This is a genomic window from Cyanobium sp. NIVA-CYA 375, from assembly GCF_056108345.1.
On the sequence record NZ_JBSYHW010000018.1, the window covers coordinates 1 to 42640 of the forward strand.

Annotated in this window: 61 protein-coding genes and 1 tRNA gene; 31 read left to right on the forward strand and 31 right to left on the reverse strand. The window is 65.0% G+C overall.

Annotated elements, in window-relative coordinates:
• Both AC01FP_RS06620 and AC01FP_RS06625 read left to right on the forward strand, forming a co-directional pair.
• A partial coding sequence (locus tag AC01FP_RS06620) for a hypothetical protein (RefSeq protein WP_474479042.1) occupies positions 1 to 259 on the forward strand: 259 nt, incomplete at its 5' end.
• 326 nt (positions 260 to 585) lie between these two features.
• Complete coding sequence (locus tag AC01FP_RS06625; protein ID WP_474479043.1) at positions 586 to 1287, forward strand: hypothetical protein; 702 nt, start codon at positions 586 to 588, stop codon at positions 1285 to 1287.
• Between the two features lie 95 nt (positions 1288 to 1382).
• Here the strand turns inward: AC01FP_RS06625 and AC01FP_RS06630 are convergent, their stop codons facing one another.
• The 8 genes from AC01FP_RS06630 to AC01FP_RS06665 all read right to left on the reverse strand — a co-directional run bounded on the left by AC01FP_RS06630 (position 1383) and on the right by AC01FP_RS06665 (position 8872).
• Positions 1383 to 2072 (reverse strand): sigma-70 family RNA polymerase sigma factor, encoded by a 690-nt coding sequence (locus tag AC01FP_RS06630; protein ID WP_474479044.1) that lies wholly within the window; start codon positions 2070 to 2072, stop codon positions 1383 to 1385.
• A gap of 8 nt (positions 2073 to 2080) precedes the next feature.
• Complete coding sequence (locus AC01FP_RS06635; protein WP_474479045.1) at positions 2081 to 3724, reverse strand: phage terminase large subunit family protein; 1644 nt, start codon at positions 3722 to 3724, stop codon at positions 2081 to 2083.
• Positions 3721 to 4269 (reverse strand): hypothetical protein, encoded by a 549-nt coding sequence (locus AC01FP_RS06640; RefSeq protein ID WP_474479047.1) that lies wholly within the window; start codon positions 4267 to 4269, stop codon positions 3721 to 3723. The genes AC01FP_RS06635 and AC01FP_RS06640 overlap by 4 nt, the downstream gene beginning before the upstream one ends.
• Positions 4266 to 4625, reverse strand: coding sequence for a hypothetical protein (locus tag AC01FP_RS06645; protein WP_474479048.1), 360 nt, complete (start codon positions 4623 to 4625; stop codon positions 4266 to 4268). Before AC01FP_RS06645 ends, AC01FP_RS06640 begins: the two co-directional genes overlap by 4 nt.
• Positions 4626 to 4628: 3 nt before the next feature.
• A complete protein-coding gene (locus AC01FP_RS06650; protein ID WP_474479049.1) occupies positions 4629 to 4976 on the reverse strand; it encodes a hypothetical protein in 348 nt (115 codons plus the stop codon).
• 96 nt (positions 4977 to 5072) lie between these two features.
• Positions 5073 to 5765, reverse strand: coding sequence for a hypothetical protein (locus AC01FP_RS06655; protein WP_474479050.1), 693 nt, complete (start codon positions 5763 to 5765; stop codon positions 5073 to 5075).
• Positions 5766 to 6144: 379 nt separating this feature from the next.
• On the reverse strand, positions 6145 to 8664 hold the full coding sequence (locus tag AC01FP_RS06660) for an AAA family ATPase (protein ID WP_474479051.1): 2520 nt from the start codon (positions 8662 to 8664) through the stop codon (positions 6145 to 6147).
• Positions 8651 to 8872 carry a hypothetical protein gene (locus tag AC01FP_RS06665; RefSeq protein ID WP_094591477.1) on the reverse strand — a complete coding sequence of 74 codons (222 nt, stop codon included), beginning with the start codon at positions 8870 to 8872 and terminating at the stop codon, positions 8651 to 8653. The genes AC01FP_RS06660 and AC01FP_RS06665 overlap by 14 nt, the downstream gene beginning before the upstream one ends.
• Positions 8873 to 8915: 43 nt before the next feature.
• Between AC01FP_RS06665 and AC01FP_RS06670 the strand changes: the two genes are divergently transcribed.
• From AC01FP_RS06670 to AC01FP_RS06710, 9 genes are all read left to right on the forward strand, one after another.
• Complete coding sequence (locus AC01FP_RS06670; protein WP_474479052.1) at positions 8916 to 9266, forward strand: DUF2786 domain-containing protein; 351 nt, start codon at positions 8916 to 8918, stop codon at positions 9264 to 9266.
• Entirely contained in the window at positions 9224 to 9766 is a 543-nt protein-coding gene (locus AC01FP_RS06675; RefSeq protein WP_474479053.1) for a DUF7693 family protein, read from the forward strand. The genes AC01FP_RS06670 and AC01FP_RS06675 overlap by 43 nt, the downstream gene beginning before the upstream one ends.
• Before the next feature lie 74 nt (positions 9767 to 9840).
• Positions 9841 to 10524: a helix-turn-helix domain-containing protein gene (locus tag AC01FP_RS06680; RefSeq protein WP_474479054.1), complete on the forward strand. Its 684-nt coding sequence runs from the start codon at positions 9841 to 9843 to the stop codon at positions 10522 to 10524.
• 126 nt (positions 10525 to 10650) lie between these two features.
• Positions 10651 to 11445 carry a hypothetical protein gene (locus tag AC01FP_RS06685; RefSeq protein WP_474479055.1) on the forward strand — a complete coding sequence of 265 codons (795 nt, stop codon included), beginning with the start codon at positions 10651 to 10653 and terminating at the stop codon, positions 11443 to 11445.
• Positions 11442 to 11702, forward strand: coding sequence for a hypothetical protein (locus AC01FP_RS06690; RefSeq protein WP_474479056.1), 261 nt, complete (start codon positions 11442 to 11444; stop codon positions 11700 to 11702). The genes AC01FP_RS06685 and AC01FP_RS06690 overlap by 4 nt, the downstream gene beginning before the upstream one ends.
• Entirely contained in the window at positions 11692 to 12345 is a 654-nt protein-coding gene (locus AC01FP_RS06695; protein ID WP_255019182.1) for a hypothetical protein, read from the forward strand. The genes AC01FP_RS06690 and AC01FP_RS06695 overlap by 11 nt, the downstream gene beginning before the upstream one ends.
• Positions 12345 to 12629, forward strand: coding sequence for a hypothetical protein (locus AC01FP_RS06700; RefSeq protein ID WP_474479057.1), 285 nt, complete (start codon positions 12345 to 12347; stop codon positions 12627 to 12629). Before AC01FP_RS06695 ends, AC01FP_RS06700 begins: the two co-directional genes overlap by 1 nt.
• A complete protein-coding gene (locus tag AC01FP_RS06705; RefSeq protein ID WP_474479059.1) occupies positions 12626 to 13390 on the forward strand; it encodes a BRO-N domain-containing protein in 765 nt (254 codons plus the stop codon). Before AC01FP_RS06700 ends, AC01FP_RS06705 begins: the two co-directional genes overlap by 4 nt.
• A gap of 50 nt (positions 13391 to 13440) precedes the next feature.
• The gene (locus AC01FP_RS06710; RefSeq protein ID WP_094591469.1) at positions 13441 to 13647 is read left to right on the forward strand and encodes a helix-turn-helix transcriptional regulator; all 207 of its coding nucleotides are present in this window, start codon (positions 13441 to 13443) and stop codon (positions 13645 to 13647) included.
• Here AC01FP_RS06710 and AC01FP_RS06715 read toward each other — a convergent pair.
• From AC01FP_RS06715 to hisF, 8 genes are all read right to left on the reverse strand, one after another.
• The gene (locus AC01FP_RS06715) at positions 13620 to 14900 is read right to left on the reverse strand and encodes a tyrosine-type recombinase/integrase (RefSeq protein ID WP_094591468.1); all 1281 of its coding nucleotides are present in this window, start codon (positions 14898 to 14900) and stop codon (positions 13620 to 13622) included. The genes AC01FP_RS06710 and AC01FP_RS06715 overlap by 28 nt on opposite strands.
• 223 nt (positions 14901 to 15123) lie before the next feature.
• A tRNA-Ser gene (locus tag AC01FP_RS06720) sits at positions 15124 to 15208 on the reverse strand.
• A gap of 35 nt (positions 15209 to 15243) precedes the next feature.
• Positions 15244 to 17256 (reverse strand): ComEC/Rec2 family competence protein, encoded by a 2013-nt coding sequence (locus AC01FP_RS06725; protein ID WP_474479061.1) that lies wholly within the window; start codon positions 17254 to 17256, stop codon positions 15244 to 15246.
• Positions 17257 to 17268: 12 nt separating this feature from the next.
• Positions 17269 to 17463 carry a hypothetical protein gene (locus tag AC01FP_RS06730; protein WP_474479062.1) on the reverse strand — a complete coding sequence of 65 codons (195 nt, stop codon included), beginning with the start codon at positions 17461 to 17463 and terminating at the stop codon, positions 17269 to 17271.
• The gene (glyQ, locus tag AC01FP_RS06735; protein ID WP_474479065.1) at positions 17460 to 18350 is read right to left on the reverse strand and encodes a glycine--tRNA ligase subunit alpha; all 891 of its coding nucleotides are present in this window, start codon (positions 18348 to 18350) and stop codon (positions 17460 to 17462) included. Before glyQ ends, AC01FP_RS06730 begins: the two co-directional genes overlap by 4 nt.
• Positions 18351 to 18413: 63 nt before the next feature.
• Complete coding sequence (gene ubiE, locus AC01FP_RS06740) at positions 18414 to 19118, reverse strand: bifunctional demethylmenaquinone methyltransferase/2-methoxy-6-polyprenyl-1,4-benzoquinol methylase UbiE (protein ID WP_474479067.1); 705 nt, start codon at positions 19116 to 19118, stop codon at positions 18414 to 18416.
• Positions 19105 to 19371 (reverse strand): hypothetical protein, encoded by a 267-nt coding sequence (locus AC01FP_RS06745; protein WP_474479068.1) that lies wholly within the window; start codon positions 19369 to 19371, stop codon positions 19105 to 19107. Before AC01FP_RS06745 ends, ubiE begins: the two co-directional genes overlap by 14 nt.
• 62 nt (positions 19372 to 19433) lie before the next feature.
• The gene (hisF, locus tag AC01FP_RS06750) at positions 19434 to 20219 is read right to left on the reverse strand and encodes an imidazole glycerol phosphate synthase subunit HisF (protein ID WP_474479069.1); all 786 of its coding nucleotides are present in this window, start codon (positions 20217 to 20219) and stop codon (positions 19434 to 19436) included.
• Between the two features lie 57 nt (positions 20220 to 20276).
• Between hisF and petP the strand changes: the two genes are divergently transcribed.
• Genes petP through AC01FP_RS06765 form a run of 3 tightly spaced genes read left to right on the forward strand, consistent with a single transcriptional unit; the run spans position 20277 to position 23636 of the window.
• Entirely contained in the window at positions 20277 to 20492 is a 216-nt protein-coding gene (petP, locus tag AC01FP_RS06755; protein WP_474479071.1) for a cytochrome b6f subunit PetP, read from the forward strand.
• Positions 20493 to 20503: 11 nt separating this feature from the next.
• Entirely contained in the window at positions 20504 to 21484 is a 981-nt protein-coding gene (gene chlG, locus AC01FP_RS06760; RefSeq protein WP_474479072.1) for a chlorophyll synthase ChlG, read from the forward strand.
• Between the two features lies 1 nt (position 21485).
• Positions 21486 to 23636 (forward strand): transglycosylase domain-containing protein, encoded by a 2151-nt coding sequence (locus tag AC01FP_RS06765; RefSeq protein WP_474479073.1) that lies wholly within the window; start codon positions 21486 to 21488, stop codon positions 23634 to 23636.
• Here AC01FP_RS06765 and AC01FP_RS06770 read toward each other — a convergent pair.
• Together AC01FP_RS06770 and AC01FP_RS06775 are read right to left on the reverse strand one after the other, a co-directional pair.
• A complete protein-coding gene (locus AC01FP_RS06770) occupies positions 23633 to 25018 on the reverse strand; it encodes a 16S rRNA (cytosine(967)-C(5))-methyltransferase (RefSeq protein ID WP_474479075.1) in 1386 nt (461 codons plus the stop codon). The two genes, AC01FP_RS06765 and AC01FP_RS06770, sit on opposite strands and share 4 nt — an antisense overlap.
• 56 nt (positions 25019 to 25074) lie before the next feature.
• Positions 25075 to 25419: an MGMT family protein gene (locus tag AC01FP_RS06775; RefSeq protein ID WP_474479076.1), complete on the reverse strand. Its 345-nt coding sequence runs from the start codon at positions 25417 to 25419 to the stop codon at positions 25075 to 25077.
• A gap of 106 nt (positions 25420 to 25525) precedes the next feature.
• On the opposite strand from AC01FP_RS06775, the gene AC01FP_RS06780 reads away from it, so the two are divergent.
• From AC01FP_RS06780 to AC01FP_RS06800, 5 genes are all read left to right on the forward strand, one after another.
• Positions 25526 to 25798, forward strand: coding sequence for a hypothetical protein (locus AC01FP_RS06780; RefSeq protein ID WP_474479077.1), 273 nt, complete (start codon positions 25526 to 25528; stop codon positions 25796 to 25798).
• The gene (locus AC01FP_RS06785; protein WP_474479078.1) at positions 25795 to 26019 is read left to right on the forward strand and encodes a nucleotidyl transferase AbiEii/AbiGii toxin family protein; all 225 of its coding nucleotides are present in this window, start codon (positions 25795 to 25797) and stop codon (positions 26017 to 26019) included. The genes AC01FP_RS06780 and AC01FP_RS06785 overlap by 4 nt, the downstream gene beginning before the upstream one ends.
• 207 nt (positions 26020 to 26226) lie before the next feature.
• Positions 26227 to 26922 (forward strand): tRNA (guanosine(18)-2'-O)-methyltransferase TrmH, encoded by a 696-nt coding sequence (trmH, locus tag AC01FP_RS06790; RefSeq protein ID WP_474479079.1) that lies wholly within the window; start codon positions 26227 to 26229, stop codon positions 26920 to 26922.
• Positions 26923 to 27065: 143 nt separating this feature from the next.
• Positions 27066 to 27404, forward strand: coding sequence for an AAA family ATPase (locus AC01FP_RS06795; protein WP_474479080.1), 339 nt, complete (start codon positions 27066 to 27068; stop codon positions 27402 to 27404).
• Positions 27371 to 28126, forward strand: coding sequence for an ATP-binding protein (locus AC01FP_RS06800; protein ID WP_474479082.1), 756 nt, complete (start codon positions 27371 to 27373; stop codon positions 28124 to 28126). Before AC01FP_RS06795 ends, AC01FP_RS06800 begins: the two co-directional genes overlap by 34 nt.
• Here the strand turns inward: AC01FP_RS06800 and AC01FP_RS06805 are convergent.
• The 3 genes from AC01FP_RS06805 to AC01FP_RS06815 are packed head-to-tail and all read right to left on the reverse strand — an operon-like array spanning position 28123 to position 29730.
• Complete coding sequence (locus AC01FP_RS06805) at positions 28123 to 28977, reverse strand: ABC transporter permease (protein WP_474479083.1); 855 nt, start codon at positions 28975 to 28977, stop codon at positions 28123 to 28125. The genes AC01FP_RS06800 and AC01FP_RS06805 overlap by 4 nt on opposite strands.
• A gap of 17 nt (positions 28978 to 28994) precedes the next feature.
• On the reverse strand, positions 28995 to 29450 hold the full coding sequence (locus tag AC01FP_RS06810) for a TA system VapC family ribonuclease toxin (RefSeq protein ID WP_474479084.1): 456 nt from the start codon (positions 29448 to 29450) through the stop codon (positions 28995 to 28997).
• A complete protein-coding gene (locus AC01FP_RS06815; RefSeq protein WP_474479085.1) occupies positions 29431 to 29730 on the reverse strand; it encodes a hypothetical protein in 300 nt (99 codons plus the stop codon). The genes AC01FP_RS06810 and AC01FP_RS06815 overlap by 20 nt, the downstream gene beginning before the upstream one ends.
• Before the next feature lie 144 nt (positions 29731 to 29874).
• On the opposite strand from AC01FP_RS06815, the gene AC01FP_RS06820 reads away from it, so the two are divergent.
• The 7 genes from AC01FP_RS06820 (at position 29875) to AC01FP_RS06850 (ending at position 32437) form a co-directional block, all read left to right on the forward strand.
• Positions 29875 to 30129, forward strand: a complete 255-nt coding sequence (locus AC01FP_RS06820) for an AbrB/MazE/SpoVT family DNA-binding domain-containing protein (protein ID WP_474479086.1) — start codon at positions 29875 to 29877, stop codon at positions 30127 to 30129.
• A gap of 128 nt (positions 30130 to 30257) precedes the next feature.
• A complete protein-coding gene (locus AC01FP_RS06825) occupies positions 30258 to 30506 on the forward strand; it encodes a ribbon-helix-helix domain-containing protein (RefSeq protein ID WP_474479087.1) in 249 nt (82 codons plus the stop codon).
• On the forward strand, positions 30506 to 30958 hold the full coding sequence (locus AC01FP_RS06830) for a TA system VapC family ribonuclease toxin (RefSeq protein ID WP_474479088.1): 453 nt from the start codon (positions 30506 to 30508) through the stop codon (positions 30956 to 30958). Before AC01FP_RS06825 ends, AC01FP_RS06830 begins: the two co-directional genes overlap by 1 nt.
• 92 nt (positions 30959 to 31050) lie before the next feature.
• Positions 31051 to 31230 (forward strand): hypothetical protein, encoded by a 180-nt coding sequence (locus tag AC01FP_RS06835; protein WP_474479089.1) that lies wholly within the window; start codon positions 31051 to 31053, stop codon positions 31228 to 31230.
• Positions 31231 to 31238: 8 nt separating this feature from the next.
• Entirely contained in the window at positions 31239 to 31496 is a 258-nt protein-coding gene (locus AC01FP_RS06840) for an AAA family ATPase (RefSeq protein ID WP_474479092.1), read from the forward strand.
• A complete protein-coding gene (locus AC01FP_RS06845) occupies positions 31445 to 31729 on the forward strand; it encodes a hypothetical protein (RefSeq protein WP_474479093.1) in 285 nt (94 codons plus the stop codon). Before AC01FP_RS06840 ends, AC01FP_RS06845 begins: the two co-directional genes overlap by 52 nt.
• Before the next feature lie 9 nt (positions 31730 to 31738).
• Positions 31739 to 32437: a response regulator transcription factor gene (locus AC01FP_RS06850; RefSeq protein ID WP_474479094.1), complete on the forward strand. Its 699-nt coding sequence runs from the start codon at positions 31739 to 31741 to the stop codon at positions 32435 to 32437.
• Here AC01FP_RS06850 and AC01FP_RS06855 read toward each other — a convergent pair.
• From AC01FP_RS06855 to AC01FP_RS06865, 3 genes are read right to left on the reverse strand one after another with little or no spacing between them, the layout of a single operon-like run.
• Positions 32406 to 33017 (reverse strand): ATPase, encoded by a 612-nt coding sequence (locus AC01FP_RS06855; protein ID WP_474479096.1) that lies wholly within the window; start codon positions 33015 to 33017, stop codon positions 32406 to 32408. The two genes, AC01FP_RS06850 and AC01FP_RS06855, sit on opposite strands and share 32 nt — an antisense overlap.
• On the reverse strand, positions 33014 to 33430 hold the full coding sequence (locus AC01FP_RS06860; protein WP_474479098.1) for a TA system antitoxin ParD family protein: 417 nt from the start codon (positions 33428 to 33430) through the stop codon (positions 33014 to 33016). The genes AC01FP_RS06855 and AC01FP_RS06860 overlap by 4 nt, the downstream gene beginning before the upstream one ends.
• A gap of 43 nt (positions 33431 to 33473) precedes the next feature.
• Positions 33474 to 34793, reverse strand: a complete 1320-nt coding sequence (locus AC01FP_RS06865; RefSeq protein ID WP_474479099.1) for a sensor histidine kinase — start codon at positions 34791 to 34793, stop codon at positions 33474 to 33476.
• 106 nt (positions 34794 to 34899) lie between these two features.
• Here AC01FP_RS06865 and AC01FP_RS06870 point away from each other — a divergent pair, with 106 nt between their 5' ends.
• A complete protein-coding gene (locus tag AC01FP_RS06870; protein ID WP_474479100.1) occupies positions 34900 to 35337 on the forward strand; it encodes a type IV pilin protein in 438 nt (145 codons plus the stop codon).
• Between the two features lie 513 nt (positions 35338 to 35850).
• Here the strand turns inward: AC01FP_RS06870 and AC01FP_RS06875 are convergent.
• Positions 35851 to 36003: a hypothetical protein gene (locus AC01FP_RS06875; protein WP_474479101.1), complete on the reverse strand. Its 153-nt coding sequence runs from the start codon at positions 36001 to 36003 to the stop codon at positions 35851 to 35853.
• On the reverse strand, positions 36000 to 36884 hold the full coding sequence (locus AC01FP_RS06880) for an N-acetylmuramoyl-L-alanine amidase (RefSeq protein ID WP_474479103.1): 885 nt from the start codon (positions 36882 to 36884) through the stop codon (positions 36000 to 36002). Before AC01FP_RS06880 ends, AC01FP_RS06875 begins: the two co-directional genes overlap by 4 nt.
• A gap of 141 nt (positions 36885 to 37025) precedes the next feature.
• On the opposite strand from AC01FP_RS06880, the gene AC01FP_RS06885 reads away from it, so the two are divergent.
• Both AC01FP_RS06885 and AC01FP_RS06890 read left to right on the forward strand, forming a co-directional pair.
• Positions 37026 to 37283, forward strand: a complete 258-nt coding sequence (locus AC01FP_RS06885) for a type II toxin-antitoxin system Phd/YefM family antitoxin (RefSeq protein ID WP_474479104.1) — start codon at positions 37026 to 37028, stop codon at positions 37281 to 37283.
• Positions 37274 to 37528, forward strand: a complete 255-nt coding sequence (locus AC01FP_RS06890; RefSeq protein ID WP_474479105.1) for a Txe/YoeB family addiction module toxin — start codon at positions 37274 to 37276, stop codon at positions 37526 to 37528. The genes AC01FP_RS06885 and AC01FP_RS06890 overlap by 10 nt, the downstream gene beginning before the upstream one ends.
• A gap of 209 nt (positions 37529 to 37737) precedes the next feature.
• Here AC01FP_RS06890 and AC01FP_RS06895 read toward each other — a convergent pair whose 3' ends face one another.
• The 5 genes from AC01FP_RS06895 to lepA all read right to left on the reverse strand — a co-directional run bounded on the left by AC01FP_RS06895 (position 37738) and on the right by lepA (position 41619).
• Positions 37738 to 38280, reverse strand: coding sequence for a PulJ/GspJ family protein (locus AC01FP_RS06895; protein ID WP_474479106.1), 543 nt, complete (start codon positions 38278 to 38280; stop codon positions 37738 to 37740).
• The gene (locus tag AC01FP_RS06900; protein WP_474479108.1) at positions 38277 to 38831 is read right to left on the reverse strand and encodes a GspH/FimT family pseudopilin; all 555 of its coding nucleotides are present in this window, start codon (positions 38829 to 38831) and stop codon (positions 38277 to 38279) included. The genes AC01FP_RS06895 and AC01FP_RS06900 overlap by 4 nt, the downstream gene beginning before the upstream one ends.
• Positions 38818 to 39234, reverse strand: a complete 417-nt coding sequence (locus tag AC01FP_RS06905) for a hypothetical protein (protein WP_474479109.1) — start codon at positions 39232 to 39234, stop codon at positions 38818 to 38820. Before AC01FP_RS06905 ends, AC01FP_RS06900 begins: the two co-directional genes overlap by 14 nt.
• Positions 39231 to 39734 carry a hypothetical protein gene (locus AC01FP_RS06910; RefSeq protein WP_474479110.1) on the reverse strand — a complete coding sequence of 168 codons (504 nt, stop codon included), beginning with the start codon at positions 39732 to 39734 and terminating at the stop codon, positions 39231 to 39233. Before AC01FP_RS06910 ends, AC01FP_RS06905 begins: the two co-directional genes overlap by 4 nt.
• Positions 39735 to 39810: 76 nt before the next feature.
• Positions 39811 to 41619 (reverse strand): translation elongation factor 4, encoded by a 1809-nt coding sequence (gene lepA, locus AC01FP_RS06915; RefSeq protein WP_474479111.1) that lies wholly within the window; start codon positions 41617 to 41619, stop codon positions 39811 to 39813.
• Positions 41620 to 41812: 193 nt separating this feature from the next.
• On the opposite strand from lepA, the gene AC01FP_RS06920 reads away from it, so the two are divergent.
• Positions 41813 to 42073 carry a NifU family protein gene (locus tag AC01FP_RS06920; RefSeq protein ID WP_474479113.1) on the forward strand — a complete coding sequence of 87 codons (261 nt, stop codon included), beginning with the start codon at positions 41813 to 41815 and terminating at the stop codon, positions 42071 to 42073.
• A gap of 85 nt (positions 42074 to 42158) precedes the next feature.
• Entirely contained in the window at positions 42159 to 42623 is a 465-nt protein-coding gene (locus tag AC01FP_RS06925) for a hypothetical protein (RefSeq protein ID WP_474479114.1), read from the forward strand.
• Positions 42624 to 42640 lie beyond the last annotated feature (17 nt).

Sequence of the window (42640 nt, forward strand, 5' to 3'; positions counted from 1 at the left end):
CGCGGAGATGGGCAAGCTGGCGAATCTGCGGGCCGACCCAGCGACCTGCGCGAATGAGACCGCAACGCTTGTACGGAGCTGGTTGGACGCCAAATCAGTGCCCAAGGCAGAAGAAGGTGGCTGGAAGGGGAAGCTACGCCTGGATGTCGCCCTATTCAATGAAGCCGATACCGAAGAACCCGATACAAATCTGTCAGACAGGCCGTTTCTGCGTATCCGACGCTGCCTCTTGCCCTTGAAAGACCTGAGTCGAGCCTGAGCACTTAACAGCTTGCGGAAACACCAACCAGCGAATCGAGAATCTTACAGTCTGGAGTGACTTTTTGCCTGTTCTTATGTCTCCTGTGTCTGAGATCTGTAAGTCAATAGGTTATGTCGTAATTGCCATTCGGGGAATGCGTTGCGGGATATCTATTGGACACACCTCTTGTCTGTCTCAGGAGGCCCTAGGAACTGCTCGATCACAGCGATATAAAAACCACCATGATCTATATCCATTTGCTGAACCGAGGGCCCTCAGGGGTACGAAGCCCCGCCGACCTGCTCTGAAAAAGGCGGGATCTTCTGTGGACCACGTAACAATCAATGAAGGAAGTCACGCTGCCCGGCGAGCCTTGCCATGGATGCGCTGAGATAAGTCTAGGATCTCAACTCTCGCAGTTTCTGCGGTCTGCCCAATTACTGTTCGTCCTGAAAGAGAATGATATGATGATCAAGCATGTTTCAAACGCAGACGGCGAAGGATGGCTTATCGTCAAGTGGGCTGATGGAACAACGGTGCCAGCCATTCCTCAATTCCTGCGAGTTGATTTCAAGAAGACGGAGAATGGACGTGACTTCTTCAGTGTGGTTGAAGGAATACGCAATGGCAAAGAAGCGAGCGTCAAACGAAAGACAGGTGATGGGTCTTATCTGCTCGATGGTGACCCCGCAGAGCCCAAGGCGACATTGAAGTTTGACCGAAAGAAAGGGGAATTCTGGTTCGGCGGGACAGGACCTGTTGCTGCGAAAACGGATCCGGATAACCCGACACCACTTGGAACATTTGACCTTGAGATACCGGATGAAGTTCACAAAATCGGGGCGCAGTACCAAGTTGACTCAGTTTTTGCCACAACGTGGTTTCGTGTTGGTCACAGCGGTGACAGGTTTCTACATCCAGGAAGAGTCTCGGCTGGTTGTGTAACGATCACCGACATCAAGAAATGGACCGAGATCTACGAGTATCTCATCAAGCGACGACTTGGCGATGATAAGAGCGTTGGGACCATTGAAATCGTAGAGTAGCGTTCGAGTAAAAATGTTGGACTGAAGCTCCCCCGCCCCCCACGGTCCGTCCAAAATGGAAGCCGTGTTGGCTGGTGACCGTTCAACATTGCCGTTCAATCAACAACAAAAGCAACTACACGTACTGAGCAGGCATCAACAATCTGAATCCACTGCTCGCGGCTGATCCCTAATCGCTCCAACATCTCTGCAACTCCTACTCCCGACGTAAGCAATCGCTGCCCACGCGCATGAAGCTCCCGCCACGTCGGCGGCACCTTCAGCAGGAACCCGTTGTCACGCAGAAAGTGCGTGATCTCCCCATTGGCATAGGTGCGCCCGTAAGGCCGGAATAGGCCACGTGACGGGTCGTAGCGCCGCGCCGCCTTGATCAGCCCGATCATCGCCAGCTGCAGCAGATCCTCCTTGGGATGGATGGTGCGCCGCGCGAAGTTGCCAGCGATCTTCTCCGCCAGATCCATGTGCTCCAGAGCCAGGGCATCGGCCGCGGCATGGGGCCGCATCGGGCGCTGGCGACGGGGTCTGCAGCGCCGTGGCCGCTGACCCTGGGCTCTGGGGTGGTGACGCTCCGGTTCCTGGAGGTTGATCTCCAGCTGCTGCGCTCGGGCGTGGCAGGCCGGCCTGCGGTAGCGCCGTTGCCGCAGCATTCGCTCCACCCCGGTGGCATCGCCGATGAGCACCACCGTGATCGGCAGCACCAGCTGCACCACGGCCGGCGCCAGCACAGCAGCCCCTGGGCTCGCCACAAGCGATGGTCTGGGATTTTCCCGCACCGCGGACACCATTGGCTCGCTCACCGACTTACCAGCAGCGGCGTCACCACCGGCTGGATGCCCTGGGCCTTCCAGTAGCGACCCTCCAGCCACAGGGCACCGTGGCAGAAGGCATCCACCAGGTCTTTGCTGCCCTTGGGGAAGCGTATGGCTTCCTCCACCAGCGGCTGAGCACGGTGGTGAAAGCGGATCTGCCCGGCCTCCACCAGGGGGGCGACGGCATGGGCGCGGGTTTCCTTGCTGCCTCTCGCAGTGATCGGCAGCATCCCCGGCACCCGCCGCCGCAGGGACTGCAGCACCGCCGGCCCGTTGGCGGCGTCCTCGATCAGCACGGCATTGGGGCGCAGCCCCTGCTGCTCCAGCGCCTCCAGACAGCCCAGCAGGAAACGGATCACCTCCGGCAGGCCAAAGCGGTGCCGAGCGGCCCAGAGCACCTCGATCTCCAGTGCCGCCGTGGTCATTTGCCCCTGCGGTTCACCCGTTCGGGGGATGGCATTCCGGACCGGTGGTGCCAGCAAGCCGGCCAGGCAGAAGCCGCAGTAGTCGCTCTCCGCCTCCCCCTTGAAGCTGAGGTCACAGGAGAGCGCCAGCAGCGCGTACTGGCGCTGGCTGCCCTCCTCACGGGGGAGGGGCGGCCGAATCCACTGCCGCAGGAAGATCGAGCCGCTCGCCGGGCTCGGCCGCTGCTGGTACAGCGCCGCCCACCAGTAGGCCCCCAGGCGAGCGCGGATCTTGAGCAGTTCCGGCAGGGGGAACCGCTCAGGACACAGCGCCTCTCCCGCCGGCCGCCAGTCGGGGATCAGGGTGCAGGTGGGCGGCAGCTTGGCCCGCTCGGTTGGCTCCTCAGCGATGGCCGGCAGGTCCAGCACGGTCCAGTGCTGCGGCGCCTCCCCCAGCTCCTGCTCCAGCAGCCAGCCGATCACATCCTGGTGGTCCCAGCGCGTGAGCACCACCACCTGGGCCGAGAGGTTTGGCTGCTCCCTGCCGTCCGGGCCCAGCACCGACGCAGGTTCGGCGCGGGTGAGCCACACCGAGCGCAGCCAGTCGATCAGCTTCTGCCGCAGCGCCGGGCTGGCGGCATCGCCAGGGCCCTTGTAGGGGTCGTCGATGATCCCCAGGCTGTAGCCCTTGCCGGTAAACGGGCCATCGACGCCGGCAGCAATGCAGCCGCCCCGCTGCCGCGTCAGCCAGTTGCCCACCGCCGCCGAGTCGCGGGCCAGCAGGTGGCCGGTCACCCGGTAAAAGTGGCGGGCTTCTCGGGAGTGGGCGTAGGCCAGCTCGGCCGAGTACGAGGCAATCGCCGCGAAGAGATGCGGGTAGCGCTGCAGGAAGTAAGCCGGGAACAGCTTGGAGACCAGGAGGCTCTTCCCCAGCCGCGGCGGACAGGTGACGATCAGCCGGCTCAGCTGGCCATCGGCCACCTGCTGGAGCAGTTCGATCAACACCTCGGCCCAGCGGTGGAAGCCGTAGCGGGGGTAGGCCTCAGCGATGAAACTGCGCAGGGTTTGGGGTTCCGAAGGCTCGACCTTGGCGGACGTGGGGAGGAGCAGCAGGCCGCCATCGCCCCAGGGGTCAAGCTCCGGCAGCAGCAACCCACCTTCGGTGGGGGTGGCAGCCTGAAGCCCCACGGCTGGCGTCGCGGTGGCGGGGGTGCTTGCACTCACGCCCTGGGCTCCGGCGGCTTGATCGGTGCCCGCAGAAGCCCGCCGATCTCAGCAATCACCCGGAAGGCGCCCACAGCCGCGTTGAACTGCTCGGCGTCCATCGCACGCCTGGCGCAGTCATTGAGGGCAAAGATCTGCTCGGCCTGATGCCTGCGGCGGTCGGTGATCAGCTCCTCCACCATCCGCTGCCGCGCCAGGGCCAGGTAGCGGCTGATCGTTTTGATGTTGGTGATTCCCCAGTTCTGGGCTGCTTTTTCCCTGATCTGAGCCAGTGGCAGCCGCTGGGCGATCCACAACTGCGCCTCGGCGATGCGGGTCTCCACCTCCATGTGGGTGGCGCGCGGTTTGTGGCTTTGGCTGCGGCGCCCCCGCGGTGGGTTGCCCTTGCCCACCGGACGGCTGGGATCAGCCGCCGGCCAGACGGGCTGCCCATCGACGTCCTGCTGGGGTGGGGCCGCACGCAGCTCCTCCAGCAACGCCTGATCCGCATCCGGAGCCTGGGGTTCGCCGCTGCCAGCTGTCTCGGCTGGGGCACGGCGGCTCACAGCAGGTCCTCCCGCAGGATCAGCCGCACGTAGGTGGCCCACTGCTCGGGGGTGAGCACCACCCGCCAGGTGCCGCCGCGAAAACGCACCAGGGTCGCTGCGAACGGAACAGCGGCGTGCTCGGCCTGCAGGGCGGCCTCCTCTGGCTTGAGGCGGGCCGCGGCAGCGGTGTTGGCCCAGCTGGCCACCTGGATCACATGGGCCGGCACGCCATCGAGGTCGCCGGTGTCACCGCCGGCAGTGGTGGTACGGCCGGCGCCGAGCTTGCGGCGCACCACCAGGCCCAACAGATCGCTCAGCAGCTGGGCCGCTTCCCGCTCGGCCGCATCCCCCTTGCGCTTCTGGGGATTGGCCATCGTTCAGCTCCGGCCCGGCTTGATCGTCCAGAACGCCTTGCCGTGCTTCTCCGTGGCCGCGCCGGTGGCGACTGCCAGCCGCTGGGCCTCCTTGAGGGCCTGCTCCTGCTGTTGCAGCGGCTCGGGGTAGGCGTAGCTGGTGCGCCCGACCGACCAGCAGAAGCTGCAGCCGTTGTGGGAGAAGGAGGCATCCAGCTCGCCGGCCTCCAGGGCACCGCTGAGCTGCTCCAGCAGGGGGGAGAGCTCGGCTTCGATGCTTTTTTGCTGCAGCTTGAGGACCGTGATGCGATCGAGCAGCGCATCCAGAACGGCGTCGGCCGGAGGAGCAGAGCTGGCGGTGGTGGTAGCCATCAGCAGAGCCAGCGAAGGAGAAACGAGGCGCGAGCAAGCGACCTGCAACAAACCATAGCGGCTCGATAGTCCGAATACATCGGATCGAACAGTGGATCACCAGGGCCGGAACCTGCTCACGTAGCCCGCCCACGCCGCTGCCCAGGCCGCCAGGCATTCCTCGCGGGAATACAGCGGCGAAAGGCGGCTCTCCCCAGGCCGGGCCCAGATCGTCTGGCCGGCGTCGTAGTGCACACCCCAGGTCGCCTCCAGCGCTATGTAGCCGCCCAGCTGGGCGCGGGTGCAGTAGCTGCCCGAGCCGGGCCGCGAGAGGGTCTTGAGGTCGGCGAGCACCCGCAGGCCGCCGGCGTGCTGGATGTAGCCGGTGTCGTAGGTGCCGGCCAGGTTGCGGATCAGGCAGCAGGTGGGCCGCTCGGAGGCGATCACCGTCACCTGCTGCCAGTGGGGGTGGGCCAGCAGCGGCTCGATCCAATCGCGGTAGTAGCCAGACCGCAGGTGCTGCAGCTGCTGGCTGGCCTGCTGGCGTTGCTGGGGCAGGGGATGGAAGCGGCTGTGCAGCAGCGCCTCCAGCGCCAGGTGCACGGTGTGGCCCCGCGGCTCCCAGACGTGGCGGGTGGCCTCGATGCGGGCCATCGCCCAGTCGCTCTTGGTTGAGCCGACCACGCCGGTGACCGACACCGCGAACAGATGCTCCCCCAGCCAGTAGCAGTGCTCTGGATCCGTGCGCCGTAGGCCTGGAATCGGTCTGAGCCAGGGTCCGGCAGCGATGGTGAGTGGGCTGGTTGGCATGTGCTGCACCATCAACAGAGCCTCACGTGAAGCACTAAAAACTTGTGATTCTTTAGAACCCGTTGCAGCGCAGGGGATCTGAGAGGGTCCAGGACGAGTGAAACTTTGTGATTCTTGTGGAACGCTTGCGGCGCAACGGTTTCACAAGTTTCCAGATCGTTTCCACCCGCCGCGAGGCGTGAGAACGTCTGCGCTGGAGTGGGTTTCGAAGTTTCCGAAGTTTCCAGCCCTCTTGTGCGCTGGAGAAACAGGGCAACAGCGCCACTGCGGGGCAGGCAGGACCCCAAAGAATCACAGGTTTCCAGGTTGTTTCCAGCTGCCATGAAGCGCCGGAACGCCTGCCCTGGAAGGGCTCCACAAGAATCCGAAGTTTCCATCACTAGAGTTCGAACTCACGCGCCAGCCATTCCGCACCGGCTGCGCTGAGGCCATAGCGCAGGTAGTAGCTCTGGCTGCCGGTGGAGACGCGGGTGGTTGTCACCAGGCCATCGAGCTTCCCGAGAAACCGACCGAGGGTCTTGTAGGCGCTCAGGGCCTCAGCCTCGAGATCTCTCATCAGCCGTGCTTCCGCTGGCGCCAGGTCAATGGCCTGCAGCAGCTCCAGCAGGCCTACCCCGGCCAGGCTGTTGGTGTGCAGGGCCTGGAGATATCGCAGAGCCTCCTTCTGCTTCTCGCTGGCCTTGCGCACCCGCTGAGCGGCGCGATCGAGATCGCTCTCCTGCTCCTGCTGCTCCTGCAGGTCGTCGTAGGTGCCCAGCCGCGCGAAGGTCCCGCTGTTGCCGTCGATCGCCACCACCAGATCCGCCGGTGGGCCGGAGCGGGCCTCGCGCACCAGGCGGCGCTGGGGTGAATCCTTGATCAGCCGGTTGCCCTTGGCCAGGTAGTGGAGGGTGAGGATCGTGTTGGCCGCCCCGGCAATGGCGTTGTGGCCCGAGAGGGCCTCGGTGCCGGTGGTGTCGTTGGCCTTGTTGCAGTGGTGGATCAGCAGCAGCGTGCCGCCGGCATCGGTGATCTGGTGCTTGAGGTCGTAGATCAGCGACCCCATCTCCGGATCGTTCTCCCCGAAACAGCAGCTGCGGGTGATCGAGCGCAGCGAGTCGATGATCACCACCGCTCCAGGGTGGGCGGCCAGACAGGCCAACAAGGCATCGAGGTTGGCCTCGGTGGCGCGAAAGCGGCGCGACCAGAGCAGCAACGGGTGATCCCAGATCCCCAGCTGCTGCAGCATCTGAGCGGTATCGCCGTCGCCCTGGTCATCGGTCACCAGGATCACCGGCCGCGGTTCCTCCGGCGCCCCGAAGCCCAGAAAGTCCTCGGCGCAGAGCAGGCAGCGGGCCAGGGCATGCACCAGCCGCGTCTTGCCCACCTTGGCCCGGCCGCCCACGATCGAGAGGTCGCGGCGGGGGATGCAGCCAGGGATCTCCCACGCCACAACGGGTTGCGGCATCGCCAGGCGCTCAGCCTGATCGAGGCCACGAAAGCGGTTGCCGTTGCGCAGGTCGTGGGCCTCGAGGATCAGCTGGCCGATCTCCTGCAGCCGCAGGGCCGTTTTCAGTTGCAGGGCTGCATGGGCCTCGCGCACGCGGGCCGAGCGGCGCAGGCTGTTGCGCTCGCGCCCCACCAGGGATCGGATGCAGTGCTCCAAGGCGTTGAGGCGTCGGTTGATCGGCAGCTGCACCTTTCCCCAGCGCACCCGGGTGTCGGGTCTGGGGGAGAAACGCTGCGGGCCTGAGCCAGAGCCAGCTCCCTTGGTGCCCCTGGCATTGCTGCTGCTGGTGCGGTCGCTGCCCTTGCCACCGGGATGGCGCCCGCCGGTATCGCCTTGGTTTCGGCGGCTGCCTGTGGCCTGAGCCCCAGGAGGCCTGGGGGTGTGAGGCGGCTCCGGCGGCAACCAGCCGTGCTGACGGGCGTGGAACCAGAAGGTGGCGGCGCTGATCTGCTCACCGCCGGAGCTGGCCACCTGGCGGATGTCCCAGCCGCAGCTGGCCGAGGGGCTGTGGGCCTCCATCAGGGCGATCGCCAGCTCGCGGTCGTGGCCGGCCTGCTCGCAGGCCTGGATCAACCCCCAGAGGAGGTTGCGGTAGTCGGCGTAGGTGTTGCTGCCGGCCACACGGCGGGGGATGGCGGCCAGAGCGCTGCGGATCTGCTCCAGCGGCCGCGGCTGTCCGAAGTCCTCGTCTCCCAGCTCGGGCAGTGGAATCCCAGTGCCTGGAACCTCGTAGGGCTGCTCCAGGGGAATCTCCTGTTGCGGCGTGGTGCCTGCAGCGGGTTCGGCGAACTCATCGGGCAGCAGCGCCAGGGCGATGTCCTCCGGCGAGTAGCGCTGAGCGCTCACGTGCACCAGCTCCACCAGGGCGGTGGGCTGCCCGCCGGCATCCACGTACCAGCAGCCCGGCAGCCGCATCACCCGTGAGGCGTCCTTGCAGTGGGGATCGCCGCCGGCATAGGCGATCAGCTCGGCCTGCAGCGGCGCCCACTCCTTTGGCGGGATGGGCTGCTCCAGCAGCCAGTAGCAGTGGGCCGACTTGCCGCCGCTGAGCACGATCAGCGAGGGCTCCGGCAGCCCCAGCTCCCGCCAGGCGTTCAGCTGCCAGGCGATCGGCCGGTCGTCCCACTCCACAAAAAACGCCCGGCAGGCCGTGATCTCGCTCTTGCGGTCGCCGCCGTCGTTGATCACCAGGTAGATGCCCCGACCTTCCCGCTGCCACTGCTCCGCCACCGCCAGCTCGAAGGGCCCTTTTCGGGCACCGATCACCGCCTTGGCGGGGTTGGCGCGGTGGGGGAAGGCACGCAGCCGGGCGCTGGCAGGGTCCTTGCCCAGCAGGGAGAGGAACTGCTGGGCGGCAGCGCGGTCGATGCAGGCCTCAGTGGGACTGGTGGCCGCTTCAGCGCTGGCCATGTTGTCCCTGACGCTTACGGGGGCTGCTGGCCAGCTCGTCGCGTTCCATGGCCTCGGCCACGATCAGGCGGATCACCGAGGAACGCGAGAGCACACCGCCGCGGGTGCGCGCATCCAGCCAGTCCCGCTGCTCGAGCGTGAACTGCACGGAGAGCGGGGTCATCATCGAGGGCATGGAAACCTCGGCATGTCGAATCAGCTTATTCATGCTGGCACAGGCTCGCTAAGCTGATCCGGCTGGCGAATAGGGCATGGTCGACAGCGCAGCGGTGGATCGGGCAGCGGAGAAGGTCCGCAAGCTGGTGGCGATGAGCGCCTCACCCCATCTGGAGGAGGCTCGCACCAGCGCCTATCTGGCCTGCCGGCTGATCCGTGAGCACGGCCTGCAGGTCAGCGGGCACCCTCCCTCTGCAGCGTCCGCGCCCGGGTTTCCCACGGCAGGAGTGCCCCACAGGCAGCCCACAGCCGACCCCCATGGCTTTCGCCGCATCCGCGTCCGCCATCCCGGCCATTGCCGCTGTTGCGGCAAGCCGATCGCCCTCGGGGAGTGGGCGCTCTGGTGCCGTGGCAATGGCTTGCGTCACCCGCTCTGCACCCCCTGAGCCGCTGTTGCGCCGCCGAGATCCAGCAGGCCTTGCGGGCGCTGCTGGCGGGAGAGGCCTTCCTGGCGGACAGGCCCTGGAGTGAGATCTGGTGGGGCCGGATGCGGCTGGATCTGGCCAGCGGCTGGCAGCTGGAGATCGCGATCGAGCGCGACCAGCTTGGGGCGTTGCTCTGGGCGCAGGCGCCAGGCGGCCGTGATTGGGTCTACGGCTGCCAACGCGACGACTGGACCCTTGGCCCGGACAGCCGCATCGTCGAGCCCGTGGCGTTGCTGGAGCCGGAGCAACGCCAGCAGCTGGAGCAGCTGCTGCGCGAGGCCATCTGCTGGCCAGCGCCGGTGGTCACAGGCGGTTGGGTGGTGCCGATGGGCAATGTCAAACCGTTGCGTTACGCCCGGCGAAGAGGACGGTGCTCCGTCCATCGCCCCGTCACCAGTGCTAGTCGGGGCAGGCCAGGGCAACCGTCCAAGACAGGGTCGCCAGCGCCCACACCGCTCTGAAACAGGCACGTCACCGGTTCATGCTCATGATTGGGATGCCTTAGCCTTTCGCTAATGGCCAGATCGCAGTCCTGATGAGCTCTGAGTACCGGTACATCGAGGCCAAGCAGCTCGAAGCCGGTCAGGAGTTCGGCCGGATGCTGAGGCGCTGGCGGGAGCTGAACAACTGGACCCAGTACACGGCCTACAAGTGGGCCAAGGAGGCCGGCTTTGAGGTGATGGCGCCCAGCACCTTGAGCGTGTTCGAGAACGGAAAGGCGCCCAAGCCCAGGCCGGAGAGCTTCTTTGCCCTCGCCGAGGTCAACCGCCGGCTGGCCGCCAAAGACTTCAGCGGCGTTCGCACCAGGGCCCTGAAGGATCTGATCAGCCAGGCCAAACCCTTGATGGATGACGCGGAGCGGGTGTGGGGGCCGGCGGAGTTCTGGAGCTGCCACCTGGGGCTGTTGCCGGTCCCGAGCGCCTACCAGGCGCCTGTCGTGCCGGCCCAGCCCGAGGTCGATGCCGCAGAAGCGGCAAGACTGAGCGAGCAGTGGCGCGGCCAGTTGGTGCAGACCGCCAAGCAGCACGGCATCGGCGTGATGGAGGCCCTGAGTTCCGCTGCCAAGGTGGCGCCAGCCAAGCAGCGACAGGCCTTTCAGGCGATGCTGGCCGGTTTTGAGCCGTATTCCGCCGAGCAGCTACACGGCATGTGGGACGGGGAGGCGTGGCTGCCGCAGCGCTGGCTGGAGGAATGGTCCACCAAGTCGGGCGCCAGCTGAGGCATGCACGAACAGGCCCGGAGCAGGTTCGGAATGGGCCATGTCTTGCGTTGCGCAAGATACAGATTCGGATTAGCGAGCCGCTAATATCCGAGGCAAGCGGGCACCGGTCCCGCAGTGCCTTCGATGACCACCACCCCTTGCGGGCGGATGGAGCCGACGCCAGGTCCCACCGCCGCCTTTGATCTCAACCAGGCCCTGTTGCAGAGCCGCGAGCAGGCCCGCGCCCAGTGGGCCGAGGGCCTGGCCCAGTTCCAGTCCCAGATGGCTGCCATCGCCGACTCCTCCATGCAGGAGGTCGTTCAGGCGGCGGCGCCGGCCTTTGCCCTGGGCTTCTCGTTCAGCGCCCAGAAGCTGATCAACGAGGAGCATGAAGTGCTGCGGGTGACCCTGCGGCACCGCGGCGGCGCCGAGGAGTTCAGCGAGGCCCAGGCGCCCCAGGAGGGCAGTGCGGCCTGGTATGCGCTGACCGCCTCCCTGTTGGCGGGCCTGCTGGGCATTCCCGTGGGCAATCCTCCTCGGACTATCGAGCCAGATCAATCAAGACCGCAGACGCGGCCGTCGGTGCCAGGTGCCCCGGGCACGAGCGCTTCAAGCGTCGGCGCTGCGGGATCCGCTGCAGCCGCCGCCCCCGCTGCTGACGACCCTGAGGCCTCAGAGGACGAGTGGGACACCGGCGCTCCGGATGGGACGGAAGCGAGCGACTCCGGCCTGGAGCCCCTGTCGGACGAGGAGATCGCGACCCTGCACAAGTTCCTCGGGGCGATGCCTCAGGAGGCGCGCAAGCGCTTCACGATCGAGTTCCGCCACCACTTCCAGGTGCCCCGGGAGGTGCGGACGATCAAGGACCGCATCACCCAGCGACGCCACAAGGACTTCATCGACGTGTTCGAGCGCGAGTTGGCGGAGAAGAAAGGATGACCCGGCCGCTGCTTTCCACACCGGCTATCCGTCGCCCCTACGCAAGACCCCAGCCTCGGGTGCGACATGGCCGGCACACCCTGTGCGTCTGCGTGCATAGCGATGTCTACCGACATGTACGGCAGCTGGCGGCCGATCACCAGCTGAGTCTCTCGGGCGCCGCCCATCACCTGCTGCGGCTGGGTGCCGGCCTGGAGCCCCTTCTTCCCCTGACCTCTTTCTCTTCCACCCTGAACAGCAAATCCCATGGCGATTGAACTCAACGACGGCAGCCGCATTGCGGCGCCGGTGATCCGTCAACAGCGCCTCGGTGAGGTGGCCTATCTGGCGATCGTGCGCCCGGAGCAGCGCGACCGCTTGCGCAAGAACCTCAGCAGCGGCGCGATGGAATCGATCCCCAACGGCACCGACCGCCAGGGCAGGCCCAAGGTGAAGCAGGAGATGGTCATCCATGCCATCGCCATGCCCGGCACGACGATGGAGGCCCGCATCGGTGATGAGGGCGGGGTGCCGGCCCCGGGGGATCGGGTGCGGCTGATCCTCAAGGCCAAGGGTTTCGGCGAGTGGATCGAGGCGCGCCGTCAGCACCGCCGCGGCCGGCTGACGGTCGGGGATGTGCTGGTGCTGGAGACCCGTTGGGCCCAGCAGTACGACCAGGACGGCAACCCCAAGGGCCCCAAAATCGAAGACCAGGCGGCGGCCGATGCGGTGCCGCGCAACGTCACGATCGGCTTCTACGGGCCGCTGAGCATCCGCGAAGGCACGGACCCGGCCTGGATCGAGGCGGCGGAGCAGGCCTACCGCTCCGATGAAGCCGCTGCCCGCCAGCAGCGGGCGATTCCGCTGGCGGATGGGGAGGACTACGGCGATGAGTTCGCTGATGAGGAGGTGCCGTTCTGATGGCCCACCCCCAACACCCCGGCCGCACGCCGCGGTCGATGGCGCAACCGCAGTTGCCGGCCTTCTGCCGCACGCGCCGGCCTATCACCACCACCGTCCGGCTGTGCAGCCTGCGGCAGCTGCAGTGGCTGCTGTGGCTGGTGCTGGCCCTGCAGCTGAGCACGGTTCTGCTGCTCCTGGCGGGTCCGGTGCCGGCACCACTGGCCGAGACCCCTGGGGGATTCACCCCCGCAGAGTTCGCGTCGCGGCATGACGCCCCTGTCCCCTCGTCTTCCCAGCCATGAGCAACACGTCCGCTCTGGTGCCCTACCTGTTCGAGGGGCACCGCATCCGGGTGAGCACCGATCAACAGGGCGAGGCCTGGATCGTCGTCGCCGATGCCTGCGCTGCGCTGGCGGAGAGCCCGATGGTCTGGGCCATGGCGAACCGACGCGATGAGGAGCACTGCCTCCATTCAGAGGAGGGTCCCGGCGCCGGTGGTTTCACCCTGGCGCTGATCAATGAGGCCACGCTGCTGCGCAGGCTGCTGAACAGCGACAACCCCAGCGCACCGCGGATGCGGCGCTGGCTCACCCACGAGCTGCTGCCCGCCCTGCAGCGCCGCCAAGAGGGCAACAGGGAGCTGCCGCAACGCAGCATCGACGCGATCCGCAGGCAGACCGCAGCCGAGGTGCTGCGCGGAGCCGACGAGATCATCCAACTCACCGGTGTGTCCCATGCCGATGCCCTGCTCAGCGTCCTGGAGGAGATCCAGGCCCACAGCAGTCCCGCCGCCGCTGACGTGAAGCAACGCGTCTCGCAGCGCGCAGCGGTGGCCTGGCTCACGGCTGATCAGGTAGCTGACCGACTGGATGGCACGCTTCGCCACACCAACCAGCGACTCGCTGCCGCCGGATTGCAGCAGCGCAACGAGGACGACGACTGGCAGCTCACAGAAGCCGGTCGCGACTGGGGCGTCGCCCTGCCGCTCTGCAGTTGGGGAGAGCGCCGCCAGCAGATCCTCTGGGATCCGGCCGTGGTGGCGTTGCTGCACCAGACCAACTGAAAGGCACCAAACCAATCCAACACAAGCACCTGAGACCCAGACCATCAGCCATGACATCCGCAACCGATCGACTTGTGCGGCTTCCGGAGGTGATCCACCGGGTCGGCCTCTCACGCACCACGATCTACAGCCTGATCGCCACAGGCGAGTTCCCCAGGCAGATCGTGATTGGCCCACGGGCGGTGGCCTGGTCCCAGCAGGAGCTGGAGGCCTGGATCACCTCGAAGCGTCAAGCTGCCTGCAGCGCTGATGGTTGAGCAGCCATCTCTGCGCTCAGCTCTGAGACCGGCGCCAGACCAGCAGCGACGGCCACCTGATCGAGCAGATCGGCCCAGCGCTGCAGCATGTCGGAGCGCTCCTCGAGATATTCGGCCCAGTCGTAGGCCCGGCTGACGCTGTTGCCATCGGCATGGGCCAGCTGCTTTTCAGTCACCACCCTGGGGATCTTGAGCTGCTCGATGCAGTTGGTCTGCCCGAAGCCCCTGAAGCCATGGGGTGTCTGCCGCCCCTGGAAGCCCATGCGCCGCAGCAGCATCGAGAGGCAGCCATTGCTCATCACCCGCAGTTCTCCATTGCCGCGGTGATTGGGGGTGTGAAAGACCAGATCGGTGTGGCCACTGATCGGCCGCTGCAGCTCAAATAACAACCGCGCCTGCGAGGAGAGCGGCACGATGTGACGAACGCGGGTCTTCATGCGTTCAGCGGGAATGATCCACTGACGACCCTCGGTATCCACTTCGCTCCAACGGGCTTCCCGGAGTTCACTGGGCCGCACCAGGGTGAGCATCATCAGGCGCAAAGCGATGAGGCTGCTGCGCTCGGCCAGCCGCTGTTGCTCGAACCGTTCGATGGCCTCCAGCAGCTCGGGCAGCTCCACCCAGCTGATGCGGTGGTAGTGGGTGACGCGCGTGGCGGCGATGACCTTGCGGGCTTTGACGGCGGGGTTGTCCTGTCGAAGTTCGAGGTCAACCGCGTGCTCGATCACGCGACGGGTGACGTCGTTGCAGCGGCGGGCCTGTTCATGGGCACCCCTGGCGAGGATGGGCGCAAGCAGACGGGTTTCGATGTCGCTGCGGGTGATCGCATCGATATCCAGTTGACCCAGTGCCGGTATCACGAAGTGATCAAGTTTCTCTCGCATATCTCTGCAATAGCGGGGGCTCCAGCTGGCGCTGTGGTGCTCAAACCAGGCCTGAGCGATCTGGGCAAACGGACGGCGGCTGTTCTGCACCTGCTTGCGCTGCTGGCCTGGGGCCTGGGTGCGTGGATCGATCCCGGTTTTGATCCAGGTGTTCAGCTCCAGGGCCTGCTTGCGGGCATCGGCGAGCCGCATAGCCGGGTAGGCGCCAATGGTGAAGGTGCGGCGTGCTCCCTGCCAGCGGTAGTCCTTGCGCCAGGTCTTGGAGCCGGAGCGCGCCACCCAGAGGTAGAGGCCATCCCGGTCGTGGTGCTTGGTGCCCGGCCTGTCCGGGTCGGGCCGTAGGGCCTGGATCGCCTTGTCACTGAGCATGGCGGACAGCGCCGGAACGCTGGCGCGGGAGTGGATGTCGGCGGTTCAGCAAGCAAGGTGACGGTATAGACCCGATCCCGGCTGGCTATACCGTCAAAAATACCGTCGTCCGCAGCGGCTGTAGCGGGCTCTAAGCGGATCTACCCGGACTACCCAAAAGCGCAGATCGTCTGCACTGCAAGGATTTTGGGATTTCCGCGAATCCCCTCGGATCCTGTCAAAACGGAGAGGGTGGGATTCGAACCCACGGAAGGTTTCCCTTCAAACGATTTCGAGTCGTTCGCTTTCGACCACTCAGCCACCTCTCCAAAGCCCGTTGGGCCATGGGCACTTTAAGGAGCGGTCAGCCCAGGGTGGCCTGCAGGTATCCACTGGGGCCGCTGGCCGCCCAGGAGGTTGGCCAGCCCGGTGGGGTGGCACCACTGAGCCACAGCCACTTGGCACCAAGCAGCTGGAGTTGGCGGCGCTCGCGGGCGGAGGGCGCAAAACCCAGCCAGACACCATCAAGCCGGCCGCGCTGCACGTCCTGCTGCTGCCAGGCCCAGAGCGCTTGGCGGTCGGGCAACAGCAACCAGCGCCAACGGCCCAACTGCAGCTGCATCGCCCGGCTCTCGATCGCCACCGGTGCCGCACTCAGCCCAGGGCTAGCCAGCCTTTGACCAGGCTGAAACGGCAAGCTGCCATCGGCGCTGGCCAGCACCAGACCCGCCTGCCCCTGCCAGCAGTGCGGCTGCTCGGGCGCCAGCGGATCTAGCAGTAGGGCCCAGTCGTAGCGCTGCACCCCCAGGCCCCGGGCCAGCTGGCTGGCCTGGCTGCAACTGAAGCCATCACCAGAACTGCTCACCAGCACCGCCCGGCCCTGGTGCCGCGCCACCAGCAGATCCAGCCGCCCTTGGTGCACCAGCAACAACTGGTCGGCACTTAGCAAGCCGAACTGCACCGCCACCACCAGCGCAAACAGGGCACCACCCAGCAGGCGCCAGCGCCGCGCCAAGGCCGGCCAGGCCAGAGCCAGCAGCGCCACAGCAAACACCAGCACCAGGCCCGGGGCGGGGCGCCCCAGTTGCCACTGGGCCATGGGCAACGCCGCGAATAGCTTGACCACCGCCACCAACACATTGGAGAGCCAGGCCACCGGCGCGGTGGCCAGCGGTAGCAGCGGCGGCAGCAACACCGCCAGGCAAGCCAGGGCCATCGCTCCCAGGGTGAGGGGTGTGAGCAGGGGCGCCACCACCAAATTGGCGGGCACCGCATAGAGGGGCACCACGCCGAAGTGCAGCAGCTGCAGCGGCAGGGTGTACAGCGAAGCCGCCAGCGGCACCGCCGTGGCCACGGCCAACCAACCCGGCAGCCAGCGGCGCAGGCCCAGCTCCAGCGGCCGGGCCGACACCACCAGGGCAGCAGTTGCCACAACGCTGAGCTGGAAGCCCACATCGAGCAGCCAGTCGGGCCGCGCCAGCAGCAGCACCAGGGCACTGGCGGCCAGGATGCCCAGGGGCCTGCCGCGGTAGCCGCACTCCACCACCGCCAGGGCCAGGGCCCCCATCAGCACCGCCCTGAGCACCGAGGGCTGGGGGCCTGCCAACAGCACAAACAGGCCCATCGCCGCCGCCGCCAGGGTGAGCCGCCCCAGCCGCGGCAAGCGCGCGCCCAGGGGCAGCACCACGCCCAGCAGTACCGAAAGGTGGAAGCCCGAAGCCGCCAGGGCATGGGATAGCCCCGCTGCCCGAAAGGCCTCGCGCAGCTCCGCCGGCACGGGCACCACGGCGCTCCCGAGCACCAGGGCAGCCAGCACGCTGCCGTTGTTTGGGCCGGCATGCTGCACCAGCGCCTGGGCCATGCGGCGGCGCAGGTCTGCCACCGGCATTGCCGCACGCTGCAGCACCTCAAAATCCTGCACCTGCAGCTGGCTGAAGCTTCCCTGGCGCGCCAGTCGCTCTGCCGGTGCAGCCAGCAGCGGATGGGGCGACACCTGGGGGCGCCGCAGGCGGCCCTGCACCTGCAGGCGCCAGCCCTGCTGCAGCTCCGGGCATTGCTTGAAGCGCAGTTCGGTGCGGCCCACGGGCAGCTGCAGCAGGGCCCGGCAGCCATCACCGCTGGGCAGCGGATCACTGAGCAGGGTGCCCCGGAGCGTCAGCTCCAGCGGGCCAGCTGCTGCCTGGAGTTGAAGCACTGGATCACCCTCCGCCGGCTGGAGCGGCGTCAAGGCCAGCCAGCCCACCCGCAACAGCAGCAGGGCCAAAAGCAGGCCCCACAAAAGTGGCTTCAGGCGCAGCCTGGCTGCGCCGGCAGTGCCTGCCCCACCCCCACAACAGGCCACAGGCCACTCCGACACGAACCCAGCCAGGGTTCCCACGCGGGCTGGGGGCTAAAAGCGGGGAAGCTGCAGCAGCAGCTCACAGAGCTCCCGGCTCGGCATCTCCTGGCCCAATAGGGGTGCCACCAGCTTGGCGACCGGTCGCAGCCGGCAGGGCCACACGGCCCGCTCACTCAGGCGCCCCAACTGGAAGCTGCCGCCGGCCAGCACCACCACCAGCAAGCTGCGCTGCAGCAGGCGCTTCACGCCGCCACGGGGCGTTTGGCCTCAGCCAGCAGCGGAAAACCGAGGGCTTCCCGTTCGGCCAGCCAGGCCTCCGCCACCTGACGGGCCAGGGTGCGGATGCGGCCAATCGTGGCGGTGCGCTCCGTGACCGAGATCACGCCGCGGGCCTCCAGCAGGTTGAAGGTGTGGCTGCACTTGAGCACGAAATCCAGGGCTGGAGCTGGTAGCTGCTTGGCCACCAGGTCGGCCGCCTCCGCCTCATAGATGGCAAACAGCTGCTTGAGCCGCTCGGGGTTGGAAGCTTCGAAGTTGTAGGCGCAGTGGCCCTTCTCAAAGGGCAGCCAGATGTCGCCGTAGGTGCGGTTGCCGTCCCAGCTCAGGTCCCAGATGCTCTCCACATCCTGGAGATACATGGCCAGGCGCTCCAAGCCGTAGGTGATCTCGATCGACACCGGCCGGCAATCGAGGCCGCCGCACTGCTGGAAATAGGTGAACTGGGTGACCTCCATGCCATCGAGCCACACCTCCCAACCCACACCCCAGGCACCCAAAGTCGGCGACTCCCAGTTGTCTTCAACAAAGCGGATGTCGTGCTCGCGGGCGCGGATGCCCAGCAGCTCGAGCGAGGCGAGGTAGGTCTCCTGGATGCCATCGGGGCTGGGCTTGATCAGCGCCTGATATTGGAAATAGTGCTGGGCCCGGTTGGGGTTGTCGCCGTAGCGGCCGTCGGTGGGGCGGCGGCAGGGCTCGGGATAGGCCACGGCCCAGGGCTCGGGCCCGATCGCCCGCAGCACCGTGTGGGGGCTCATCGTGCCGGCGCCCTTCTCGGTGTCGTAGGGCTGCAGGAGCAGGCAGCCCTGGTCGGCCCAGAAGCGATTCAGGGTCGCAATGATGTCCTGGAAATGCACTCTTGTTTCCTGGTCTGGTGGAGGGGGCTGGATCGTGGCTCCATTGTCGGTGGCGGCAGCCCGTCAGGCCACCAGCTCCAGCAGGCCCATCAGGCCGCCTGCTAGGGGCCGATGCCGCACTTCGCTGAAACCAGCCCGCCGCGCCAGCTGCTGCTGCTCCAGGCCGGTGGGGAAGCGCTGCAAGCTCTCCTCCAGGTAGGCGTAGTGCTCGGGAGTGCCGAAATGCTCAGCGGTGGGTACCACCAACCGACGTAGATAAAAGCTTTGGAAGCTCGCTGCCGCCCCAGAAGGGCGGTTGAAATCAAGCACTGCGGCGCGGCCGCCATCGCGCAACAGTCGCCGCAACTCCAGCAGGCCTGCCCCTGGATCAGCGAGATTGCGCAGGCCGTAGGCGATCACGGCACCATCGCAACTAGCGCTTGCCAAGCCTGTAGCCAGGGCATCACCCTGTTGCCAGCTCACCGCTAGCCAGGGCTGGGCGGCTGCCCGCCGGGCCGCCACTGCCAGGGGAGCAGAGGCCGCATCGAGGCCAAGCACAGAACCACCAGGTCGTAGCCGAGCAGCCAGCACCAGGGCTAGATCGCCGGTGCCGCAACAGAGATCTAAAAGATGCTGGCCAGGCTGGGGGCGCAACCAAGCAACCGCCTGCCGTTTCCAGAGGCGGTGCAGACCGAAGCTGAGCAGGTCATTTAGCAGGTCGTAGCGGGGCGCGATCTGCTCGAACAGCTCCTGAACCGCCTGCGGATCTCCGGGCCTAAAACTCGCCATCCCAGGGCAACACGATCGAATCGAGGCTGATGCCCGCGTCCACAGCAGGCAGCAAGCTGGGACTGGTGAAGGTGAGCACCATCACGGTGGCCAGGCCAACGGCAGCTGAGCACACCATGCAGCCAGCCAGCATCAGCGAAAATTCCCGGCGATCAGTGGCGGCCTGCATCAACTGCAGGGCCCAGGCAATCAAAGCGACGACAGCCGCCACCATGCCAATAGCAATAGCGGTGGAGGCGGGGGGCGGGAGCACGGGAAGGGCGGAAAACACGTGCTGGCAGAGCCTAGGAAGGTCTTTAAGCAATGTAACGAGGCTTAACAACTCGTTGCGAGGGGCCGGATCGGCAAGCCGCGCGCGAGCAGCTCGATTTTGATCTGCTCAACACTAAGAATGCCATCGTGCAGCAAGGAGGCCAACAGGGCTGCTGAGGCATGACCACCAGCTGGACCGGGGTCGAGGGCTTCAGCCAGGTGGTCGATGCAGCCGGCACCACCGGAGGCGATTACTGGCACCTCCACAGCATCGGCCACTGCCCGGGTGAGCTCCAGGGCGTAGCCCGCTTGGGTGCCATCACCATCCATGGAGGTGAGCAGGATCTCGCCGGCACCGAGGCCTACTACCTGCCGGGCCCAGGCCACCGCATCAAGGCCGGTGTTCTCGCGGCCCCCTTTTACGAACACATCCCAGCCCCCGCCAGCTTTGGCGCGGGCATCAATGGCCACCACGATGCATTGACAGCCAAAGCGCTCGGCGCCGCGGGCCACCAGCTCGGGATCGCGCACGGCCGAGGAGTTGAGGCTCACCTTGTCGGCACCGGCACGCAACAGGGCAGTGATGCCCTCAACGCTGCTGATACCGCCTCCCACGGTGAAAGGAATGGTGACTGCTTCTGCGGTGCGCCGCACCAGCTCCACCAAGGTGCCGCGGCCCTGGTGGCTGGCGGCGATGTCGAGAAAAACCAGCTCATCGGCCCCAGCAGCGCTGTAGCGGCAGGCCAGCTCCACCGGATCACCGGCATCGCGCAGTCCAACAAAATTCACTCCCTTCACCACCCGGCCATCGGCCACGTCGAGACAGGGAATGATCCGCTTGGCAGCCATAGAAAGGAGCTCCGTTGGGCACTGTTAAGGTTGCGCAACTTTCCAGTCGCGCCGGCCATGTCCCAGGCTGCCACCATCAACATCGGCTCGAAGGTGCGAATCACCCGGGTTAGGGACCGAATCTCTAACGAGATGGTCGATTCCCTGAAAGCCGATTCCACCGGCACCGTGACCGGCTTCCGCACGGTGGATGGCAAAGGCATCGGCGTTGTTGTCGAACTGAGCGGTGGTCAAATCGCCTGGTTTTTTGACGACGAACTCACCCTCGCCTGAGGCCTAGGCCGTTGAGCAACAGCCCCAACCCCGAGGCAGCCAGCGGCGGCGGCGCCCGCCAGCTGCTCGGCATGAAAGGTGCCAGCGGCACCAGCAGCATCTGGAAAATCCGGCTGCAGCTGATGAAGCCGGTCACCTGGATACCCCTGATCTGGGGAGTGCTCTGCGGCGCTGCGGCCTCAGGAAACTTCCATTGGACCCTGAGCGAAGTGGGGGCCTCAATCGCCTGCATGCTGATGAGCGGGCCCCTGCTGGCCGGCTACACCCAAACGATTAACGATTATTACGACCGCGAGATCGACGCGATCAACGAGCCCTACCGGCCGATTCCCTCCGGAGCGATTCCTTTAGGCCAGGTGAAGGCCCAGATCTGGATCCTGCTGCTGGCAGGGCTTGGCGTGGCCTACGGCCTAGACGTCTGGGCCGCTCACACCACCCCGGTGCTGCTGCTGCTGGCCCTGGGCGGCTCTTTTGTGAGCTTCATCTATTCAGCGCCACCGCTCAAGCTCAAGCAAAACGGCTGGCTGGGCAATTACGCCCTGGGCGCCAGCTACATCGCCCTGCCCTGGTGGGCCGGCCAGGCTCTTTTTGGCCAGCTCACCTGGACCACCGCCCTGCTCACCCTGGCCTATTCCCTGGCAGGCCTGGGCATCGCCGTGGTAAACGATTTCAAGAGCGTCGAGGGCGATCGGGCCATGGGCCTGCAATCGTTACCAGTGGCCTTCGGTATCGAGAAAGCCAGCTGGATCAGCGCCGGCATGATCGATGTGTTTCAGCTGGCGATGGTGGCCGTGCTGATCGCCATCGGCCAACACTTCGCGGCGGTGTTGTTGGTGCTGCTGATCATTCCCCAGATCACCTTCCAAGACATCTGGCTGCTGCGTGATCCCGTCGCCTTCGATGTGAAATATCAGGCAAGCGCCCAGCCATTCCTGGTGCTCGGCATGCTCGTGACCGCCCTGGCCATAGGCCACAGCACCCTCGTTAGCTGAGGTGAACCGCTCCACCACCGGGAAAGTTCAGCGGCCTCGCCGCACCAATTTGGTTAGGGCAGGTCTACTGGCAGCACTGATTGGCGCTGGCGTAGCCGCTGGCCAGGCAGCCCTGGTGGCGGGCTTCGACAGCCTGCTGCCCGACGCCCGGGGCATCAACCACTTCAACCGCCCAGGCACCCTCACCATCCTCTCGGCCGATGGCCAGGTGGTGCACAAGATCGGGCCGGTAACTCGCGAGAAGCTGACGCCTGAAACGATGCCGCCCTTGGTGCAGCAGGCCTTTATCGCCGCGGAAGACCGGCGCTTCTATCAGCACGACGGCATTGACCCGGTGGGTATCGGCCGGGCCATGGTGCGCAACCTGCGCAAGGGCTCGGTGGAAGAGGGGGCCAGCACGATCACCCAGCAGCTGGCCCGCACCGTATTTCTGAGCCAGGACCGCACCCTGATTCGCAAGATCAAAGAGGCCGCCCTGGCCGGCAAACTCGAGCGCCAGCTCAGCAAACCCCAGATCCTCACCGAATACCTCAACGTCGTCTATCTCGGTTCGAGCGCCTACGGCGTGGCCGACGCGGCCTGGGTGTATTTCAGCAAAACCCCCGACCAGCTAACCCTCGCGGAAGCCGCCCTGATCGCAGGGCTGCCACCCGCCCCCTCGGTTTATTCACCCCTGGTGAATCCCGACCTGGCCCTGGAGCGGCGCTCTGTGGTGCTGCGCCGCATGGAGGAGGCGGGCTTCATCAGCGTCAGCGAGCAGCAGCAGGCTGAGGCCGCACCGCTGCAGCTCAAACCAGCCGAGCCCAAATATTTAGACAGCCGCGCCCCCTACTTCGGCAGCTGGGTGCAGCAGGAACTGCCCAAAGTGCTCAGCCCCGAGCAGCTCGAAGTGGGTGGTTTGACGGTGCGCAGCAGCGTCAATTTGGCCTGGCAGGAAAAAGCCCAGTCGGCGGTAAACATCTATGCCAGCGGCAGCATGCAGGGCGCCCTAGTGGCGATGGAGCCTGGCACCGGCCTAGTGCGGGCGATGGTGGGCGGCACCGACTTCGAAGACAGCCAGTTCAATCGGTCGGCCCAGGCCCTGCGCTCGCCCGGCTCCACCTTCAAGTTGTTTGTATATCTCACGGCCCTGCAGCAGGGAATGCTGCCGGAGCGGCTGTTCCGCGATGCAGCCCGCTGCTTCGGCGGCTACTGCCCCAAGAATTTCGGCAACCGTTACCTCGGTTCGGTGTCGATGGTGGTGGCGCTGCAGAACTCGCTGAACACGGTAGCGGTGGGGCTGCTTAAGGAGCTGGGTTTCGACAAGGTGATCGCAACAGCCAAGAGCCTCGGCATCACCCGGGAGCTGGGGCGCTTCTACCCCCTGGCCCTTGGCGCCACCGAGCAAACCGTGCTGGACATGACCGCCGCCTACGCCGCCATCAACAACGGCGGCATCTACGTGAAACCAACGCCATTTGAGGAAATCCTCGGCCCCGATGGCGAGCTGCTGTGGAGCCGCAGGGTGGATGGCGATCAAGGGCGCCGGGCGGTGAACAGCGACATCGCGGCCCTGATGCTGTGGATGCTGGAGCGGGCGGTGCGCTCAGGCACGGGCGGGGCCGCGGGCCTGCCGGATCGTCCGGTGGCGGGCAAGACGGGCACCTCAGAGGGGGGCCGCGACCTGTGGTTTATCGGCTCGATTCCCCAGCTCACCACCGGGGTGTGGCTGGGCTACGACGACAGCCGCACCACCAAGGACACCAGCGTGGTGGCCACCTACGCCTGGCGGGCCTTTATGGCGCCGATCAGCAAGGACCTGCCAGTGCGCCAGTTTCCGCCCAAGCCGGAACTAGTGGACACCTACAAGCAGGCTAAAAAGCAAGTAAAACGCCGCATTGAACCGACGGCCAGCCCCGAAAGCTGGCGCGAGCAAGCTCCCGAGCCCCAAGACCTTGATCCCACCCCCAGCGTCTACGAGTGGCCCGAGGAACGGGCCGCACCGGCCGCCCCTGCCACACCCCAACCTCAAACACCAAGCGCGCCAGCTCCCACTGTGAGACCCGCAGCAGCCCAGAGCCCCGCAGCAGCCCCAAGCCAGGCGCCCCCCACACCACCGCCGCCCTTGGAAGCCCCGCCACCGCCGCTGGTGGCGCCACCACCACCCCCCTAACCCTGCAGCAGGGCGGCAAAAAAGCCATCGCCGCCGCTTGCTACGGGCCAGCGCTGCCAGCTCTGCCGCAGCTGCCAGCTGGTGTGATCGGCAAGGAAGCCAGCGAGCAGCTGGCCGTTTTCAGCCGGATGCACCGTGCAGGTGGCATACACAAGCTGGCCGCCCGGCTTGAGCAGGGGCAGCAGGGACTCCAGCAGGGCCCGCTGCAGGGGCACCAACTCGGCGATCGTTTCAGGGCTGATCCGCCAGCGGGCATCGGCGTGGCGGGCCAGGGTGCCGAGGCCCGAACAGGGGGCATCCAGCAGGATGCGATCAAACCAGCCGAGCCACTCGGGCTTCTCAGCCACCAGGGCGGTGGCATCGGCAGCCAGGGTGTGGATGCACTGCAGGCCAAGGCGGGCGGCATTGACGCCCACCCGGCGCAGGCGCCCTTCAGAGCGATCCACGGCCCACACCTCACCCGAATCTGCGAGCAGCTCAGCGAGATGGGTGCTCTTGCCACCAGGGGCAGCGCAGGCATCGAGGATCCGCTCGCCGGGCTGGGGATCGAGCAGCAGACCCACCGCTTGGGCAGTGCGATCTTGCACGCACCAGTGGCCCTCGGCGTAGCCGGGCAGGGCGCGCAACTCACCGGATCTGCCCAGCAGTGTGAGGCCCCCGGGCAGATCCGGCAGGGGGGCCGCCTCGATCCCGGCGGCAGCGAAGGCCGCCAGGGCAGCAGCAGGCGTGGTGCGCAGCAAGTTGAGGCGCAGGTCGAGGGCGGGGGGCTGGTTGCAGGCCAGGCCGAAGGCCTCGGGTTCAGGCCACTGCAAGGCCAGCTCCGCGAGCCAGGCGGGCAGGGAATGGCGCAGGCCATAGCTGGCGGCGGGGTCGCTGGGCAGGGGGCCCAGACCATCCCAGGGCTCAGGCCCGGCCTCCGAGCGCCGGCGCCCGCAGGCCCGCAGCAGGCCATTGGCCACCGGCGCCAGCCGGCCGAGTCCGCCCCGTTTTGCCAGCTCCACGGTGGTGCTCACCGCCGCAGAAGCCGGCACCCGGCTGCTGAACAGCAGCTGGTAGAGCCCCAGGTGCAGCAGCCAGCGCAACTTGGGCGGCTGGCGGGCGGCGGGCACCTTGCCGAGGGCATCGAGCCAGGCATCGAGCAGGCGCCGCTGGCGGATGGCGCCGTAGGCAAGTTCGGTGGCTAGGGCCCGGTCGGCGCCCTCAAGGGGATGGCGCTGCAGCTCCCGCTCGAGCGCCAGATCGGCGTAGGCGCCTGCGCCCACCGCCAGCAACACCTGCCAGGCAAGCTGGCGCGGCGCCAGGCCAATCGCGGGGGTTTCGGTTGGGGTTTCGGCGGGGGGGGCGGATGCCAGGGAGTGGGGCGGCGGCGGGCCAGGCTCCACAACTAGCGCAGGGGTGCGGGAGAGGTGGATGCTTTTTGCTGGTTAGCTAAGGAGGACTAATTCGCAAACTCATCAACCCCAGCCCGCCAACGGTGCTGGGCCAGGGGCAACTGGCCCGCTGCATCCACGGGGATGCCTTCAGCGAGCAGCAGCTCACGCTGGATCCAGTCACTGCCTTCGCGGCTGGGGTTGAAACTGACCTGCCCTTTGGCATTAACAACCCGCTGCCACGGGATCTCCGACGGCAGGGGCAACCGCCGCAGGGCCCAGCCCACCTGGCGCGCCGCACCCCAGACCCCAACCAGCTCAGCGATCTGGCCGTAGGTGGCCAGCTGTCCGCAGGGGATCTGGGCCACGACGGCGTAAACCCGCTGATCAAACGTGGGGGCGGGAGCTTGCATCGAGCGCCGGGCGGGAGGAAGCAAAGCGGGCTTCCTGGACCAGACTTTCTAAACTAGAAAAACATCTAGGTGCACCATGGTGCTAAGCGAGGAGCAGTGCCAGTCTTTGAAACTCCTGGCGAGCCGTTATGTGTGGTGGCAGCCAGCGGAACAGAGCCTGACCCAGCCTCACCGCCTGCTAGCCCAAGTGATGAATATCGGCGACTGGCACGATGTTGAGATGATGCGCGGCAGCGTTGGAGATGAAACCCTGAGGGTGGTACTGCAAACAGCTCAGCCAGGGGAATTCAATAAACGGTCTTGGAATTTCTGGCACCTCTGCTTAAACCTTCCCAGCGGCAGCGATCTACCGCCGCTGCCCCAGCGGCGACTGCCATGACAAATAAGGAGCAAAATGAAGCGCTTCAATCCCATCTTGAGATCTTGCCGAAGGAGCAGAGAGCACTCTGGAAGGAATTAAAGCCCCTACAAGGCATGGGATTTGTGTTGTACGGGGGCACGGCGATTGCCCTGCGGCTAGGCCACCGAGTGTCAATCGACTTTGACTTCTTCAGCCATGTCTTCAACAAGGAGTTCTGCTGCAAGATGGAATTGCATTAGTGGCATCAAACGAGGATCTTCTTGCAAGCAAGCTGAAGGTAATTCTGCAACGTGCAGAGGCACTCAAGGCACTGGTGTTTTTTGAGGATGGTGATTTGGGGTCTTTGCCATTGAGCACCCGACAGCAGTTGCAAACTGCCGTGAGTCAATTGGGACCTCTGCCACCGCCACCGCCCGTGATTCCGCACCTCAACTGAGCCCGACGCCATGCCCCTGCTGCCCCGCCGCTTTGAGCGGCTCAAGGCCGTGCTCGATCGCCGCATGGGTGATCTCACCGTGGTGCTCGAGCACGTGGACAAGCCCCACAACCTCTCGGCAATCCTGCGCAGCTGCGATGCGGTGGGGGTGCTGGAGGCCCATGTGGTGAGCCTGGCGGGCCGCACGCCCACCTTCAACTGCACCTCTAAGGGCAGTGAAAAGTGGGTGCCGCTGCATCGCCACAGCGACGGCGACAGCGTGGCCCTGCTGGGCCAACTCAAGGCCCAGGGCTTTCGGCTCTATGGCACCCACCTGTCGGTGGAAGCGGTGGACTACCGCCAGTGCGACTTCACCGGCCCAAGCGCCCTGGTGCTGGGGGCCGAGAAGTGGGGTTTAAGCGCTGAAGCGGCGGCATTGGTAGATCAGCCGATCGTGATTCCGATGCACGGCATGGTGCAGTCGCTGAATGTGAGCGTGGCCTGCGCCACCTTGCTGTTTGAGGCGCTGCGTCAACGGCAGGCCGCCGGCCTGCTGCCACGCCACGGCGAAGGGGTGCCGGCGGAGCGCTACGGCAACTTGCTGTTTGAGTGGGCCTATCCGGAGGTGGCGGCCTGGTGCCAGCGCGAGGGCCGCCCCTATCCGAGCCTTGATGCCGAGGGGGCCATCAGCGAAACCCTGCCCCGCACGATCAAGCTGCGCTACTGATGCTCGGCTACTGATATTTGCGGGCACTGGGCAGCCCCAGGGCCAGGGCAACGGCAGCGAGCAGGTGAATCGCCCTAGATACCGTGCAAAATGGCTAGCTAAACTCCATTTTGGCTGCGGATATGGCGGCGGTGCAGCGATTTTTGCAGCCACCTCCTGGCAGATTCTTCCTGTTTGGCCCCCGCGGCACCGGCAAGTCGACCTGGCTGGCACAGGTGTTTCCCCAAGCCCTGCGGCTGGATCTGCTGGCACCGGATGTGCTGAGGACCTACCAGGCCCGGCCAGAGCGGCTTTCGGAATTCGTTGCTGCCGCTGGCAAATCCGCTCACACGGTGGTGATCGACGAAATCCAGAAAGCCCCCCAGTTGCTCGACGTGGTGCATGCCCTGGTGGAGCAGCGACGTGATCTGCGTGTGGGCGGCTGGTGGCAGTGCACATGGGGCCGTTCATGGCTGCTGAGCTCGGCCAGGATTTTGATCTAATGCGGGCCCAGGCCAACGGACTGGTGCCTCTCGTGTGGCAGGCAGTGGATCCCCAGGCCACCCTGGCGGCCTATGCCTCGCTCTATCTGCAGGAAGAGGTGCAGGCAGAAGCCCTGGTGCGTCAGATCGGCGATTTCGCAAGGTTTCTGGAGGTGATCAGCTTTTCGCAGGGCTCAGTACTAAACCTGGCAAACCTGGCCCGGGAAACCGAGATACCCCGCAAAAGGGCTGAAAGCTATCTGGGAATTCTCGAGGATCTATTGATCAGCTTTCGGCTGCCGGTGTTTCAACGGCGGGCCCAGCGGCAGCTGGTGCAGCACCAGAAGTTTTTCTGCTTCGATGCCGGAGTTTTTCGCTCCCTGCGGCCCCGCGGCCCGCTTGATGCGCCGGAAGAGATTGGCGGCATCGCTTTGGAATCCCTGGTGGCCCAGCACCTGCGGGCGCTCTGTCAGCTGCGGCCAGGAGGGGCCCAACTCAGCTTCTGGCGCACCCGATCTGGATTGGAGGTGGATTTCGTTGTGTATGGCCCAGACCTGTTTATGGCCATCGAGGTGAAACACAGCAGTCGCATCGACCGGAGCGACCTCAAGGCGCTGCGGGCCTTCGGCGAGGACTATCCGGAGGCAGAGCGCTTGCTGCTCTCCTTTTGCCCAGAGCCGCTGCTGATCGATGGCATCCGCTGTGAACCGCTGGAAGCCTGGTTGAGACAACTGCGCCCTTAGCGCTGGGCATTGCCGCCGCTGAGCCAGCTCTCGAGGCCTTCGCCTAAAAACGACAGCCCCAGCACCAGCACAAACATGGCCAGGCCTGGGTAGAGGGCGGTCCACCAGATGCCGGTGGGCACGGCGGTGAGGGCCTGCTGCAGGTCGCCGCCCCACTCGGGGATGGTTTCGGGCAGGCCCAGGCCCAGAAAACCAAGGCCACCGAGCACCAGCACGGCATCGGCGGCGTTGAGGGTGAGCAGCACCGGCACCGAGGTGATCACGTTGCGCAGCAAGTAGCGGCGCAGGATCCAGATCGGGCCGGCGCCTAGCGACTGGGCCGCCTCCACAAACAACTCAGCCTTCACCTGGGCGGTTTGGTTGCGCACCACCCGGAAGTACTGGGGGATATAGACGACACAAAGGGCGGCGGCGGCATTGGGCAGGCCGCGGCCCAGCAGGAAGGCCAGCACCACCGAAAGCAGCAGCACCGGCAGGGTGTAGAGGGTGTCCATCAGCAGCACCAGCACCCGATCCACCCAGCCGCCCAAGTAGCCGCTCACCATGCCCAGGGGCACACCGATCAACAGGGCGATCACCAGGGCCAGCAGCACCACCTGCAGGGCGACGCCACTGCCGGCGAGGGTGCGCACGCACACGTCGCGCCCCAACCGATCGGTGCCGCACCAGTGGCTCAGCGAGGGCTGGGCATAGATCGGATTTTGCAGGCCGGCGTTGGGATCGCTCAGCCAGCCGGCATGCACCAGCAGCGGCGTGAGCAGGGCCACCAGGGCGTAGGCCACCACGATCACCAAACCCCAGCGGGCCATGCGGACCGAGAGGCTGGGGGCGCGGCGCAACGACAAGAGCATGGCGCGACCTTACGCAGCTAGGCGGCGGGCTGCAACAACCACAGGGCCAACCCCTGGGGCTGAAAGCTGCGGAAATCCCGATCGAAGCTGATCAAGCGCCAGCCGCCCGCAATGGCCACGGCAGCCAGATAGGCATCCATCCAGAGCTTGGGGGCCACCTGATCGACAGCCGCCAACCTGGCCCAGTGGGCCATCACCCCGGGCGGCTCCTCCACAAAGGCCACCTGCCGAAGCGCTAACCACTGCTCCAGTGCTGCCATGGCATCGGCATTGGTAGCTCTTTCCACACCGCACGAACGGAACATGGCAGCCGTGCTGGCTAGGCGCAGAAAACTCTGCTGCGTGGCCCGACACCACAGCCAAGGGTCTGCGGGTGTGGCAGCCAAGAGCTCCTGGCGGGCACGCCGATAACAGGGATGGCCTTCAAAGGTGGCGGCCAACCACACGTTGGTGTCAACCAGGGAAGCCGGCACGCTGCTGGTCCTCCGTCGCCAGGGTGGTGTGCTCGAGCTCCAGAAGCTCCTGCAGCGAGGGAATTCGCGGCGCCACAGCGGGATCGCGGCGGAACACCGGCAGGCCATTGGCCCCCAGCTCCAGGGGACTGCCTGGCCGGATTGCTGGCTTGGCACCCACCTGGCTCAAGCCCTGGCGAATGAACTCGGCAACCAGGTCCTTAAAGGGACGACCTTCATGCAGGGCACGCTGCCTGGCCTGACGCACCAGCGTGTCCGGCAGATCGATGGTGGTTTTCACGTTGGACCACCTAAGTAGCCATCAAAGCCAGTTTACTGGCATGCCAGCAACCATGCCCAGTTGGCCATGCCAGCCGAAAGGCTTCCTTACCGAAAGGAGACCTCCGCTTTAGGGTGGGATACCAAGGCAATTGGTGAGAGGGCGATGGAGGTCGCAACCCTGACGGCCAAGGGGCAAGTGACCGTACCCAAGGCGGTGCGAGAAGCCTTGGGGCTACGGCAGGGGGATCAACTCAGCTGGGAGATGGAGGATGGCTCGGTCCGCGTGCGGGCCATTGCTCCGCTCGACCTGGCGTACCTACGAAGCCTCGATGCCAGCCTGCAGGAGTGGAGCAGCCCAGCGGATGAGGAAGCCTTCGCCTGGTGCGCTTCAAGGTGTTCACGCTGGATGAACGTCTGATCCTGAAGACCCTGGGACACCTGGCCCCACCCGATCGCGATGGGGTCGCAGCCCAGCTGCACCAACTGGTGGACTGAGAGCGAAGCTGACGATCGCGGCTAAGGTTGATGATTGATGCCTCATACCAGATGCGCACCACCCTGCGGCTGGATGACGACGTGCTCTCAGCAGCGCGGGTATTGGCTCGCGAACGGCGCCAACCCATCGGCAACGTGATCAGCGAATTGCTGCGCCGGGCCCTAACCACCCCAGGGCCGGCGAATCCAGCAGGCCCGCCGGCGGAGCAGCGCAATGGGTTTCCGTTGCTGCCCCTGCAACCCAGCGGAGGCCCCGTGGATCTTGAGCTCGTCAACAGCCTGCGGGACGACGGGGAGTGATGCCGGTCGCCCTGCTCGATGCCAACGTGCTGATCGCCTTAATCGACCCAAGGCATGTGCACCACGAGAGCTGCCACCGCTGGTTTTCGAGCCGAGAAGGGGCCGATTGGGCCAGTTGTGCGATCACCCAAAACGCAGTGCTGCGCATCGTGGGGCATCCGCGCTACCCGAATTCCCCGGGATCGCCGGCGGTGGTGAGCCGGATCCTGCAAGAGCTGGTTGGCCATCCGCAGCACCGATACTGGGCAGACGCCCCGAGCCTGCTGGGCCTTGGCCATGTCAACCCCAGGGACCTAGTGAACTCGGGCCAGATCACGGACACCTATCTCCTGGCTTTGGCGGTGCACCAGGGAGGGGTGCTGGCCAGCCTCGACCAACGCCTCAGCACCGTTGCCGTGGCAGGCGGGCAGGGCGCTCTCGAACTGATTGCCACGGAAACCGCAGGCTCGTAGCCACCAATCCTGCCAATCGTTCGATCCCATCGCAGCATTGGCAGGATTTGGCGCCAGGATTGGCAGGCAACGGCCGTGCGCCAGCCAGCGCCATGTGGATTCCTCGCCAGATCGAAGCCCGGCTGCTGGAGCTAGCCCGCACCCGACCGGTGCTGGTGCTCACGGGCGCCCGCCAGACGGGCAAAACGGCCCTGGGCCGGCACCTGTTTCCGGAGCACCACTACGTGACGCTCGACCTGCCCAGCGAAGCCGCAGCGGCCGAACACGACTGATCGATGAGGTGCAGTACGCGCCGAGCCTGTTTCGCCATCTCAAAACGGTGGTCGACGCCGACCGGAAGGCCTGCGGGCAGCCGGTGCTGACGGGATCGCAGCCCTTTGCCCTGATGCAGAACGTGGGCGACAGCCTGGCGGGACGGGCGGCGGTGCTGAGCTTGGAGGGGCTGGGGCTTGCTGAAATCCAGGCGGCAGCACCGGGGGTGCAGAATTGTGGAGCCAGCCGGCCATCAACGCCGGCGACTTTCACCGCTCCTACGTGAGCACCTACCTGGAGCGCGATCTACGCAGCTTGCAACAGGTGGGCAACCTGCTGCAATTCGAGCGCTTCTTGAGAGCTTGTGCGCTGCGTTCGGGCCAACTGCTCAACCGGGCCGAGCTGCTGCGCTCTCCCCTGATCGGGGCCCTCTGGGAAACGCTGGTAGTAGGGGAGCTGCCCAGCGGCTGCGTGGAAGCCATGCCCCTGATCGAACTGGCCAGCAGCTGGGGCACCTAACCTCCACTAATGCCCAGCGCCCGCCTGCTGATCGTCGACGACGACCCGGAGCTGCGCCAGTTCCTGCGCACCGAGCTGGAGATCGAGGGCTACAGCTGCGCCGAGGCGGCCAGCGGCCAGCAGGCGCTGATGCAGCTGCGGGAAAGCCGCTGGGACCTGCTGCTACTGGATTGGACCCTGCCGGATTTCAGCGGTGTGGAGATCTGCCGGCGCTTGCGGGGCAGCGATGACCACACGCCGGTGCTGATGCTCACCGCCCGCGATGACGTGCGCGAACGGGTGGAGGCCCTCGATGCGGGCGCCGACGACTACCTCACCAAACCCTTTTCAATCGAGGAGCTGCTGGCCCGGGTGCGGGCACGGCTGCGCAGCGCCAGCAAAGCCAGCAGCGAGCCTGAAACCCTGCAGCTGGCGGATCTGCAACTTACTGCTGCCAGCAGGGAGGTGAGCCGCGGCGGCGAAAGCATCGCCCTCACCGGCCGGGAATTTGAGCTGCTGCACCTATTACTGCTCCAGCCCAACCAGGTGCATGGCCGCGAAGCGATCCTCAACGCGGTGTGGGGCGAGCACTGGGTCGGCGACGACAACGTGCTCGATGTGTATATCCGGGCGCTGCGCCGCAAGCTGGAGCGAGAAGGCCAGCCCACCCTGATTCAGACCGTCCGCGGCGTGGGCTTTATGCTGAAGGAAGTGCCCCCAAAGGCCTAAGCAACTCAAGGGCCCAAGGCGGGAGTGGATCTTGGTGGTGCTGCTCAACACCAGCAATGATCGTGGCGACAGGCAAGAACGGATGATCTGAAGAGGAATTATCAACAAGCCGCACTTGATCGCATAGGGGTAAAGACGCTTGTACGTTATTTAATACACGGGGGATACGGCTGATCACCTTTTCAGTCGGCACGCTATGACCACCCTCTGAGATTCTCTGGGCGATCCGTGCCTGGTTGAGGGAGGCGTTGTTGAGATGAATCAGCACCAAGATCACCTCATTACCCAGGGCCTTGGCGCGGGCAACGAAGTCGACTTTGGAGGGATGGGAATAGACCGTTTCAAAGCAGAAACTGAAACCCCTCAGCAGCAAGGATTCACGCTGCTGCTCAGCCAGCAGGGCAGCCTCAAGCCCATGGGCTTCCGGAGTATCTGGCGCGATGAGTTTGGCGAGGTTGTCGGCATTCACAAAGGGAAGACCCAGCGGCTCCAAAAACAACCGGTGAAAGGTGCTTTTGCCGGCGCCATTGCCGCCCACCAGCAACCAGAGCTGTTTGCCAGAAACCATGCGCTCGCTCAACCCGGCTCCGGCTCAGAGGGGATGAAGATGCCGTTGCGAAAGCTGCCGGTGCTGCGGCTGCCATCGGCCGCGATGCGCTCCAAGGCTCCGGGCTGGCTGGCGGAAGCCTGATAGCGGATGGCGGCATGACTGACCAAGTGGGGCAGCTCCCCGCTCTGCCTTGCCCTTTCAACGGCACTGAACACCGCATCTGGCGCCACGGGCTGCGCCACAACCGGCTCCACCTGCAGCCGCGCCAGCCCAGCTTGCACATCCAGCAGGCTGTCGGGGTCAACAAAACGACAAACCTGCCGGCCCAGTGCAGCCCAGTATTCGATCTGCTCGGCGGCGCTGCGATGGTGCCGGGCCCCGGCCTGGGTGGCGCTTTGCATCAGCTCCTCCTGGAGGCGCACCGGGGATGGGGATTTCGCCATGGCCCAACACGCCAGAGGAACAGAATTTGATCGTAGCAATCTGCTACGCGCTGGGCACCCCCAAGGCCCTAGCCAGGGGCAGATGCAGCTGGAAATCAGCGCCACCGCCGGGGGCATCAGCCACCTGCACCGAGCCGCCCATCGCCTCCATCAAAAGCCGCACCATGGCCAGGCCGATGCCACTGCCGCGGACGTTGGCAATGATGGCGGCGCTGCCGCGGGCGAAGCGGCCAAAAATTGCCTCGCGCTCGCCGGGTTCCACGCCGGGGCCCTGGTCGCGCACATGCAGCACCAGGGAATCACCCTGCAGATCGGCAGCGAGGCTGACCGGCAGCGGTGTGGGGCTGTAGTGGAGGGCGTTTTCAATCAGGGCGGCCAGGCACTGCTGCAGCCGCTCCGGATCGCCGATCGCCACGGGCAGCTCCGCAGCTGGAGTGTCTAGGCGCAAGCGCCAGCCACTGCTCTGGGCCAGCCGCTCGTAGGCCTGCACCAGGGCCTCGTCAGCCACGACCGGCAGACGCCGCAGCTGAAACCGGCCGGAATCCTGACGGGCCAGATCGAGCAAATCGCTCATCAGGCTGCCCATGCGCAGGGCCTCCTGCTGGATCAAGCGCAGGGAGGGCGCCGTGGCCTCCAGACCCGGCTGGCGCAGCAGGCGCTGGGCGTGGCCAGAGATCAGGGTGATCGGCGTGCGCAGCTCATGGGCAACGCCATCCACAAAAGAGCGCTGCCGCTCCCAAGAAACCGATAGGCGCTGCTGCAGGTCGTTGAAAGCAAGGGCGATGGGCTGCAGCTCTTCTGGCTGCTCGGCCACGGGGATCTGGTCGGAAACCCGCGGCGGCGCCTGGGTGGCGGAGAGCTGGCTGGTGAATTCCTGCAGGGGCTGCACCAGGCCGCGGTGCAGCACCAGGCGCAGCAGGGCACTGGTGAACAGGCTAGACACCCCGGCCGCGGCCACCAGCAGCCAGAAGTTGAACCACTCGCGGCGCACCGAGGCCGACACGTCCTGCTCCACCAGCAGGCCGGCGCGGCTGCCATCGGCCAGCTGCAGCGGCTGCCAGCTCAGCAGCCAGACCTGATCGCCGCTCTGCAGGGGCTGGGCAGCGGCGGCGGAAGCAGCGGCCGGCAACAGGCTGAGGCGCAGGTTGGTTAGCAGCGAGGCTTCCAGCAGGGGCAGCAGCTGTGCCCTAGTGGTGGCGCGGCGTTGCAGTTCAGTGCTGAGCTGCTCCACCGTCTGGCGGTGGGCAGCGGTGCGGTCGAAAGCGGCGATGCGCTGGTTCACCAGCAGCAGCAGGCTGTAGCCGGCCAGCACCGCCAGCAGGGAGGTGCTCTGCAACCAGAGACGCAGCGGCGAGATCCGCACTGGCGGGGGGATTCAGGGAATACTCAGATTCTGCTCAGCCCGCCTGTGTTGGCAGCGCTGCCAGCGGGGCCATAATGCTTATACATTTCACAGTCTGGTCCACTCCATGACCTCCCGTCTTCAGGGCAAGCTGCTGGCCCAGCGAGCACTCTTTCAACGCCTGCAGAGCAGCAAGAGGCTCAGCAAGCTGGGCCAGGCCGGCTTCACACTAATTGAGCTGCTTGTTGGGATTGCGATTGTTGGGATACTTAGTGCTATCGCCGTCCCCACTTTCCTCAATACACGCGACGCTGCTCAGCAGAAAGCTAATGAAGCCTCTGCCGTCGCCGCAGCCCGCTCCTGCGCAACTGCCTTACTAACTGGCACTACCGACTTGCCAGCAGCACCAACAGGTCCTGGAGGGGATCTACCAACAGCTGGCGGCTGTGTAGCAAATACACCGATCACCTATGGAGAAGATCTTAAGAGAGGGTCAGCAACCCCCCAAGCTGATGGCACAATAACCATACAAGCTCCTGAGGCTCCTGAGGCTGATGATGGGTGACATGTAGTGATCTAGTCACTTTGCTCCAATTACAAGTTGATCTAGGGCCTTAATCAAAAGCCACCCCATCGGGTGGCTTTTTTATGACAAGTATTAGTACTTTCCAGGCCATCTGAGGGCAGGCCCGCGGACCTGCAGGCCAACCCTGCCTAGCTGGCTCACTTCGGCAAGCCGCAGTGGTGGCTGAAACGTGCTTTCGGCTCAAGAGATCCGGCTTCGATCCTGCACTGGCATTGCAATTCATTGAGCGCAATATTGGGCAACTTCCCGTAGTGCTGCAGAACCAGATCAATGCCGTGAGCAGGTTATTTAAGCGCTCTGAGAATGTTCCAGTCTCACTTACCGATGCCTCATTAATACTGTTAACTGGGAACAGTTTGGCCAGTTCTCTCTAGTTGGGTTGCCTAAATTACGGGCAAACCAATCAGCTGCAGAACAAAACTCAAATTTGCTTCTGGCCAATTGCCACTGGCAACTGAGAGCTCAGCCGGCCACCGTCGGCCCAGGTCTGGTCTAATTCCAGCCGCAGCACCCCAGCAGCAACAGGTATGGCGAGCAGCCGCTCCAGCTGCGCAGCATGAATTCGGTGCGGCTGATGCCTTCCGCTGCAATGTCCTGGTCAATCATCTGACGCTGCTCGGTCGCTTGATCGGGGCAGGCTTTCAACCACCCCGCCGCTCCAGCAGGCGGAAGGGGTCGTAGGCCACGCTGATGCCAAGCTCCTCGGCAAATTCCAGCACCCGGCACCAGGCGCGGTTCTGGCGCACGATGCCCCGCAGGATCACCGGAGCGGTGCTGCGCTCGAGGGTCATCTCAAACAGGGGCCAGCCCACCGACGCCTGCACCGCATCGTCTTGAAAGCGAGGCACCACATCAAGGGCCCCCACCAGGATGCGGCGATGGCTGGCATCCCACTGGAAGGGCAATTCGTAGCGCTCCAGCAGGGCGGTGGCCAGGGCCCAGCTGCTGCCGTTGGCATCGATCTCGGTGGCCAGCGGCAAGCCGCGGGCCTCAATGCTGCTGGCACGGCGGAACTGCAGGGGCTCTGGCGCCGAGGCGGTCTCCCCACTCAGGAGCTGGCGCACCCGCTCGCGCAGCTGCTCGCCGCCGGTAGGCGGGCCGCCCTGCTCCAACTGCAGCAGATCCCAACGTTCACCGGTGCCGCCCCAGATCACCGGCCCGTAGTTGTCGTGCATCACGCGGCCGTCGCGGTTGGCGGCCGCCTCGGCGTGGGTCATCAGCCGCTGAACGCTGATCTGATCGGCACGCCAGCCCCAGCTGCGGGCTACGGCAGCGGCCTCCTGGCAGAGGGCTTCTAGCTGGGGTTTGGCGGGCGGGATGGTCCAAGGGTCTGGCCGGCCGCCCATGCAGGCACAGCTGAGGGCCACCGCATTGGTGTTGCTCCGCCAGGTGTGGGCGGGCAGGTCGGCGGCATAGCTGTGCAGACGATGCACCTGGCCATCACCGCCAATAATCGAGTGATAAAGGCCGCTGCGCACCCAGTTGTAGGGGGTGGCCGACCAGTGCAGATAGATGGTGGCAGACATCACCGGTAAAAAGCGGGATTCAGGCGACCTCCTTAATTTGGCAGCGCAGATGGCGCCCAGTGCCGCGTGCGTTCGATCACGGGCTGATCCCCACAAGAGCAGTACAGTAAAACGTACGCCTGCTAGCAGGGCTTCAAGCCGATGGACGCGATCTCCTACAGCACCGCCCGTGCCCATTTGGCGGGCACGATGAACAAGGTGTGTGAAAACCATGAACCAGTAGTGATCACACGCCGTGGCGAGCCCGCCGTGGTGATGCTCTCCCTAGCCGATTACAAGGCAATGGAGGAAACCACCTATCTCCTGCGCAGCCCTGCCAACGCCCAGCGCCTGCTCCGCTCTATCGCCTGCCTAAACAGCGGTGGCGGAGAAGAACACGATTTACTGCCGTGCGACTGATTTTCTCCCCAGAGGCCTGGGAGGACTACATGCACTGGCAGCAACACGATCGCAAGATCCTGCAGCGCATCAACCGACTGATCAACGAGATCCGCCGAGATCCCTTCGCGGGGATCGGCAAACCCGAGCCCCTTCGTCATGCCTTAGCTGGCTACTGGTCGCGGCGCATCGACGCTGAACATCGCATCGTCTACTCCATCAACGCGGGCGACCTGCTGATCGCCCAGCTCCGTCACCACTACTGACTGCTGAAGCGGATCAGCAGGTGACAAATGCGGCTTTGTAGTCGTCATCCATCTTGGCTCTGGGGCATCGCCAGGGGGGCTGGGTTAGTTGTCGCCAGCGTGGTCTGTCTGGTTTTGTACGGTCTGTACAGAATTAAGGAGGGCTTTCAGCACCCCACCCACCGCCTGGCCGGTTTTCAACCACCCCGCCGCTCCAGCCGGCAGCTTGCTTAATTTGCCCCAATTGCCACTGGCAAGCGGGAGCTCAGCCGGCCTCCGTCGGCCCAGGTCTGGTCTAATTCCAGCCGCAGCACCCCAGCAGCAACAGGTGTTGCCCGGAAGCCAGCGCTGGGCGCCAGCGCATCGAGCACCACTCGATTTTGAGCCGCTCCCCTACTGAGCTCGCCATACAGGCCATAGGCCGGTCCGCAGCGCATCAGCACCCGGCCCCGCCAGATCGGTTCCGCCGGCCTACCCAATGAATAGGTGATCGGTCCAGAAGCAGTATCGAGATGCAGCACCACGCTGCGGCCCGCCAGGTTGCAGGCCGGTGCCAGCACGGCAGGATCGGCCAGGCCCCGGGCCTGGAGCAGATCACCGCGCACCAGCTCCAAGGTGCGCTGGGCCACGGCGCGCTCCCGCAGCAGCCGGCCAAAGCGCTGGCTGATAACGCCCTCCGCCAGCAGCGCCTGCAGCAGCACCCCGCTGAGCCCGCAGCCGATCGTCAGGGCCAGCAGCAGCTCCACCAGCGAAAAGCCTTGCTCCCCTTTCACAGCGCCTCCTCGGCGCGGCAGGCGCTACTGCTGGGAGCATTGCCCTGCGGCCCCTCGTAGCGGCCCAAACGCACCACCCCTAGCGGCAGCGATACCACCAAACAACGACGCAACTCGGTGCCCGTTGCGCTGATCACCACGGTGCCGCCATCCAGCACCAAGCCGTTGCTAGTAAAACGCAGGGCGGCGGGCAAGTTTGAGCCGATAGCCACCCCCACTGCCTCGCCAGCCAGCACCGCCCCAGCGCCACTGCCCACGGCCTCGCCGCAGCCAGACAAGCTGCCGCCACTGGGCTGGCGCCAGCCGCTGGGGCCCAGCTCAAGCGCACAGGGCTGGCCCTGTCTCAGGGCTTGCTGGCGTGCCTGCTCCAAGCCCCATCCCAACCGCCGGCTGGTGGTTTCCACCCGCATCCGCGCCAGGCTGCTCTGGCCGCTATCGAAGGCCAAGCTGGCCAGCAACCCCAGCACACTCACCGCCACCAGCAGCTCAGCCAAGCTGAAGCCCAGCTCGGTTTGCTGGTGCTTAGGGGGCTGCCACTTAGAGAGTTGCATCGCTTGCCTCCGGTTCAGCAACAGCCGCCGCTTCGCACATTCCGTAGGCCGCTGGGCTGAGCCAGCGCTGCCGCTGCTCACCACCAGCCGCAGAAAGCTGCAACCGCACCAGGGCACCGGGCTCAGCGCTCACCTGGCGGGTAAAACCTGAAGGCGCCGGTTGGGCTTGCAGATGGGTAGCTAGCCAGCTGCTGGCAGCTGTGCAATCGGTGGCGATCAGCGTGCCAGCTAGGGTCGTCAGCTGGGCCTGGCTTGCCAGTAGCGCCGCCTCCAGTTCGGCCACTTGCTGCTGTTTTGCTTCTGCCTGACGCGTCCAGCTGGCACCACTCGACCACAGCTGCAAGGAGCAGCTTGACGAGGTCACGAACATCGCTGAGGCCACCAGCACTTCCACCAGATTCATGGCGCCACCCCCTGGCTGGCGCGGCCGCGCAAGCCCAACTCCCGCAATGCCAGCAGCTGCTGGGCACCAAAACCCTCGGGTGTCACGGCCCGGGCCAGCTCCAGGCCAAAGGCAGCCCGCAGAGCGCGAGGCTGCTCAGCGGAGGGCTGCAGCTCCAAGGTGGCGGCAGCCTGGCCCCGCTGCAGACCACCAGCAGGCGCACCGTTCCAGTGGGGTCCATCAAAAGCCACCAAGCGGTAGGCCACTGGGCCCACCAGTCCTGTCTGGCCCACCGCGGGGGTGGCCGTCCCAGCCAGCAGGTGCTGAGCTGCCGACATCAACTGATCTTCCGCCTGCCGCAAGCGCTGCCCGGCTTGCACCTTGCTGCGGGCCTGGAGCGCGGCTGCCTGCAGCGAAACGCTGCTGAGCAGCAGCAGCAGTGATGCGGTAGCGGAGAGGGGTAATAGGAAACCAGCTGCCTGGGGAGGGGGGCTGGCTTTGGGGCGGGGGAACCGGGCCACGGGTCACCTGGCGCGCAACGACCCGATCAGTGTTCCCACGGGATTTTTGAGCCGCATCACCCCGACCAGCAGGGCCCTACTGATTCAGCTTGAGCACGGCCATGAAGGCTTCTTGGGGCACGTCGACTTTGCCCATGGCCTTCATGCGCTTTTTGCCCTTGGCTTGCTTTTGAAGTAGCTTTTTCTTGCGGGAGATGTCACCGCCGTAGCACTTAGCAAGCACGTCTTTGCGCATGGCGCTGATGCTTTCGGAGGCAATGATGCGGCTGCCAATCGATGCCTGGATAGGAATCTTGAACTGCTGGCGGGGGATCAGCTCCTTGAGTTTCTCCACCAAACCTTTACCTACGTTGTAGGCCTTATCACGATGCACAATCGTCGTGAGTGGGTCGGCCTTCTCGGCATTGATCAATACATCGAGCCGCACCAACTCATTTTTGCGGTAGCCGATCAGGCTGTATTCCATTGAGGCGTAGCCTTTGGTGCGCGACTTCATCTGGTCAAAGAAGTCTGTTACCACTTCCGCCAGCGGCATCTCGTAGTGGAGGGTGACCCGATCGGTGGTGATGTATTTCATATCGATGAATTCACCGCGCCGCTCCTGACACAGCTCCATCAGGGCACCGTTGTAGATGTTGGGGGTGTAAATCTCGAGCTTTACGTAGGGCTCTTCTATGGATTCACGCTTTTGCGGGTCGGGCAGGGTGGCTGGATTGTCCACCATCATCACGGTGTTATCGAGCATGTTCACCTGATAGATCACCGATGGCGCCGTAACGATCAAATCAAGGTTGTATTCCCGCTCCAGCCGCTCCTGCACGATCTCCATGTGCAGCAGGCCAAGGAAGCCACAACGGAAACCAAAGCCCATGGCGCTGCTGGTTTCGGGCTCGTATTTGAGCGCCGCATCGGAGAGTTGCAGCTTGTCTAGGGCTTCGCGCAGATCGGGGTATTGGTCAGCGTCGGTGGGGAACAGGCCGCAGAACACCATGGGCTTGGCCTCGGTGTAACCGGGCAGGGGCTCGGCGGCGGGGTTGGCTGCCAGTGTGATGGTGTCGCCAACGCGGGCATCGGCCACTGCCTTGATCGAAGCGGCCATATAACCCACCTCGCCGGCATGGAGTGAATCCACCTGGCGCTGATCGGGCGCCATCACGCCCACCTCATCGAGTTCCACCACCTTGCCGCTGGCCATCAGCAGCACCTTGTCGCGCTTGCTGATCGAGCCGGAGATCACGCGGAAATAGACGATCACGCCCCGGTAAGCGTCGTAGTAGGAGTCGAATATCAGGGCCCGCAGCGGCTCGGCCACCTTGTCGGCGGGAGCCGGCACCCGATCCACCACGGCTTGCAGGATTGCAGGCACCCCAAGACCTGTTTTTGCCGAGCAATGGATTGCATTGGAGCAGTCGAGCCCGATGATTGCCTCAATTTCCTCTGCAATACGGTCGGCATCTGCACCGGGTAGGTCAATCTTGTTGAGAACAGGAATGATCTCGAGATTGTTCTCCAGAGCTAGGTAAACGTTGGCCAGGGTTTGAGCTTCCACGCCCTGGCTGGCATCCACCACCAGCAGGGCGCCTTCGCAGGCCTGCAAGGAGCGGCTTACTTCATAGGAGAAGTCGACGTGGCCGGGGGTATCAATCAGATTGAGGATGTAGGCCTCGCCATCGGCCGCGGTGTATTCCATGCGGGCGGGCTGGAGCTTAATGGTGATGCCGCGTTCGCGCTCTAGCTCCATGTTGTCGAGAAACTGCGCCTGCATGTCGCGAGCCGCAACGGTGCCGGTGTCTTGCAGCAGCCGATCGGCCAGGGTCGATTTGCCGTGGTCGATGTGGGCGATGATGCAGAAATTGCGGATCCGCTGAACGGGAACGTCTGTCATCGCGCCGGCGGAGGCTTCATGGGTGCTACGACCAGCCTAGAAGACGGGGCCCTCTAAGGAGCACAGCCAGGGGGATTGATCTCACTCTTTAGTGAGCAAGCGCAGAAGATCGAGGTAGTGGCCGATGCCAAAGCCCTCTCCAACAAGATTGCCCTCCGCCACCTAAGATTTTGTACAGCACGCGTATCAACCAATGAGCACCGAAGCCGCCACCCAGGATCCCCACGCCCTCACCCTAGAAAACGTGGAGCGCACCCTCGATGAGCTGCGCCCCTATCTGATGGCCGACGGCGGCAACGTGGAAGTGGTGGAAATCGACGGCCCGATCGTGAAGGTGCGCCTGCAGGGCGCCTGCGGCAGCTGCCCTAGCAGCACCATGACACTCAAGATGGGCATCGAGCGCAAGCTAAGGGAGGCGATTCCTGAGGTTTCAGAGGTGGTGCAGGTGCTTTGAGCAGGCCACAACGCCCCTCAAGATGCTCCTCTTTAGTAGCCCTTCGCCAAAAATAGACAAAAGCAAGGCAAAGAGTTAGGCGCCCATGCCAGCAAATATAACCAGCCAAAGAGAGAGAAGTCAGTCTAAAAATTTAGTTTCACCGTTTCTTGTAAAGTATGCCCGCAGTGGCAAGCCACCAAGCAGCGAAGGATCAACTGTAGCGCTTGCCTTAGTTGTAGCACTTGCAGTCATTGCAGGAACCTCAATAGTTGCACAGCGATCATTTGACGGCCTTGTGGGATCTGTATTTCAAGGTCGCGCAAAAGATGCTCGCTTAACGGCAGAGGCTGGGACCGCTTTTATTATTAGCGAATGGAACCGACCAGCTAACAGAAGGCTTTACACAGGCCTGCCGATGGCGAGTTGGTCAGCAGCAAAAAATCGCTGCACCGCTCCTTCACCGGATTTTGACATTGCAAGCGCAGCAGAGCTAACAGATGCGGCTACTAGTTTCGCAGATGGGAATGAAGTAACCCTACCGACACAGACGCCCCAAAGCCATGGATAAGCACAATCCGCTCTGGG

What these genes read in the sequence shown, in the direction of transcription:
- AC01FP_RS06625 (WP_474479043.1), top strand. Translation starts at nt 586, where the DNA reads ATGAAGGAAGTCACGCTGCCCGGCGAGCCTTGCCATGGATGCGCTGAG.
- AC01FP_RS06630 (WP_474479044.1), bottom strand. Translation starts at nt 2,072, where the DNA reads ATGGTGTCCGCGGTGCGGGAAAATCCCAGACCATCGCTTGTGGCGAGC.
- AC01FP_RS06645 (WP_474479048.1), bottom strand. Translation starts at nt 4,625, where the DNA reads ATGGCCAATCCCCAGAAGCGCAAGGGGGATGCGGCCGAGCGGGAAGCG.
- AC01FP_RS06650 (WP_474479049.1), bottom strand. Translation starts at nt 4,976, where the DNA reads ATGGCTACCACCACCGCCAGCTCTGCTCCTCCGGCCGACGCCGTTCTG.
- AC01FP_RS06655 (WP_474479050.1), bottom strand. Translation starts at nt 5,765, where the DNA reads ATGCCAACCAGCCCACTCACCATCGCTGCCGGACCCTGGCTCAGACCG.
- AC01FP_RS06660 (WP_474479051.1), bottom strand. Translation starts at nt 8,664, where the DNA reads ATGGCCAGCGCTGAAGCGGCCACCAGTCCCACTGAGGCCTGCATCGAC.
- AC01FP_RS06665 (WP_094591477.1), bottom strand. Translation starts at nt 8,872, where the DNA reads ATGAATAAGCTGATTCGACATGCCGAGGTTTCCATGCCCTCGATGATG.
- AC01FP_RS06670 (WP_474479052.1), top strand. Translation starts at nt 8,916, where the DNA reads ATGGTCGACAGCGCAGCGGTGGATCGGGCAGCGGAGAAGGTCCGCAAG.
- AC01FP_RS06680 (WP_474479054.1), top strand. Translation starts at nt 9,841, where the DNA reads ATGAGCTCTGAGTACCGGTACATCGAGGCCAAGCAGCTCGAAGCCGGT.
- AC01FP_RS06685 (WP_474479055.1), top strand. Translation starts at nt 10,651, where the DNA reads ATGACCACCACCCCTTGCGGGCGGATGGAGCCGACGCCAGGTCCCACC.
- AC01FP_RS06690 (WP_474479056.1), top strand. Translation starts at nt 11,442, where the DNA reads ATGACCCGGCCGCTGCTTTCCACACCGGCTATCCGTCGCCCCTACGCA.
- AC01FP_RS06695 (WP_255019182.1), top strand. Translation starts at nt 11,692, where the DNA reads ATGGCGATTGAACTCAACGACGGCAGCCGCATTGCGGCGCCGGTGATC.
- AC01FP_RS06700 (WP_474479057.1), top strand. Translation starts at nt 12,345, where the DNA reads ATGGCCCACCCCCAACACCCCGGCCGCACGCCGCGGTCGATGGCGCAA.
- AC01FP_RS06705 (WP_474479059.1), top strand. Translation starts at nt 12,626, where the DNA reads ATGAGCAACACGTCCGCTCTGGTGCCCTACCTGTTCGAGGGGCACCGC.
- AC01FP_RS06710 (WP_094591469.1), top strand. Translation starts at nt 13,441, where the DNA reads ATGACATCCGCAACCGATCGACTTGTGCGGCTTCCGGAGGTGATCCAC.
- AC01FP_RS06715 (WP_094591468.1), bottom strand. Translation starts at nt 14,900, where the DNA reads ATGCTCAGTGACAAGGCGATCCAGGCCCTACGGCCCGACCCGGACAGG.
- ubiE (WP_474479067.1), bottom strand. Translation starts at nt 19,118, where the DNA reads ATGGCGAGTTTTAGGCCCGGAGATCCGCAGGCGGTTCAGGAGCTGTTC.
- hisF (WP_474479069.1), bottom strand. Translation starts at nt 20,219, where the DNA reads ATGGCTGCCAAGCGGATCATTCCCTGTCTCGACGTGGCCGATGGCCGG.
- petP (WP_474479071.1), top strand. Translation starts at nt 20,277, where the DNA reads ATGTCCCAGGCTGCCACCATCAACATCGGCTCGAAGGTGCGAATCACC.
- AC01FP_RS06775 (WP_474479076.1), bottom strand. Translation starts at nt 25,419, where the DNA reads ATGCAAGCTCCCGCCCCCACGTTTGATCAGCGGGTTTACGCCGTCGTG.
- AC01FP_RS06785 (WP_474479078.1), top strand. Translation starts at nt 25,795, where the DNA reads ATGACAAATAAGGAGCAAAATGAAGCGCTTCAATCCCATCTTGAGATC.
- trmH (WP_474479079.1), top strand. Translation starts at nt 26,227, where the DNA reads ATGCCCCTGCTGCCCCGCCGCTTTGAGCGGCTCAAGGCCGTGCTCGAT.
- AC01FP_RS06800 (WP_474479082.1), top strand. Translation starts at nt 27,371, where the DNA reads ATGGCTGCTGAGCTCGGCCAGGATTTTGATCTAATGCGGGCCCAGGCC.
- AC01FP_RS06805 (WP_474479083.1), bottom strand. Translation starts at nt 28,977, where the DNA reads ATGCTCTTGTCGTTGCGCCGCGCCCCCAGCCTCTCGGTCCGCATGGCC.
- AC01FP_RS06820 (WP_474479086.1), top strand. Translation starts at nt 29,875, where the DNA reads ATGGAGGTCGCAACCCTGACGGCCAAGGGGCAAGTGACCGTACCCAAG.
- AC01FP_RS06825 (WP_474479087.1), top strand. Translation starts at nt 30,258, where the DNA reads ATGCGCACCACCCTGCGGCTGGATGACGACGTGCTCTCAGCAGCGCGG.
- AC01FP_RS06830 (WP_474479088.1), top strand. Translation starts at nt 30,506, where the DNA reads ATGCCGGTCGCCCTGCTCGATGCCAACGTGCTGATCGCCTTAATCGAC.
- AC01FP_RS06835 (WP_474479089.1), top strand. Translation starts at nt 31,051, where the DNA reads ATGTGGATTCCTCGCCAGATCGAAGCCCGGCTGCTGGAGCTAGCCCGC.
- AC01FP_RS06850 (WP_474479094.1), top strand. Translation starts at nt 31,739, where the DNA reads ATGCCCAGCGCCCGCCTGCTGATCGTCGACGACGACCCGGAGCTGCGC.
- AC01FP_RS06860 (WP_474479098.1), bottom strand. Translation starts at nt 33,430, where the DNA reads ATGGCGAAATCCCCATCCCCGGTGCGCCTCCAGGAGGAGCTGATGCAA.
- AC01FP_RS06870 (WP_474479100.1), top strand. Translation starts at nt 34,900, where the DNA reads ATGACCTCCCGTCTTCAGGGCAAGCTGCTGGCCCAGCGAGCACTCTTT.
- AC01FP_RS06880 (WP_474479103.1), bottom strand. Translation starts at nt 36,884, where the DNA reads ATGTCTGCCACCATCTATCTGCACTGGTCGGCCACCCCCTACAACTGG.
- AC01FP_RS06885 (WP_474479104.1), top strand. Translation starts at nt 37,026, where the DNA reads ATGGACGCGATCTCCTACAGCACCGCCCGTGCCCATTTGGCGGGCACG.
- AC01FP_RS06900 (WP_474479108.1), bottom strand. Translation starts at nt 38,831, where the DNA reads ATGCAACTCTCTAAGTGGCAGCCCCCTAAGCACCAGCAAACCGAGCTG.
- AC01FP_RS06905 (WP_474479109.1), bottom strand. Translation starts at nt 39,234, where the DNA reads ATGAATCTGGTGGAAGTGCTGGTGGCCTCAGCGATGTTCGTGACCTCG.
- lepA (WP_474479111.1), bottom strand. Translation starts at nt 41,619, where the DNA reads ATGACAGACGTTCCCGTTCAGCGGATCCGCAATTTCTGCATCATCGCC.
- AC01FP_RS06920 (WP_474479113.1), top strand. Translation starts at nt 41,813, where the DNA reads ATGAGCACCGAAGCCGCCACCCAGGATCCCCACGCCCTCACCCTAGAA.
- AC01FP_RS06925 (WP_474479114.1), top strand. Translation starts at nt 42,159, where the DNA reads ATGCCAGCAAATATAACCAGCCAAAGAGAGAGAAGTCAGTCTAAAAAT.